55 protein-coding genes, 1 tRNA gene and 1 pseudogene are annotated in these 52,757 nt (G+C 31.4%); 40 read left to right on the forward strand and 17 right to left on the reverse strand.

Going from position 1 to position 52,757, the window contains the following annotated elements; all coding sequences use genetic code 11:
• Nucleotides 1-187: 187 nt before the first annotated feature.
• The gene (locus tag O9267_RS13960) at nucleotides 188-865 is read right to left on the reverse strand and encodes a DUF4294 domain-containing protein (RefSeq protein WP_298180626.1); all 678 of its coding nucleotides are present in this window, start codon (nucleotides 863-865) and stop codon (nucleotides 188-190) included.
• Between the two features lie 82 nt (nucleotides 866-947).
• On the opposite strand from O9267_RS13960, the gene O9267_RS13965 reads away from it, so the two are divergent.
• From O9267_RS13965 to O9267_RS13985, 5 genes are all read left to right on the forward strand, one after another.
• A complete protein-coding gene (locus O9267_RS13965; RefSeq protein ID WP_298180628.1) occupies nucleotides 948-2,036 on the forward strand; it encodes a M42 family metallopeptidase in 1,089 nt (362 codons plus the stop codon).
• Between the two features lie 133 nt (nucleotides 2,037-2,169).
• Nucleotides 2,170-2,715, forward strand: a complete 546-nt coding sequence (locus O9267_RS13970; RefSeq protein ID WP_298180630.1) for an RNA polymerase sigma factor — start codon at nucleotides 2,170-2,172, stop codon at nucleotides 2,713-2,715.
• On the forward strand, nucleotides 2,712-3,242 hold the full coding sequence (locus O9267_RS13975; protein WP_298180633.1) for a hypothetical protein: 531 nt from the start codon (nucleotides 2,712-2,714) through the stop codon (nucleotides 3,240-3,242). Before O9267_RS13970 ends, O9267_RS13975 begins: the two co-directional genes overlap by 4 nt.
• On the forward strand, nucleotides 3,226-4,281 hold the full coding sequence (locus O9267_RS13980; protein ID WP_298180635.1) for a hypothetical protein: 1,056 nt from the start codon (nucleotides 3,226-3,228) through the stop codon (nucleotides 4,279-4,281). The genes O9267_RS13975 and O9267_RS13980 overlap by 17 nt, the downstream gene beginning before the upstream one ends.
• 4 nt (nucleotides 4,282-4,285) lie before the next feature.
• Entirely contained in the window at nucleotides 4,286-5,005 is a 720-nt protein-coding gene (locus O9267_RS13985) for a head GIN domain-containing protein (RefSeq protein WP_298180636.1), read from the forward strand.
• 184 nt (nucleotides 5,006-5,189) lie between these two features.
• Here O9267_RS13985 and O9267_RS13990 read toward each other — a convergent pair whose 3' ends face one another.
• The 7 genes from O9267_RS13990 to O9267_RS14020 form a co-directional block, all read right to left on the reverse strand.
• Entirely contained in the window at nucleotides 5,190-6,140 is a 951-nt protein-coding gene (locus tag O9267_RS13990) for a phosphoribosylaminoimidazolesuccinocarboxamide synthase (protein ID WP_298180637.1), read from the reverse strand.
• A 59-nt stretch (nucleotides 6,141-6,199) separates the two neighbouring features.
• Nucleotides 6,200-7,018: an SDR family NAD(P)-dependent oxidoreductase gene (locus O9267_RS13995; protein WP_298180729.1), complete on the reverse strand. Its 819-nt coding sequence runs from the start codon at nucleotides 7,016-7,018 to the stop codon at nucleotides 6,200-6,202.
• A 354-nt stretch (nucleotides 7,019-7,372) separates the two neighbouring features.
• A complete protein-coding gene (locus O9267_RS14000) occupies nucleotides 7,373-7,585 on the reverse strand; it encodes a hypothetical protein (protein WP_298180639.1) in 213 nt (70 codons plus the stop codon).
• Between the two features lie 224 nt (nucleotides 7,586-7,809).
• Nucleotides 7,810-8,007, reverse strand: coding sequence for a hypothetical protein (locus O9267_RS14005; protein WP_298180641.1), 198 nt, complete (start codon nucleotides 8,005-8,007; stop codon nucleotides 7,810-7,812).
• 114 nt (nucleotides 8,008-8,121) lie between these two features.
• Complete coding sequence (gene mnmD, locus O9267_RS14010; RefSeq protein WP_298180643.1) at nucleotides 8,122-8,784, reverse strand: tRNA (5-methylaminomethyl-2-thiouridine)(34)-methyltransferase MnmD; 663 nt, start codon at nucleotides 8,782-8,784, stop codon at nucleotides 8,122-8,124.
• A 2-nt stretch (nucleotides 8,785-8,786) separates the two neighbouring features.
• On the reverse strand, nucleotides 8,787-9,221 hold the full coding sequence (locus O9267_RS14015) for a hypothetical protein (protein WP_298180645.1): 435 nt from the start codon (nucleotides 9,219-9,221) through the stop codon (nucleotides 8,787-8,789).
• A 5-nt stretch (nucleotides 9,222-9,226) separates the two neighbouring features.
• Nucleotides 9,227-9,697, reverse strand: coding sequence for a DUF4920 domain-containing protein (locus O9267_RS14020; RefSeq protein WP_298180647.1), 471 nt, complete (start codon nucleotides 9,695-9,697; stop codon nucleotides 9,227-9,229).
• Nucleotides 9,698-9,937: 240 nt separating this feature from the next.
• Here O9267_RS14020 and O9267_RS14025 point away from each other — a divergent pair, with 240 nt between their 5' ends.
• Nucleotides 9,938-11,005: a branched-chain amino acid aminotransferase gene (locus O9267_RS14025; RefSeq protein ID WP_298180649.1), complete on the forward strand. Its 1,068-nt coding sequence runs from the start codon at nucleotides 9,938-9,940 to the stop codon at nucleotides 11,003-11,005.
• A 207-nt stretch (nucleotides 11,006-11,212) separates the two neighbouring features.
• On the opposite strand, the gene O9267_RS14030 is transcribed toward O9267_RS14025, so the two are convergent.
• A complete protein-coding gene (locus tag O9267_RS14030; RefSeq protein ID WP_298180651.1) occupies nucleotides 11,213-12,415 on the reverse strand; it encodes an ATP-binding protein in 1,203 nt (400 codons plus the stop codon).
• Nucleotides 12,416-12,529: 114 nt separating this feature from the next.
• Nucleotides 12,530-12,913, reverse strand: a complete 384-nt coding sequence (locus tag O9267_RS14035) for a nucleoside triphosphate pyrophosphohydrolase family protein (RefSeq protein WP_298180652.1) — start codon at nucleotides 12,911-12,913, stop codon at nucleotides 12,530-12,532.
• Between the two features lie 79 nt (nucleotides 12,914-12,992).
• Between O9267_RS14035 and O9267_RS14040 the strand changes: the two genes are divergently transcribed.
• From O9267_RS14040 to O9267_RS14060, 5 genes are all read left to right on the forward strand, one after another.
• Nucleotides 12,993-13,181 (forward strand): hypothetical protein, encoded by a 189-nt coding sequence (locus O9267_RS14040; RefSeq protein ID WP_298180654.1) that lies wholly within the window; start codon nucleotides 12,993-12,995, stop codon nucleotides 13,179-13,181.
• 72 nt (nucleotides 13,182-13,253) lie between these two features.
• Nucleotides 13,254-14,417, forward strand: coding sequence for a transcriptional regulator (locus tag O9267_RS14045; protein ID WP_298180656.1), 1,164 nt, complete (start codon nucleotides 13,254-13,256; stop codon nucleotides 14,415-14,417).
• A gap of 64 nt (nucleotides 14,418-14,481) precedes the next feature.
• Nucleotides 14,482-15,024 (forward strand): sigma-70 family RNA polymerase sigma factor, encoded by a 543-nt coding sequence (locus O9267_RS14050; RefSeq protein ID WP_298180658.1) that lies wholly within the window; start codon nucleotides 14,482-14,484, stop codon nucleotides 15,022-15,024.
• Between the two features lie 30 nt (nucleotides 15,025-15,054).
• On the forward strand, nucleotides 15,055-15,462 hold the full coding sequence (locus tag O9267_RS14055) for a hypothetical protein (protein WP_298180659.1): 408 nt from the start codon (nucleotides 15,055-15,057) through the stop codon (nucleotides 15,460-15,462).
• A 9-nt stretch (nucleotides 15,463-15,471) separates the two neighbouring features.
• On the forward strand, nucleotides 15,472-15,912 hold the full coding sequence (locus tag O9267_RS14060) for a sensor of ECF-type sigma factor (RefSeq protein ID WP_298180661.1): 441 nt from the start codon (nucleotides 15,472-15,474) through the stop codon (nucleotides 15,910-15,912).
• Here O9267_RS14060 and O9267_RS14065 read toward each other — a convergent pair.
• Nucleotides 15,909-16,961: an oxidoreductase gene (locus O9267_RS14065; RefSeq protein WP_298180663.1), complete on the reverse strand. Its 1,053-nt coding sequence runs from the start codon at nucleotides 16,959-16,961 to the stop codon at nucleotides 15,909-15,911. The genes O9267_RS14060 and O9267_RS14065 overlap by 4 nt on opposite strands.
• 127 nt (nucleotides 16,962-17,088) lie before the next feature.
• On the opposite strand from O9267_RS14065, the gene O9267_RS14070 reads away from it, so the two are divergent.
• The 4 genes from O9267_RS14070 (at nucleotide 17,089) to O9267_RS14085 (ending at nucleotide 21,305) form a co-directional block, all read left to right on the forward strand.
• Nucleotides 17,089-18,417: a hypothetical protein gene (locus O9267_RS14070; RefSeq protein WP_298180665.1), complete on the forward strand. Its 1,329-nt coding sequence runs from the start codon at nucleotides 17,089-17,091 to the stop codon at nucleotides 18,415-18,417.
• 130 nt (nucleotides 18,418-18,547) lie between these two features.
• Nucleotides 18,548-20,122, forward strand: a complete 1,575-nt coding sequence (locus O9267_RS14075) for a protein adenylyltransferase SelO (protein ID WP_298180731.1) — start codon at nucleotides 18,548-18,550, stop codon at nucleotides 20,120-20,122.
• A gap of 38 nt (nucleotides 20,123-20,160) precedes the next feature.
• Nucleotides 20,161-20,523 carry a DUF1801 domain-containing protein gene (locus O9267_RS14080; protein ID WP_298180667.1) on the forward strand — a complete coding sequence of 121 codons (363 nt, stop codon included), beginning with the start codon at nucleotides 20,161-20,163 and terminating at the stop codon, nucleotides 20,521-20,523.
• A gap of 119 nt (nucleotides 20,524-20,642) precedes the next feature.
• Complete coding sequence (locus O9267_RS14085) at nucleotides 20,643-21,305, forward strand: VanZ family protein (protein WP_298180669.1); 663 nt, start codon at nucleotides 20,643-20,645, stop codon at nucleotides 21,303-21,305.
• A 56-nt stretch (nucleotides 21,306-21,361) separates the two neighbouring features.
• Here O9267_RS14085 and O9267_RS14090 read toward each other — a convergent pair whose 3' ends face one another.
• On the reverse strand, nucleotides 21,362-23,995 hold the full coding sequence (locus O9267_RS14090) for a valine--tRNA ligase (RefSeq protein ID WP_298180671.1): 2,634 nt from the start codon (nucleotides 23,993-23,995) through the stop codon (nucleotides 21,362-21,364).
• Between the two features lie 284 nt (nucleotides 23,996-24,279).
• Between O9267_RS14090 and O9267_RS14095 the strand changes: the two genes are divergently transcribed.
• A complete protein-coding gene (locus O9267_RS14095; protein ID WP_298180673.1) occupies nucleotides 24,280-24,717 on the forward strand; it encodes a DUF1573 domain-containing protein in 438 nt (145 codons plus the stop codon).
• 243 nt (nucleotides 24,718-24,960) lie between these two features.
• Here O9267_RS14095 and O9267_RS14100 read toward each other — a convergent pair whose 3' ends face one another.
• Entirely contained in the window at nucleotides 24,961-26,289 is a 1,329-nt protein-coding gene (locus tag O9267_RS14100; RefSeq protein ID WP_298180675.1) for an aspartyl protease family protein, read from the reverse strand.
• A 103-nt stretch (nucleotides 26,290-26,392) separates the two neighbouring features.
• Here O9267_RS14100 and O9267_RS14105 point away from each other — a divergent pair, with 103 nt between their 5' ends.
• The 5 genes from O9267_RS14105 (at nucleotide 26,393) to O9267_RS14125 (ending at nucleotide 31,128) form a co-directional block, all read left to right on the forward strand.
• On the forward strand, nucleotides 26,393-27,589 hold the full coding sequence (locus tag O9267_RS14105) for a pyridoxal phosphate-dependent aminotransferase (protein WP_298180677.1): 1,197 nt from the start codon (nucleotides 26,393-26,395) through the stop codon (nucleotides 27,587-27,589).
• A 597-nt stretch (nucleotides 27,590-28,186) separates the two neighbouring features.
• Nucleotides 28,187-28,960, forward strand: coding sequence for a sulfite exporter TauE/SafE family protein (locus O9267_RS14110; RefSeq protein WP_298180679.1), 774 nt, complete (start codon nucleotides 28,187-28,189; stop codon nucleotides 28,958-28,960).
• A gap of 148 nt (nucleotides 28,961-29,108) precedes the next feature.
• Nucleotides 29,109-29,987 (forward strand): hypothetical protein, encoded by an 879-nt coding sequence (locus O9267_RS14115; protein WP_298180681.1) that lies wholly within the window; start codon nucleotides 29,109-29,111, stop codon nucleotides 29,985-29,987.
• Between the two features lie 74 nt (nucleotides 29,988-30,061).
• On the forward strand, nucleotides 30,062-30,547 hold the full coding sequence (locus tag O9267_RS14120; RefSeq protein ID WP_298180683.1) for a hypothetical protein: 486 nt from the start codon (nucleotides 30,062-30,064) through the stop codon (nucleotides 30,545-30,547).
• Between the two features lie 53 nt (nucleotides 30,548-30,600).
• Nucleotides 30,601-31,128 carry a DUF2199 domain-containing protein gene (locus O9267_RS14125; protein WP_298180685.1) on the forward strand — a complete coding sequence of 176 codons (528 nt, stop codon included), beginning with the start codon at nucleotides 30,601-30,603 and terminating at the stop codon, nucleotides 31,126-31,128.
• 23 nt (nucleotides 31,129-31,151) lie between these two features.
• Here the strand turns inward: O9267_RS14125 and arsB are convergent, their stop codons facing one another.
• From arsB to O9267_RS14145, 4 genes are all read right to left on the reverse strand, one after another.
• On the reverse strand, nucleotides 31,152-32,183 hold the full coding sequence (arsB, locus tag O9267_RS14130) for an ACR3 family arsenite efflux transporter (protein ID WP_298180687.1): 1,032 nt from the start codon (nucleotides 32,181-32,183) through the stop codon (nucleotides 31,152-31,154).
• 195 nt (nucleotides 32,184-32,378) lie between these two features.
• A complete protein-coding gene (locus tag O9267_RS14135) occupies nucleotides 32,379-32,987 on the reverse strand; it encodes a protein-tyrosine-phosphatase (RefSeq protein ID WP_298180689.1) in 609 nt (202 codons plus the stop codon).
• Between the two features lie 80 nt (nucleotides 32,988-33,067).
• Complete coding sequence (locus O9267_RS14140; protein ID WP_298180691.1) at nucleotides 33,068-33,547, reverse strand: DUF6428 family protein; 480 nt, start codon at nucleotides 33,545-33,547, stop codon at nucleotides 33,068-33,070.
• Nucleotides 33,548-33,652: 105 nt separating this feature from the next.
• Complete coding sequence (locus tag O9267_RS14145) at nucleotides 33,653-33,976, reverse strand: metalloregulator ArsR/SmtB family transcription factor (RefSeq protein ID WP_298180696.1); 324 nt, start codon at nucleotides 33,974-33,976, stop codon at nucleotides 33,653-33,655.
• Nucleotides 33,977-34,117: 141 nt separating this feature from the next.
• On the opposite strand from O9267_RS14145, the gene tpx reads away from it, so the two are divergent.
• The 19 genes and pseudogenes from tpx to O9267_RS14240 all read left to right on the forward strand — a co-directional run.
• A complete protein-coding gene (gene tpx / locus O9267_RS14150) occupies nucleotides 34,118-34,615 on the forward strand; it encodes a thiol peroxidase (RefSeq protein WP_298180698.1) in 498 nt (165 codons plus the stop codon).
• Between the two features lie 10 nt (nucleotides 34,616-34,625).
• Nucleotides 34,626-35,000 carry a diacylglycerol kinase family protein gene (locus tag O9267_RS14155; protein WP_298180700.1) on the forward strand — a complete coding sequence of 125 codons (375 nt, stop codon included), beginning with the start codon at nucleotides 34,626-34,628 and terminating at the stop codon, nucleotides 34,998-35,000.
• A gap of 14 nt (nucleotides 35,001-35,014) precedes the next feature.
• Entirely contained in the window at nucleotides 35,015-37,483 is a 2,469-nt protein-coding gene (locus tag O9267_RS14160) for a DNA translocase FtsK (protein ID WP_298180703.1), read from the forward strand.
• 1 nt (nucleotide 37,484) lies between these two features.
• Nucleotides 37,485-38,126: an outer membrane lipoprotein carrier protein LolA gene (locus O9267_RS14165; RefSeq protein WP_298180705.1), complete on the forward strand. Its 642-nt coding sequence runs from the start codon at nucleotides 37,485-37,487 to the stop codon at nucleotides 38,124-38,126.
• Nucleotides 38,127-38,135: 9 nt separating this feature from the next.
• Nucleotides 38,136-39,572, forward strand: a pseudogene (locus tag O9267_RS14170) (LptF/LptG family permease); the annotation flags it as partial.
• Between the two features lie 388 nt (nucleotides 39,573-39,960).
• Entirely contained in the window at nucleotides 39,961-41,094 is a 1,134-nt protein-coding gene (gene ribB / locus O9267_RS14175; RefSeq protein WP_298180706.1) for a 3,4-dihydroxy-2-butanone-4-phosphate synthase, read from the forward strand.
• Between the two features lie 148 nt (nucleotides 41,095-41,242).
• A tRNA-Ser gene (locus tag O9267_RS14180) sits at nucleotides 41,243-41,330 on the forward strand.
• 259 nt (nucleotides 41,331-41,589) lie between these two features.
• Nucleotides 41,590-42,831 (forward strand): site-specific integrase, encoded by a 1,242-nt coding sequence (locus O9267_RS14185; RefSeq protein WP_298180708.1) that lies wholly within the window; start codon nucleotides 41,590-41,592, stop codon nucleotides 42,829-42,831.
• A gap of 59 nt (nucleotides 42,832-42,890) precedes the next feature.
• Complete coding sequence (locus tag O9267_RS14190) at nucleotides 42,891-43,268, forward strand: hypothetical protein (protein WP_298180710.1); 378 nt, start codon at nucleotides 42,891-42,893, stop codon at nucleotides 43,266-43,268.
• A gap of 183 nt (nucleotides 43,269-43,451) precedes the next feature.
• The gene (locus O9267_RS14195; RefSeq protein ID WP_229324100.1) at nucleotides 43,452-44,324 is read left to right on the forward strand and encodes a DUF3347 domain-containing protein; all 873 of its coding nucleotides are present in this window, start codon (nucleotides 43,452-43,454) and stop codon (nucleotides 44,322-44,324) included.
• A gap of 5 nt (nucleotides 44,325-44,329) precedes the next feature.
• Nucleotides 44,330-44,800 (forward strand): TlpA disulfide reductase family protein, encoded by a 471-nt coding sequence (locus O9267_RS14200; protein ID WP_064715039.1) that lies wholly within the window; start codon nucleotides 44,330-44,332, stop codon nucleotides 44,798-44,800.
• Nucleotide 44,801: 1 nt separating this feature from the next.
• A complete protein-coding gene (locus O9267_RS14205; protein WP_298180713.1) occupies nucleotides 44,802-45,290 on the forward strand; it encodes a heavy metal-associated domain-containing protein in 489 nt (162 codons plus the stop codon).
• Nucleotides 45,290-46,102, forward strand: a complete 813-nt coding sequence (locus tag O9267_RS14210; protein WP_298180715.1) for a hypothetical protein — start codon at nucleotides 45,290-45,292, stop codon at nucleotides 46,100-46,102. The genes O9267_RS14205 and O9267_RS14210 overlap by 1 nt, the downstream gene beginning before the upstream one ends.
• Nucleotides 46,103-46,123: 21 nt before the next feature.
• The gene (locus O9267_RS14215; protein ID WP_298180716.1) at nucleotides 46,124-46,861 is read left to right on the forward strand and encodes a DUF3347 domain-containing protein; all 738 of its coding nucleotides are present in this window, start codon (nucleotides 46,124-46,126) and stop codon (nucleotides 46,859-46,861) included.
• A 1-nt stretch (nucleotide 46,862) separates the two neighbouring features.
• Nucleotides 46,863-47,321: a heme-binding domain-containing protein gene (locus tag O9267_RS14220; protein ID WP_298180719.1), complete on the forward strand. Its 459-nt coding sequence runs from the start codon at nucleotides 46,863-46,865 to the stop codon at nucleotides 47,319-47,321.
• Nucleotides 47,322-47,326: 5 nt separating this feature from the next.
• On the forward strand, nucleotides 47,327-47,887 hold the full coding sequence (locus tag O9267_RS14225) for an AraC family transcriptional regulator (RefSeq protein ID WP_298180721.1): 561 nt from the start codon (nucleotides 47,327-47,329) through the stop codon (nucleotides 47,885-47,887).
• Nucleotides 47,888-47,965: 78 nt separating this feature from the next.
• Nucleotides 47,966-50,503 carry a heavy metal translocating P-type ATPase gene (locus O9267_RS14230; RefSeq protein ID WP_298180723.1) on the forward strand — a complete coding sequence of 846 codons (2,538 nt, stop codon included), beginning with the start codon at nucleotides 47,966-47,968 and terminating at the stop codon, nucleotides 50,501-50,503.
• A gap of 9 nt (nucleotides 50,504-50,512) precedes the next feature.
• Nucleotides 50,513-51,385, forward strand: a complete 873-nt coding sequence (locus O9267_RS14235) for a DUF2911 domain-containing protein (protein ID WP_229324094.1) — start codon at nucleotides 50,513-50,515, stop codon at nucleotides 51,383-51,385.
• A 32-nt stretch (nucleotides 51,386-51,417) separates the two neighbouring features.
• Nucleotides 51,418-52,757, forward strand: a 1,340-nt coding sequence (locus O9267_RS14240; protein ID WP_298180726.1) for a multicopper oxidase domain-containing protein, incomplete at its 3' end; no start/stop codon positions are given.

Consider the following 52,757-nt stretch of genomic DNA (forward strand, 5'->3'; position numbering starts at 1 on the left):
GGTTTAGCATGAGTTTCTTTTGAAAATAGATCCCAATAGCCGTGATTGTAGTGGAAATCCTTGCCCAAATTTGGCTTATTTTTCTCGTTTTTGAAAGAGCGACCAACGCAAGCTCCTTGCAAAACGTAGAAAAATTGCCAAATTTGGGCAAGATTGCAACGAAAAGCGCGATGAGCTTCTAGAAAAACTACTTATTAATTTTTACAGCGAGTTGTTGCCAATGCTCGTATAATTCGTCGTAATCGACTGGATTGGCTGGTGGTTGGTTTACTAATCTACCTGAATTGAAGGCACGATACAAGATACTTTCGATAAGAAAATCTTCGTTGACTTGATACGGAGCGTATTTGGTTTTAAGATTTATATCGAATAATCTAGCAGTATTGTTAGACCAAAATGCTTTCCAGCCACTTTTATAGTCTTTAATAAGTGAATAAGTTGTAAAGCCTGTTTGACGGTGAATTAGCTTAACCAAAATTTGGCCTTGCTTGCGAGAAAGTTTTTTGAGTTGGGCTTCAAATTCGTTTTCCATGTAGTCTTCTACGATTTTGAAATACTTTCTTTTCTCTTTTTCTGTTTTCAGTTTATCCATATTCTTTTTGAGTATGGTTAGTCTTTCAGATGCGATTTTGGCATAAGGATATGTTTTGTAAACTCTATTCCTTAATAATAAATATTGCTTTTTTGCTTCGGGATCGAGTTTCTCCTTATATACAAGTATTTCTTCTAACTGAATTGGTTCGTTAGAAAGTGTATCTATATCTTTGAGATCGTAACCCATTTTGGTTGTATCTTTCTCGATAACTTGGGCGTTAACCGTAAAAGAAACAACTAAACAAAAAACAAAATACTTTAGCGAATTCATAAACTTGTAATTATTTTCCAAAATTATACAATATATATAACAAGTGTAATGCCAAATTTATATTTTAGCAAAAAAAAATATTATGGCAACAAAATCAATACTTACAAAATCATCCATTTCATTTTTAGAAAAATATTTGAACAATGCTTCACCAACAGGATATGAGAGTGAAGGGCAAAAACTTTGGATGGATTATCTAAAACCCTATGTTGATACTTTTATAACCGACACATACGGAAGTGCCGTTGGAATTATAAACCCAGATGCGCCTTTTAAAGTAGTAATTGAAGGACATTCGGATGAAATTTCATGGTATGTAAACTACATTACTGATAACGGACTAATATATGTTATAAGAAATGGTGGTTCTGACCATCAAATTGCGCCTTCTAAACGCGTTAATATTCACACTAAAAACGGAATTGTAAAAGGTGTTTTCGGTTGGCCAGCGATTCACACTCGTGGACGTGGAAAAGAAGAAGCAGCTACACAGTTCAATATTTTTATAGATTGCGGTTGTGAAACCAAAGAACAGGTTGAAAAACTGGGAATTCATGTAGGTTGCGTCATTACCTATCCTGATGAATTTATGATTTTGAATAAAGATAAATTTGTTTGCAGAGCCATTGATAACAGAATGGGCGGATTTATGATTGCTGAAGTTGCCCGTTTGCTGAAAGAAAACAAGCAGAAATTACCTTTTGGATTATATATTGTTAACTCTGTTCAGGAAGAAATTGGGCTTAGAGGTGCCGAAATGATTACGCAAACTATCAAACCAAATGTTGCCATAGTAACCGATGTTTGTCATGACACCACTACTCCAATGATTGATAAGAAAATTGAAGGCGAATTGCAAATGGGAAAAGGTCCAGTTATTGCTTATGCACCAGCTGTTCAGAATAAACTTAGAGAACTAATTGTGGACACGGCAGAGAAAAACAAAATTCCGTTTCAACGTCATGCTACTTCTCGTGTTACAGGTACCGACACTGATGCTTTTGCTTATAGTAACGGTGGCGTTGCTTCTGCATTAATTTCATTACCATTACGTTATATGCACACTACGGTAGAAATGGTTCATAGAGATGATGTAGAAAACGTAATCAAATTGATTTATGAAAGTTTGTTACAAATAGAAAACAATCATAGTTTTTCTTATTTTAAATAAGCTTAAAGAATTTATATTACATCAAAATCCAGATTAATCGTCTGGATTTTTTATTTTTATAAAGAATATTTTCAAAAACTGTAACATTCTAAAAACTCAACTGTCTTTTATATAGATTAACTAACCAAAACGTTTGAAAAACCAAGAAGTAGATATTGCCATTCTTCTCAATCTGTGCAAAGAGAACAATGAAAAAGCGCAACTAACAATTTATAATAAATATTATAAAGCAATGTTTAATGTAGCTTTCAGAATTGTTAATGATTATGCATTGGCAGAAGATATTATGCAAGAAAGTTTCTTGAAAGCGTTTACCAAATTAGATTCGTATAGCGGAAAAGTAACATTTGGTGCTTGGTTGAAAAAAATTGTAGTAAACAATAGTATTGATGAATATAAAAAAGTATCAAAACATCAAATAGAAAGACTTGATGAGAATACTGAAGTTATTGATGATAGTAATGACAATGGCATTTCATATAATGAACTAAAAGCTGAATCAGTTTTAAAAACCATTCAAAGCTTGAAACCCAATTACAAAATTATTTTAACCTTATTTTTTATTGAAGGTTATGATTTAGAAGAAATTACACAAATACTAAATATAAGTTACGAAAACTGCCGAACGATGATGAGCAGAGCAAAAGAAAGTTTGAGAACAAAATTAAATGCCTTATGAGTGCCAACGATAAAATAAACGATTTATTTAAAAATCAAGACAATTGGGATTTTGAAATACCCAATCAAGGTCATGATAAGCGATTTTTGGATAAACTAAAAAATAAACAGCCTAAGAAAAAAAGAAATTGGATTCCTTTATCTATTGCGGCTTCGCTCCTATTTGGCTTTGGGTTTTTATATCTGAATTACACATCAGAAAAGAAACAAGTAATATCTTTTTCGCCTCAAGTACAAGAAACACACGATTATTTTTCATCTGTAATCAATGCCGAACTTGAAACTCTTAAGAAAAAAGAAACACCGCAAAGTAAAGCACTTATAAATGATGCCATGAAACAAATGGAAGCATTAGAAAAAGATTATGAAAATTTAAAAGGCGAAATTATCAAAAATGGCGAAAACAAACAGATTATTTATGCCATGATTACCAATATGGAAACTCGAATTTCCTTTATAAAATCAGTATTAGACCAAGTTGATACTATTAATAATTTAAAAATTGAAGCAAATGAAAACCATAGTTAAAATAGTATTTATAATTATTTTATTTCCAATACTTTCTTTTGGATTTAATGACGATAATCATGCTTACAATAAAGAAAAAACTATTTCAAAAACCTACGCTGTCAACGATGATGCGCAAGTTAACATAACCAATTCGTACGGAAATGTAAACGTCTATTTATGGGATGAAAACAAAATTTCAATTCAAGTAAACATTAAAGTGTCGGGCAATAACGAGAAGAAAATCAATGAAAGACTAAATACAATTGACGTTGATTTTGCTGCCACTGCAAGCAAAGTTTCTGCTAAGACAATCTTTACAACCAAAGAATGGAAAAGTAGCAATATAAGTTACGAAATAAATTATACCGTGAAAATTCCAAGAAACGGAAGCATTGATTTAACTAATAAATACGGAAATATTACAGTAGAAAAATTAAACGGAAGTTCAGATATAACATGCCATTATGGAAGCATTATTCTTGGGCAATTTAACAACAAAACGAACAATATAAGCATTGCCTATTCCTCAAATTCATCTATAAATTCTATTGACAAGTTGAATTTAGAAAGCCAATATTCTGATGTTGATTTTCAAAAAGTGAACCATATAAATATTGATGGAAATTATAATACTTTCAATTTTCAAAACGTTGGCGGATTGAATTTGTCTTCTAATTATACCAAAGTCAAAGCAAGTTCTATTCAAAAAATAGCTATTGACGGAAACTACCTAACATTAAAACTGGGCGAAATTGGAAACGCCATCAACATAAGTTCAAATTATAGTGATATTCAATTTTCAGTTTCAAATAAAACGGATGCTATTGCGATAAATGGAAATTACACCAATTCAAAAATAACTTGCAGCTCTGATTTTGCATTCAATTTTGATATAAATCTTAGTTATGGCTCTTTCAAAGAAGACTTAGATTTGAAATACACTCAAAAATCAGAAAAAAACACATCAAAAGCCTATTCGGGTTATCATATTAGTCAAGGAAAAGCAACAATGAAAATTTCAACCAATTACGGAAGCGTTCAACTTTTAACTAAATAAAAACATGAAGAAACTAGTATTATTATCAGTATTTATGAGTATTTCACTAGCAAATGCTCAAAACTGGAAAGGTGAAAAAATCAAAGGAAACGGTGTTCAAACGACCATTACCAGAACGACCGAATCGTATGATGAAATCTCAGCAGGCGGATCTTTTAAAGTTGAATTAGTAGCAGGAAAAGAAGGTACTATCACAATTTCTGGTGATGAAAATATTATAAGTCACATTGTTACTGAAGTCAATGGTTCAAAGCTCAAAATTGGTTTTGAAAAGAATAAAAACTATTCTTATCATTCTGACATTGTAATTACTGTTCCTTTTGAAGAAATTAGTGCCGTTTCTTTTGCTGGTTCTGGAGAAATTGTAACTAAAGATACTATAACTGCAAACAATTTTGAAGCCAACTTAACAGGTTCTGGCGATGGAGATATCACAGTCAACACTAAAAAATTAACAACATCTCTTACTGGTTCAGGCGATTTGAAGATTTCGGGAACTACGGAAGAATTAGAAGCTAAAGTAGCAGGTTCAGGTGACTTAAGTTGCTCAAAACTTACGGCTCAAAACGCCGATGTTTCGGTAGCCGGTTCGGGCGACTTAAAAGTAAATTGCATCAACAAACTAAAAGCTACTGTAGCTGGCAGCGGAAATATTCATTACAAATCAAAACCAGCAACCATCGATTCAAAAGTATCAGGTTCTGGCGATATTACAAGTTATTAATTGCGTTAGTTTTTAAACCAAAACGTCCCAAAACTTAGTTGATTTGGGACGTTTTTTATATTTGGAGCGATTGGTTCGGGCATTTTAGGAATCGTAATTCCCGCTTTCCGAAGTAGTGCCAACTTGTTAAAGAAACAAGTCGGCAGCTACTTTCTCCAATCGGGGCTAGTTAGCCAACCATTTTCTATAAATTTTTCAAATAAGAAACAACATTCGCTTCTATTCGTTCATTAATATTGGTAATATCAGCTTTTACGAATTTTTCACCCAAAATATTCTCATAAAGTTCAATATATCGCTCCGAAACCGATTCAATATAATCATCAGTCATATCTGGAATTTGTTGACCATCTTTACCTTGAAAACCGTTTTCTATCAACCAACGACGTACAAATTCTTTAGATAATTGTTTTTGTTCTTCATTATTATTTTGTCTTTCCTGATAACCATCGGCATAAAAATAACGAGAAGAATCAGGTGTGTGAATCTCGTCAATCAATACAATTTTACCATCTTTGGTTTTACCAAATTCATATTTGGTATCTACCAAAATCAATCCTCTAGAAGCTGCAATTTCAGTTCCACGTTGGTATAAAGCTCTAGTGTATTTTTCTAAAATTAAATAATCTTCTTCGCTTACAATTCCTTTTTCCAAAATAGCTTCACGCGAAATATCTTCATCATGCGAACCATTATCAGCTTTGGTAGTTGGTGTAATTATTGGTGTTGGAAATTTATCATTTTCTTTTAATCCTTCGGTCATTTCAACACCGCAAAGCATTCTTTTTCCTATAGCATATTCGCGAGCAGCATGTCCCGAAACATATCCACGAATTACCATTTCAACTTTAAATGGCTCGCATAAATGACCAACTGCCACATTTGGATCTGGTGTTGCAATTAACCAATTGGGAACAATATCTTCGGTAAGTTGCATGAACTTAGTCGCAATTTGATTCAGAATTTGACCTTTGTACGGAATTCCTTTTGGCATCACTACGTCAAAAGCCGATAATCTGTCGGTTGCAACCATTACCAAAAGTTGGTCGTTTATATTGTAAACTTCACGAACCTTGCCTCGATAAACAGATTTTTGATTGGGAAAATTAAAATTAGTAGTAGTTATTGTATTCATTAGATAGTGTGTTGTTGTTTTGCAAAAATAGTTTCTTTTACACTCAAATACAATTATTTTTACTTCTTTAAAACCTTTTTCCTTATCACAAAATTAAATGCTCTATAACCTAAAAATCTTCGCAAATATTTCATCAAATTAGCATCAAATCCAATAGTATATTTTCTAAAACTTTTATTTGGATTTTCTGAAATAGTATATAGTTTCTTAACAATACTTGCTGTCAAATCTTGGTTTTTACAAGTTTTTTTGTTCAAAATATCCGTTATTTTTTTCATCATTGCATTATAGGAAGCAATAGAAGTAGGTTCACATTTGGTAACATTTTTCTGAAAATTGGTTGGTGCATTTCCAAATTGAACGGTACAAACGCTTATATTGAAATCCATCAATTCATACGCCATACACTCTGAAAAACTTTCAATTGCTTGCTTAGTTGAATGGTAAAAACTCCCTAAAGGCAAATTTACCAATCCTGCAATAGAAGAAATATTGATAAACTGACCTTTATTTTGTTCTCTAAAATGCGGTATAAAAGCGCGACAAACTTTAACAACACCAAGCCAGTTAACATCTACAATTGAATCGATTTTGGTGTCTTCAGAAAGTTCTACAAAACTTCTATATCCAACACCTGCATTATTAATAATGACATCAATTGATTTATAATCGTTTAAAATAGCAGTTTTTGCTTTCTCAATGCTTTCTGATGAAGTAACGTTAAGCTTGTAACATTTTACATTCGGAATGTCTTTATAAACAATAGCCTCGTCTATTGAAATCATTGTGGCTATAACATTCCATCCTTTTTGAGCAAAATAGTTAGCTGTTGCGGCACCTAATCCGCCAGCAGCACCAGTAATTAGTATAGTTTTAATCGTAAAGAGTTTAAAAGTTTATTGTTAACTAAATTTTAACAAATATATACTTTTGCTAGAAAAATACAAACAAACTAAAAAAGCTTTTACAAATAAATTAAATAGAATGTTTAAGAAACAGTCTGAATTACTTTCAATACTTTTTTAGTTCAGGTTTATCAATCGAATAAGACTTTAGCCAAAACACTAATTACAAAAACTTCAAAACGAAATAAATTTTCAAGTCCTTTATCTACTTCTTTTTTTAATAATATCGAATCATTAGCAGCTTTTTCCAAAACTGATTTTATATAAAATAGTTAATTATAGGCATATGATGAAAGGTTAGAAAGTCAGTTTAATATGAAAAAAATATTATTGAAAGAAAGATTCCTTTTCAATATCATTTAAACACCTTTCTAGCTCAGGCTTATTGGTCGTATAATAAAGAAGCCAATTCTTAAGCTGATCAACTTCATAAGGCAAAAGGTTTCTCACTCCTTTTTTCAATTCTTTTTTAAAGAGATTTGGGTCAAAGCTTACACTCTCAAGAGTTGATTTAGTGTAATCGTAAATCATTCTAGGCATAAAATTTTAGATTAAGGTTAAGTTTTTAGTCAATTTGGGGGAAAGACTTAAGTAAAATTAAACTCTTTTTTTGAAACAACCAAATAAAAAATTGATTTTTTACCGATTAAAAGCAGAATAAATCGATTATATGAGCTTTTAAATTAATATTGTAGTATTTGTATTTCAATTAATAATTTAAATAATTAGCATAAAAAAAGGAACCGTTTAAGTTCCTTTTAGTTTTATTTGTTGATAATCAATAAACATTGCCTTAATTCTGGCTTTTCCTGGGTAAAATTTAACAACCATTCTGTAAGTTGTTCTACTTCATAAGGCAAAAGCACTCTGACTGCTTTGTCTAATTCTTTGCAAAAAAGGATAGCATCAAAGCTTACTCTTTCAAGCACCGACTTAGTGTAGTCATAAATCAATCTTGACATAATTAGTTTTTAATTGGTTAGACTTTTAAATCTATGATTTAATAAGAACGTGAAAAGTATTTTTTTAGTATTTCAAAATTAAATTATTTTCAAATACCAAATTCAAATAATAAGTTAAAATTTTGTAGCCCGCAACATTTCTCGCTTTCCAGGTGCTCCTGGTAATTTTTCAACTTTGAATCTACATTCTAACATAGCTCTTTTTATAGAGCCTCTACAGGCATAGGTTACTAAAACTCCATTTATTTTTAATGCTTTGTGCATTTTCTGAAAAATTTCGAGTGACCAAAGTTCAGGTTGCACTCTAAAACCAAAAGCATCAAAATAAATTAAATCAAAAGCATTTTCATCTGAAATATCTTGAAAAAATTGTTTACGCTTAGTTAATGAAAAATTTGATGATATGGAATGTTTTTCTTCCCATGAAGATTGGTGCATTTTAGCAAAAACTTCTGTTTCTTCAGTTGCATTTAATTCGGAGACATAATTCATTTGTAAAGCTTCATTAGATAAAACTGGGTAAGCTTCTACTCCAACATAATCTATAGTTTGATTGTATTTTTTAGCTTCTAAATAAGTTATAAAAGCATTCAAACCTGTTCCAAAGCCAATTTCTAAAATAGAAATAGACTTTTCTTTAAACAATGAAAGCCCGCTTTTGATAAAAACATGATAAGCTTCTTGAATGGCGCCGTGTTTAGAATGATAACTTTCATCCCAATCGGGCAAGTGAATGGTCGTTGAACCATCGTTTGTAGTTAGGATTTCACGTTTCAAAATTACTTGATGTATAATTTTTTAATTCTCGGAATTGGTCCTCCACATTTTCCTTTATGACAAGTTATGCAAGCATCAACACCTTTATTGAAATTTTCTTTTACATTTTCAGATTCAGAATAAATCAATTGTTGGGCGTCGATATATTTCTTAGCATTTTCTTGAAAAAAAACGTCGTTATCGTTGCTAGTTGTAAACTTTGCCGAATATATTTTATTGAAAAAATCAGGAAAAGTTCCAACTGAATCACCTTTTATAATTCTTAATCTCAATTGTTGATTGTGCGCATACATTTGCTCCATGAGCATTGCCATTTCTGACATTTCATACATTTTGAATTCTTTATCTTCGGTAGAACATGCTTCAGCATCTTCTTGCTTTTTCTGGCAAGAAAACAAAACTAAAATTGAAAATAAAACTACTGCTAATTGTTTCATCAACACTATTTTTTGATTAAAACACCGTCGGCCATAAACGAATAATTGGTTTCTGGAGCAACAATACTATCAATAGACGCTTGCGATTTTCCAGCATCTTTGGCATATTCTTTTAAATCTTCAACAGAAGTTAACTCAACAAATGCTTTTCCATTTACAATAACTTCACTTTCGGCAGCGTTTAATGGAACAAAAAAGGCATAATCTTTAAACTTCACAAAAGCAGTTTGGTCATTTCCTAAATCTAAGTTCATCCAGCATCCTTTCTTTTGGCAAACATCAACAATTTTGGTTGCTACTTTAACTTCAAGAGTATCAGTTTCTTTCATTGCTTTATACTTTTCAAGCAGTGTTTCTTTAGTAATGGCACCTTCGGCCGTTATTTTATCTCCAAATTCAGCATAAGAAACAGGTTTTTCTTTTTTACAACTTGCTAAAGCCATCATGATAATAGCAACATAAACTATTTTTTTCATTAGAATTATTGTTTTTAATTTTCTACAAAATTAACTAGATAATTAGGATTTTTAACAACATTATATAATAAATTTTAGCAATTTAATAGAAGTTAAAAAAGTGAATAAATAAATTCTTTTGAATACAAAATCAATCCATTTTTTTATTAGTTTAGCAAAAACTAAATAATACCTGCTCTTTTATTGTAAATTATTGATTTTAAATAAAATACAATCTCTAGCAGAAACTAAAAATCAATAATGACTACACTAAACGCTAACGAAATCGATATAGTTAGAGTGAATTCTTCTAAAATCGACACTGTAGATTTCGAAAATCTTGCCTTCGGAAATATATTTACTGATCACATGTTACTATGTGATTATAAAGACGGAAAATGGCAAAAAGCAACTATAAAACCCTACGAACCATTCATGATAGATCCTTCAGCAAAGGTTTTTCATTATGGTCAAGCCATTTTTGAAGGAATGAAAGCCTACAAAGATGAAAATGATGATGTGTGGTTGTTTAGACCTGATGAAAATTTTAAGCGTTTTAATAAATCAGCAACTAGAATGGCGATGCCAGAAGTTCCAGAAGAAATTTTTATTAATGGTTTAAAAACAATTCTAGATATTGAGAGAAATTGGGTAAAAAAAGGTCTGGGAAACACACTTTACATTAGACCATTCATGATTGCGATCGGTTCTGGAGTAATTGCACAACCTTCAACTCAATATAGATTTATGATAATTCTTTCGCCAGCCAAATCTTATTATTCTGGCGAAGTGAAAGTTATTATTGCCGAACATTACAGTCGTGCTGCCAATGGTGGAATTGGAGCTGCTAAAGCTGCTGGAAATTATTCAGCACAATTCTATCCAACTAAATTGGCAAACGAAAAAGGTTTTCAACAAATTATTTGGACAGACGATGCTACGCATACCAAACTAGAAGAAGCTGGAACAATGAATGTTTTCTTCAGAATAAACGATACCTTATATACAGCACCTACAAGCGAAAGAATTTTGGATGGTGTAACAAGAAAAAGTTTGATTGAACTAGCCAAACGTGACGGATTGGATGTAGAAGTTCGTTCAGTTCTTGTAGAAGAATTGGTAAATGCTGCTAAAGATGGCAGTTTGAAAGAAATTTTCGGAGCAGGAACAGCAGCTGTTGTTAGTCCAATTGTAGCTTTCTCTTATCAAGGAACAGAATACCAATTGCCTAAACTAGAAAAATCATTTGCTTTGCAGTTAAAAGAAGATTTAACCAAAATTCAATATAAACTGGCTGACGATACTTTTGGCTGGACGGTTAAAATTTAAGTTTTCAGTCGCAGTTATCAGTAAAATTATAGTTTTGGTTATTCTGGCACTGACGTAATTTGTTTACTGTCAATTACGAACATAAACAAAACTTTGATTAACAAAACGTATTATAAAAAACCTAGGTCTAGCAATTTCTTGTAACTGCTGTTATTCCTAGTCCTTAATATTTTCTTTTTCTAACAATTTTAAGTTGTCAAATAATGATTACTTTTCTAGAGTAAAATAAAACCTTGCTCCAGCACCAAGTTCCGATTCAATATTAATAGTACCTCCTAAAGCCACAATTATTTTTTTTACTGTTGCCAAACCTATTCCATTGCCACGCTGTCCGAATTTGTCTTCGTGTGCAAGAACTTTAAAGATTTGAAATACTTTATCCTGATTTTCTTTAGAAATACCCGTACCATTGTCTTTTATAGAAATAATATATTTAGAATCATCTTCTTTTATTTCTATCTCTATTTCAGTTTTTGGCTTATCATTGTATTTAATTGAATTTGAGACCAGATTGATAAAAATTTGTTCTATTGCTGTTCTATTCGTAAAAATTGTATCTAAAGACGACTTTAAGGTAATTTCAAAATTATTTTCAAAATGAAAAAGACCTTTAATATCCTTTACTAATTCCGTTAAATTTACTTCAACTTTATCCTCTTTAAGTATTGTATTGGATTTGCTATATTCAAGTAATCCATCTATTAATTTTCTTAATTTTGCAGAAGAGAAGGCGATTAATTCAATTAATTCTCGACCGTCTTCCTCTAATTTTTCACCGTATGAATTTAAAAATAAATTAGTAATTGATGAAATATTATTCAATGGTGATTTTAAATCGTGCGCAGCGATAAAGGCAAAACTCTCCAATTCTTGGTTTATTTGTTCAACATCTTCCAAAGCTTGTTCTAATCGAGCTTTAGTTTTTCTTAACTCTAGCAAATTCATCACTTGATTTGCTAAGGCTTTTAAGGCGTGTATTTGAGTTTGACTTAATAATTTTGGTTTATTGTCAATTACACATAAAGTTCCAATGGGCAAATTATTTTCGCCAACCAAAGGAACTCCAGCATAAAAAATTATATTTGGTTCTCCTGTAACCAATGGATTATCAAAAAAACGTTCGTCTTTTCTTGCGTCCTGAATGATAAAAATATCGTTTGGGTCAATTATTGCGTGAGCACAAAAAGCGTAATCTTTTGTAGTTTCAGACACATTTAACCCGTGATGGGATTTAAACCATTGCCGTTTAGAATCAATTAGACTGACAAGCGAAATAGGCGTATTACATATTTCAGAAGCGATAGCGGTTATGTTATCATAATCAATCTCAGGTAAGGTATCTAAGATTGAATACGATTCTAAGAGTTTAAGTCTTTCACTTTCATGTTTGTGCTTTTCTGATATTTTCATTTAATATATTTTGTCTTAAAAATTGCATTAAGTTATTGAATTCGTCCTCTCTGAGTATGTATTAGGCATAACACACTGCTAACTGAGACTGTAAACTGAGACTGTAAACTGCGACTACTTCAAAATCTCATCAAAATTAGGTTTGAAATAATTTGGCCCTTTCATTACTTTTCCATCTTCTCTATAAATTGGCTGTCCGTCTTCGCCAAGTTTACTCATGTTGCTTCTTTGAATTTCGTTGAAAACAGCTTCAATTTTATCTTGTAAACCGTGTTCAATAATTGTTCCGCATAAAATATATAACATATCACCAAGTGCATCGGCGACTTCTACAATATCATTATTTTGAACTGCTTCCAAGTATTCTTCATTTTCTTCTTTCATTAGGTTATAACGAAGTAAATTTTTTTGCTCCCCCAAATCGGCTTTCATTGTTTCGCTATATCCAAGTTTATAGGCTGTGTGAAATTCTTTGACAGCGTTAAGTTTATTTTGCATACTATTGTTTTTTTTGAAGATGCAAAATACATTTTTTTGATAATAAATAAGTATTTTTACGCAAAATTTTAAAGAAAATATGTTTAGCACTGGACAATTAATTTTTGCAGGTTTATTTGTGATAGCATTCATAATTGCTTCCATTTTTGTTTATAGAAAAGACGCTTCCATGCATCAATTTTTCTATAAAGGAAGTTATAAAGTACTACTTGCATTCATCCTTTTTATTGGGATTCTTTTTGTAATTAAAGTTTTTATGAAAAGATAAAAAAACATCTATTATTCTTTACATTTTAACAATTTTATCATAAGTTTACATTCTTATATTTTAGCCTACTAAATGAGAATTTTAAAATATTTATTCCTACTCCTATTACTTGCTGCATTTGCAATGAGTGTGTTTTTTGCAACTCAAAAAGGTAACTATGATGTTACAAGAAGTAGAATAATTAATTCTCCAAGAGTCACTTTATACAACTACATAAACGATTATAAAAACTGGGAATACTTTTATAATCCCTCCGAAAATGGAGCAAAAACCGATTATATTTTTCCAAAAAACACAATTGGAAAAGGTGCTTCTTTTGCATGGAAAAACGAAGATGATTCTGGTAGTTTTACTACAACTGATACCAAAGAAAATAAAACTATTACTCAAAAAATAGTTTTTAACAATTCAGAATCAGAAGTTTACTGGACTTTTAAAGATACTCTTGGAAAAACAAAAGTTACCTGGAGAAGCAAAGGTGTTATGCCTTTTGTATTCAAAATTTACACTATGCTAAATGGTGGTCCAGATAAAATTTTGGGCAAAATGTATGAGAAAAGTCTAGCTACAATTGACAATTCTTTGCATCAAGAAATTAGTACTTACGATATTGTTGTAAACGGAAAAGTTACCAAAATGGGCAACAATTATGCTTATTATCCAATCAATAGTAAGATTTCAAATATTACCAAAAACTTCAGAGCGATTCTGCCAAAAATTGAGAAGTTTTTGCAAAAAAATAATATTGAGTCAAAAGGCAAACCTTATATTTTATTCAATAAATATGATGTTGCCAACGATTTTACAAATTTTTGGGTTTGTATTGACTTAAAAGAAGAATTTATAACTGGTCCAGAAAGTGAAGTTTTGACTGGAAAATCAGAAGCTTTTCAAGCGGTAAAAGCAACGTTAACTGGTGATTATTCTCATTTGGATGAAACCTATTCCAAAATTGAAGAATACCTATTGCAAAAAGGTCTTAAACAAGATTTTTCACAACCGTTTATCGAATTATATCTTAAATCTTTAGTTGAAGAAAAGAAATCATCTCAATGGAAAACAGTAATTTACATTCCAATTTTGATTCCAAAAAAAGTAGATTATTCAAATTACATTCCTAAAGCTAAAACAGAAAGAAGAGTCATAAGTCCAGTTTCTGATATTAAGCAAGTAGAACCAACTCAAAACGATGTTGAAAAATCTATTGTAATTCCAGATTTGAATCGCCCTCAATAAAATAGTTTTGCAAATTAAACCTATTGTCTTTTTTATAGTCTAAATGCTATAAAGTAATCTTACCTTGCAAGAAGAAAAAGAATTTATAGCCGAATTATTGAATCCCAAAACGCAAAATCAGGCGTTTCAAAAACTCTTGCACCATTACCAAAAACCTTTGTACAATCATATTAGAAACATTGTTCTAAATCATGATGATACTGATGATGTTTTGCAAAATACGTTTATCAAAATATTTCAAAATTTGAAAAACTTCAAAGGTGAAAGCAAATTATTTTCGTGGATTTACCGAATTGCAACTAACGAAGCTATTACTTTTATCAACAACAAAGCCAAACGAAATGGTACAACTAGCGAAGCTTTGCAAACAAAAATTGTAGAGAATTTGCAATCAGATGTTTATTTTGATGGAAATGAAATTCAATTAAAGTTGCAAAAAGCCATTAACTTATTGCCCGAAAAACAACAATTAATCTTCAAGATGAAATATTTTGAAGAACTAAAATATGAAAACATTTCTGAAATTTTGGGTACTTCTGTTGGTGGTTTGAAAGCATCTTACCATCACGCGGTGAAAAAAATTGAAGATTATATGAAATCTAATTAAACTTTTTACCAAAAATAAAGTCTAATGAATATGAAGAATTTTAACTTAGAAAACGAACCCAAAATAGAAACAGGATTTACTATTCCTGAAAACTATTTCAATGATTTTTCCGAAAGAGTAATGCAACAATTACCATCAGAAAAACCAAAGGTGATTTCGTTATATCAATCCAATAAAAATTGGTTTTTGACTGCTGCAGCAATTCTAATTGTTTCCTTTACAATTCCAACTTTTTATTTATTACAAAACAATTCAAACGAACTAAACACTTCAGAATTAGAATCCTACATACTAGATCATTCAACCGTTTCGCAAGATGATATTGTTGATTTATTAAATGAAAACGATTTAAAAGAAATGAATGTTGACTATAATTTAGAAGACATTTCATCAGAAGTAATTGACCTAGAAAACATCGACTTAGAACAAAACTTATAATAGAATATCATGAAAAAAATAAATTTAATTACCGTAATTGCTTTTTTGATTTCAGCTTTGACATTTGCACAAGGTGGAAAATTTAGAGATCAAATTAAAGCTTCAAAAGTAGCATTTATAACCAATGAGCTAAACTTGACAACCACTGAAGCAGAAAAATTTTGGCCTCTTTACAACACTTTTGATGACAAGCAAAGAGAAATTAAAAAAGAAAAAATAAAAGGTTATAGGAATCGTTTAGATGATTCAGAAGATAAATTGACCGAAAAAGAAGCCGCTACAGCTTTAACTCAAATGGAAAAAACGGAAGATGAATTGCACCAATTGAGAAAAAAATTTATTACTGATTTGAAAGGAGTTTTACCTGCAACAAAAATCTTGAAGCTTAAAAAAGCAGACGAAGATTTCAATAGAAAATTATTGAAACAGTATAAAAATAAGCGTGATTAGTTAGAAAAAACTAGCTTCACAATCTTATCTTTTCCTGCGGCAATAGCAGTTGAAGCATCTACAAATCGAATTGTATAAAAGGAATTATCTGAACTAATTTGTTTCCAGGTAATTCCTTTATCATTTGAATTAAAAATACCTGTAGCTCCTACCGAAACTAGTTTTTTTCCATTACTATTTGGCACATATTGAATGCAGGAAGCATAACCAAAACCAGCGTTTTCGGCAATTAATTTCCATGTTTTTCCGCCATCATTAGTTATTGCTTTATTTTGAAAATTTTGAGTTGGTTTTTCAAAATTTCCACCAGCCACAATTCCATTTTTTTTATCGCAAAAATCGGCTGTGAAAATTCCAGTCATACTTTCACCTTGCACAATTGGTGTTTCATAAACTTCCCAAGTTTTTCCTTTATCTGGCGAAAAGAATACACGAGATTTTTTTCCACCAGAAACTAGCCAAGTTTGATTTTCTTTTACAATTATATTAGTATTACTTGCTGCAAATGCCGCTTCGCCTTCAACAGTTTTTGGTAATTTATCACAAGAAATTTTATGCCAAGAATTTCCGCCATCATTTGTGACTATAATATGTAAACAATCATCAATTGGATCGCCTATTGCAATTCCTTCTTGGTTATTCCAAAATTGCATGCTGTCAAAAAACACTTTTTCGTTAGTATCAGAATAGACTAATTTAACCGAATTCAAATCTTTTGAAATTTTGTATAAATGAGCTGGATTTCCAACATTTACAACAAAAATTGCATCATCTGTTTGTGCAATACTTCTATATTCTAACGAAATGGAATCTTTATCAACTCTAATTTCTTTCTTTGATTTATCTTTTAAGTTGAAATAACCTACTCTACTTTTATTTCCAGCATAAAAGACATTATTTTCTGAAACTGAAATGGCTCTCACGCTAATTTTATCTAGCAACAAAGTATCCATCGAAATCGTTGTAGAATTAACTTTTTTATCGGTAAAAGTCGATTTACATGAAATAATAAAAGTTAAAAAAAATGTTAAAAAAATTGAATTCCTCATCGTTACTAGCCTATTTTACTGCTAATATACAATATTATCTTTCTTTCCACTTACTTTATTTCAATTCTTGGCACAGATATTGGATACTTCTTTAGGAAATCAATTATAAACTATAATTTATTATATTATGAAAGCGAAAATACTACTTACATCACTTATGAGTTTGCTGTTTGCAAGTTCATTTGCGCAAGACAAAACCACGGTCAATGCAATGAGTTCAGAAATTAGTGACAACCTCGATTTACGAGCAATTGCTTCTATATTTGGTGATTCAGAAAATCTTGAAGATTTTGAAAAAAGATTAAATGATCCAAAAATGCAACTTTCAAATTTAGATTTGAACAACGATGATCAAGTTGATTATTTGAGAGTTATCGAATCTGTTGAAGGAAGAACGCACTTAATTGTTGTACAATCGGTTTTAGGTAAAGATTTATTTCAAGATGTTGCTACAATTGAAGTTGAAAAAGATGATAACAATCGTGTTCAAGTGCAAGTAGTTGGTGATGTTTATATGTATGGAGACAATTATATTTATGAGCCGGTTTATGTTCATACACCTATAATTTATGATTATTTCTGGGTTTCTAGCTATCGTCCTTATTGTTCAAGTTGGTATTGGGGTTACTATCCAAGTTATTACTCATTTTGGAATCCGTACCCAATTTTTAGATACAGACATAATGTTGGACTTTGGATTAATTTCGGACATCAATACAATTATGTAAACTATAGAAGATGTCACGTAGCTTACAATAATTACTATCACAGAAGAGGAAATGGTTTTGAAAGACAATATCCTGATCGTTCATTCACAAGAAGAAATTCTGGTTATACTAACAGATATGAACTTGAAAAAACAAGATCAACTACAAGAAGAGATGTAGCTTACAACAATACTAGAAATACTGATAGAAATTCAACTGTTAGAAGCAATTCTTCTACAAGAAATGAAAATGTAAGAGCAGAAAATTCTCCAGTTCGTGAAACAACTAGAAACAACACAACTAGAAGTGAAAATGTAAAAATTGAAAATTCTCCAGTTCGTGAAACTACTAGAAATAATACAATTAGAAGTGAATCTGTTAAAATTGAAAATTCTCCAGTTCGCGAAACTACTAGAAATAATACAACTAGAAGCGAATCTGTAAAAATTGAAAATTCTCCAGTACGTGAAACAACTAGAAATAACACAACAAGAAGTGAAAATGTAAAAATTGAAAATTCTCCTGTTCGTGAGACAACTAGAAATAACACAACTAGAAGTGAAAATGTGAAAATTGAAAGTTCTCCTGTTCGTGAAACAACCAGAAACAACACAACAAGAAGCAATTCAAGCATGCAAACTTCAAGAGAATCATCATCAAGAAATTTAGGAATGCAAAGTTCGCGTTCTTCTGGAAATAGTGGACAATCAGATTCTTCAAGAGGAAATTCTGGTGGTGGAAGACGATAGTTTCGAATTAAAATTAATACAAAAAAGGTTAGCCATTACGCTAGCCTTTTTTTGTTAGTAATTATATAATATCTTTTGAAAATTACGAAAATCATTTTCCCTATTTTTGAGTTACATTTGATAGTCATACATAAGTCAAATGAAAATAGATTTTAAAAGCATATTTACAGCAAATTTACCTGCCGATTCTAACGAAACCAATCAAGTTAGACAAGTATTTAATGCTTGTTATTCATATGTTAATCCAACTCCTACTTCAAATCCAAAGCTTATTCATTACTCAAAAAAAGTTGCGGATTTAATTGGAATCACTGAAGAAGAAGCTAACTCAAATGAATTTTTAGAAGTTTTTTCTGGAAATAAAATTTTAGAAAATTCCAAACCTTTTGCTATGTGTTATGGCGGTCACCAATTTGGTCATTGGGCAGGACAATTAGGCGACGGAAGAGCAATTAATTTATTTGAAATTGAAAAAGAAAATTCAATCTATACATTGCAACTTAAAGGTGCTGGAAAGACACCTTATTCAAGAACAGCAGATGGTTTAGCGGTTTTGCGTTCATCTATTCGGGAACATTTATGTAGTGAAGCAATGTTTCATTTGGGCGTTCCCACTACTCGATCGCTTTCCTTATCATTATCTGGTGAACAGGTTTTAAGAGATGTTTTATATGATGGAAATCCAGCTTACGAAAAAGGAGCCATTGTTTGCAGAGTTGCACCATCGTTTATTCGTTTTGGGAACTTTGAAATTTTTTCTGCTAGAAATGATATTCAAAATTTAAAATTACTTGCCGATTATACCATCAAACATTACTATAAAGAAATTGAAGTTGAAGGAAAAGAAAAATACATTCATTTTTTTGAACTTGTCGCTAATAAAACGCTTGAAATGATTGTTCATTGGCAACGTGTCGGATTTGTTCACGGTGTTATGAATACCGATAATATGTCTATTCACGGAATCACAATTGATTATGGTCCATACGGTTGGCTAGAAGATTATGATACAAATTGGACACCTAATACAACAGACCGAGAATACAAGCGATATAGATTTGGTAATCAACCAGAAATTGCTTTGTGGAATTTATATCAACTCGCCAATTCTATTTATCCTTTAGTAAACGAAGCTGCTCCTTTTGAAAAAGTATTATCCAATTTTAAAGATAATTTTGAAGAACGCTATTTTACGATGATGTCAAATAAATTAGGATTTTTCAAGACAAATAGGAAAGATAAAAAACTAATTATTGAATTAGAGCAATTACTTCAAGTTACTGAAACTGATATGACTATTTTCTTTCGAGAATTAAGTTTTATCAAAAAAGATTACTCAACTGGTTGTGGAATTTCAATTGCAAACAACTCATTTTATAAACCAAACGAACTCACAAAACCTATTTTAAAAGAATGGGAAAAATGGTTTAAAAAATATTTGCTTCGACTTAATGAAGAAACGATTTCTGATGAAGAAAAGAAATCAAAAATGAATCGACTAAATCCTAAATATGTTCTTCGAAATTACATGGCACAATTAGCGATTGATGCTGCAGAAAATGAAGATTACTCAGTTTTAAATGAACTAGTTGAGCTATTAAAAAAACCTTATGATGAGCAACCTGAATTTGAAAAATGGTATGCAAAACGACCAGATTGGGCAAGAGAAAAAGTAGGTTGCTCAATGCTCTCTTGTAGTTCATAACTATTTTTTATAATTTAGTATTTTAAAAAATAGAAATAATGAATACTAATTATAAAACTATTGATGAATACATAGCGTTACAAGACGAGAAAGTAATTCCAGTTTTAGAAGAAATTAGAAAAACCATAAAAAAATGTGCACCAGAAGCTGAAGAAACAATTGGTTATGGAATTCCAACATTCAAATTTCATGGTAATTTGGTGCATTTTGCCGCTTACAAAAATCATATTGGTTTTTATCCTGGAGCTTCAGGAATTGAATTTTTTAAAGACGAAATTGCAAAATATAATAACTCCAAAGGAACTGTTCAATTTCCATTAGACAAACCGATTCCATATGATTTAATCACTAAAATAACAGAATATAGAGTAAAGCAGAACTTAGAGAAACTAAAAAAATGAGTAACATCTTAGATTTTACATTTTAGTTATTTAATATTTAATTTAATCAAAAAACAGAAATTTCAATATAAATTAGTTTTTATGTTACATTTACTTCCCATAATAAGGTTCAAAGAACTATGAAAATTTTAAAAAAACTACTGTTTCATCCTATTCTAATTTATACTGTCATTTTTTTTCTAGAGTGCATTCCAATAAAAGCACCTGTATTAGTAAATGAATTTCCAAAAGAAGGCGATAACTTTAAATCTCCTGATAGCTTTGCCGTTTATCACTATACAAATAATGGAAAGTATAGCTATACATCACCTGAATGTTATTTTAGATTTGGAAATCCTCCTTTTTCGGCAACTTATGAACAGGGCGGTATTAAAACGATTAGTACCAAAATTGCAAACAAAATTCCTTTAATGGGTTCGATGTGTGGAGAAAAAGTAGTTGCTAAAATTGAAAAAAGAGATATTAGTTTTGATAAAAAATACTTAAATACAAATTACTTGTTAGATAATTTTTCAGTTTTTTCACATATTTTCTTCTATATGTTATTGGCATTTTCTATCCTATTACTTTATAAAAATGACACGAAAAACTACTTATATGCTTTTGTAGCTTGCTTTGTTGGCGGTGGACTTTTAGAATTAGTACAACATTATTTTATTGAAGGTAGAACAGCCACATTTGAAGATTTAGCCATGAATACTTTAGGTTCAATTATTGCAATTGTAACTTTTTGGATTCTAATTAGAAATAGCTCTTTTTTTAGAGATAAAGTTTTAAAATAAAAAAAAATGCTATTTCAAAATTAATGAAATAGCATTTTAAAATATTTATTAAAAACTTACTTCAAACTAGCTAAACTCTGTTCTATTGTAGCAATTTTAGCTAGTGTATCCGCTTCTTTCTTGCGTTCCATTTCTAGAACTTTTTCTGGTGCGCCACCAACAAATTTTTCATTTGAAAGTTTAGCTTGAACTGATTTTAAAAATCCTTGAGCATATTTCAATTCTTCAGTCAATTTAGCAATCTCTTCTTCAACATTGATTGAACCAGTAATTGGAATAAAATATTCGTTAGACTTTATTCTAAATGACAAAGCAGAATCTACTTTCTCTGAAACATATTCAAGATTGGTAATGTTTCCAAGTTTGGCAACAATAACATCAAAATAAGTTGAAACTTTATCATTATTGATGATTTTCAAATCAATGGCATCTTTGAAAGGCAAATTTTTATCTTTTCTGATGCTTCTGATTCCTGAAATAACTTCGATAGTGTTATCAAAATCGGTAATCAATTTTTCATCATACGATTTTAATTCTGGCCAAGTCGAGATTATTAAGGCTTCTTCTTTTGTTCTTTCAGCAATTAAATGCCAAATTTCTTCTGTTAAGAATGGCATAAATGGTTGTAATAATTTCAAATTATTTTCCAACATTTCAATGGCTTTGTCAAAAGTTACTTTGTCTATTGGTTGTTGGTAAGCTGGTTTTATCATTTCTAAAAACCATGAACAGAAATCGTCCCAAACCAATTTGTAAATAGCCATTAAGGCTTCTGACAAACGGTATTTTTCAAACAAATCTTCAATTTCGGCTAACGTTTTTTGTAGTTTAGCTTCATACCAATCAATAGCAACTTTAGATGATTCTGGTTGAGCGATTGTGGTTGAGACTTCCCAGCCTTTTATCAATTTAAAGGCATTCCATATTTTGTTAGAAAATGCTTTTCCTTGGTTACATAGTTCTTCGTCAAATAGAATATCGTTTCCTGCTGAAGCACTTAACAATAATCCAACACGAACACCATCAGCTCCAAATTTTTCAATCAATTCTAATGGTTCTGGTGAGTTTCCTAATGATTTACTCATTTTTCTACCCAATTTATCTCTAACAATTCCTGTCAAATAAACATTAGAAAACGGTTTGTCATCAGCATATTCATAACCCGCAATAATCATACGAGCAACCCAGAAAAACAAAATATCTGGACCTGTAACCAAATCGTTTGTTGGATAATAATACTTAAAATCTTCACTTTCTGGATTCATAATTCCTCCAAAAACAGTCATTGGCCATAACCATGAAGAAAACCAAGTGTCAAGCGCATCAACGTCTTGGGTTAAATCGTTTATAGTTAATTGTTGATTGTTGGTAGCTTTTTGAGCTAAAATTAACGCTTCTTCGATAGTTTCAGCTACCACAAAATCTTCTTTACCATCTCCATAATAGTACGCAGGAATTTGTTGTCCCCACCAAAGTTGACGTGAAATATTCCAATCGCGTACATTTTCTAACCAATGACGATACGTATTTTCAAACTTCTTAGGATATAATTTGATTTCGTTTGTTTCCAAAACGGCTTTTATGGCTGGTTTTACCAAATCTTCCATTTTTAGAAACCATTGATCAGACAAACGTGGTTCGATAACCGCTTTTGTTCTTTCAGAAGTTCCTACTTTGTTTAAATGGGTTTCGGTTTTAGCTAAAGCTCCTGAAGCTTCCAATTCTTTTGCAATTTCGGCACGAACTACAAAACGATCTTTTCCTTGATAATGCAATCCGAAACTATTTAACGTTGCGTCTTCATTGAAAATATCTACAATTTCAAGATTGTGTTTGTCACCCAACATTTTGTCATTAACATCATGCGCTGGTGTAACTTTTAAGCAACCTGTACCAAATTCAATATCAACATATTCGTCTTCAATAATTGGCACTACTCTACCGCAAATTGGTACGATGGCTTTTTTACCTTTTAGGTGCAAAAAACGTTCATCGTATGGATTGATACAAATAGCTGTATCACCAAAAATGGTTTCTGGACGTGTTGTTGCAACTGTTAGAAACTCTTCACTTCCTTCGATTTTATATTTTAGGTAAAATAATTTTCCTTGTTGTTCTTCATAAATCACTTCTTCGTCAGAAAGTGTTGTTTTGGCTTCTGGATCCCAATTTACCATTCGGTAGCCACGGTAAATTAATCCTTTGTTATATAAATCAACAAACGAACGAATTACAGATGCCGACATATCTGGATCCATTGTGAATTTGGTACGATTCCAATCGCAAGAACAGCCCAATTGTTTTAGTTGTTCTAGAATGGTTCCGCCGTATTTATTTGTCCAATCCCAAGCGTGTTTTAGGAATTCTTCGCGCGTTAAATCATTTTTGTTGATTCCTTCACTTTTTAGTTTGGCAACAACTTTTGCTTCGGTTGCGATAGACGCATGGTCAGTTCCAGGCACCCAACAAGCATTGAACCCTTTAAGACGAGCACGACGAATTAACACGTCTTGAATTGTGTTGTTCAACATATGTCCCATGTGCAAAACGCCAGTCACGTTTGGTGGCGGAATTACAATAGTATAAGGTGTTCTATGATCTGGTTCAGAATGGAAATAACCGTTGGTCATCCAATAGCTGTACCATTTTTCTTCTACTGTTTTGGCGTCGAATTGTGCTGGAATTGTCATATTATAAGATATTCGTTGTTATAAAAATTGATGCAAAAGTACAAATGATTCACTAATTAGCCCCGATGGGAGAAGCTACCATGTAGCTCGGACAGCGGGAAAATGGTCAGTAAATAAAGCCCAAGCCATTCGCTCCTGACAGAAAAAATGGGTTTGGTACGCTTTTTGTATTTGTTGCAAAAGTAAAATAATTAAGACTGTTTAAAAAATTTAAGATTTAATTATTTGTATTTTAATTAAAACAACCTATTTTTACGAAACCAAAAACTAAAAAGATTACCAAAATGAAAAAAATTATACTTGGATTAGCACTTGCATTTAACGTAGCCATTTTTGCTCAAACTGGTGCCAAAATTGTTTTCAAAGACGCTGACAACACGATTGACTACGGAAAAGTATCAAAAGATACCGATTCTGGAATTCGTTCGTTTGAGTTTACCAATACTGGTGATGCGCCGTTGACGATTATCAATGTTCAATCGACTTGTGGTTGTACAGTTCCATCTAAACCAACTGAGCCAATTGCGCCAGGAAAAACGGGAAAAATTGATGTGAAATACAATATGAATCCTGGTCCAATACGTAAAACAATTACAGTTGAAACCAATGCTGTAAACGTAGAAAGTGGTCGAGTTGCCTTGAAAATCAAAGGTGAAGTGATTGCCAAACCAGAAGTAAATATTCTGGAAAAGAAATCGACGCTGATGACTACAGATAAATAAAAGGTTTCAATTATTGAATATTTTTGTAGCCACTGATTACACAGATTTTCACAGATTTTCACAGATTTTTAATTTGGATGCGAAAATAATCCTTTTAATTTTTATAATCTGTGGCAAAATAATCAGAAAACAATATACATTTTAAAAAATTAGAAAATGCTTCAAGAAATTGAAGCATTTTTTTTGTAAAAAGCCCTTCGACTGCGCTCAGGGTGACAAGAAGAAAACTAATAACTTAATTTTTTATAACAATTCTTTTATTTGAAATCTGAAATTTAGGTTTTGTCCATTTCTTTCTACTTCAAAATTTAGCCATTTTCCTTCTTCGGATTTTAGAAGATTGTTGATTTCGCTTAAACTCATACTGTTTACAGAATGATAGTTTATTGTTTTTAAAATGTCACCTTTTTGCAAGCCAACTTCTATAGCTGGAGAGTTTTTCCGAATGTTTGTGATTTCGTAAATCGGTTTTAGTTCAAATTTGTATTTGAAGTTAGCACTTCCTGCTTTGTTTCCAGATGCATCAAAAGTATTGTCTTGATAGGTTGTTTGAAACTTAATTGTTTCAGAAACCCATTGCATTCCTGAACTTGCGATTTCAATTCCGCAGCGATTGTATTGAAAAGGTTCACCAAACTTTCCGCTTTTCTTTAGGTATAATTTGCTTTCTTGATAATCAAAAATAGCGGTAAAACGCTTCATAATTTCACCACCAATCGAACCTACTCTATCTTGCACCATGTTGACACTTTTTACCGAAATAGTATCGGGCATAGCAACAATTGGTTTTTTGAATTCAAAATTTCCTATTTTCAATGTTTCGATTTTGGCACGATTGCCGTGAATTTCACCACTAAATCCTTTTCCTAAATAGTCTTCAAAATTTCGTTTAGGCACTTTTATCAAAGGATTTACATCTTGAAATAACCAAAGCGCATCACTATTGCCAAGGTCGAGCAAAACTTTGGCTTCCAACTTATTATCATTTATTGTTACTATCGAATTGCAATAGGGTTTTTGCTTTTGAATTTGCATTGGAATAACTTGAAATTTTGAAGCTAACTTATTCGAAATGTTAGTTTTGTCTTTGTAAACAAATATTTTTTTTCGGTCGTAATTTACTTCAACAATTTGGTTTTTGAAAAAATGATAGCCAATTATGCCGTTTACTGGAATTCCGACATGAGATGAAAAGTTAAAATCTTGATCGAGAACTATATATAATTCGTGATTGAAGTCTTTTAGCTCGTTGATTTTTAAAATATTTCCTGATGATTTCAATCCTTCAATAGCTTCATTTGCACCTAAACCTTTCAGTTTTATTTTTTCAACATTGTTAAGACTTACTTCGGTTTTATCTTCTAAACTTAGTAAAATGGTTTCTTCAACGCCCGAATCTAAAAGAAAGTTTAATTCGACACCATTTACATTTATGGGAATAAAAATTAGATTATTGATTAACTTAAAAGGAATTACAACTTTGTTTTTATCTGTATCAAAACGAAAGCCATCTTGGGCAAATCCGTTTTGGCAAGCAAAAAATAAGAAAATGATAATTATCCTTAGGTTCATCAAGATTTTTTTATAAAATTAAATAAAAACAAGCAATAAAAAAATGAAAATGATTGCTAAACTCTAAAAAATGTCGAAATTTGCAACTCTAAAAAAAACTACGATGCCAAAAATTTCAAACAAAGGAAAATTAATGCCAGAATCGCCAATTAGAAAATTGGTTCCCTACGCAGAAATAGCAAAGAAAAAAGGTAATAAAGTATACCATTTGAATATTGGTCAACCCGATATCAAAACGCCCGAAGTGGCTATGAACTCGATAAAAAATTTAGATATAAAAGTTTTAGAATACAGCCATTCTGCTGGTTTTGAAAGCTATAGAAAAAAACTTTCGCAATACTACATCAACCACGGTTTACCTATAAATACCGAAGATATTATCATCACAACTGGTGGTTCTGAAGCCTTGTTATTTGCCATGGGAAGCTGTCTTGATCAAGGTGACGAAATCATTATTCCTGAACCATTTTATGCTAATTACAACGGATTTTCAACCGCTTCTGGCGTGAATGTTGTGCCGGTAATTTCATCAATAGAAACTGGTTTTGATTTGCCACCAATTGCTGAATTTGAAAAATTAATTACACCAAAAACCAAAGCGATTCTTATTTGTAATCCAGGAAATCCAACGGGTTATTTGTACACGCAAGAAGAAATGTTGCAATTGGCAGCATTAGTAAAAAAACACGATTTATTCTTGATTGCTGACGAAGTGTATCGCGAATTTATATACGACGAAACCGACAAGCATTATTCGGTTATGAATATTCCTGGCATTGAAGAAAATGCTATTATGATTGATTCAGTTTCTAAACGTTACAGCATGTGTGGCGCACGAATTGGTTGTATTGTTTCTAAAAATAAAGAAGTGATGGCTACGGCAATGAAATTTGCGCAAGCACGATTAAGTCCGCCAACTTTTGCTCAAATTGCAAGTGAAGCTGCTCTTGATACGCCAGCAAGTTATTTTGTAGAAGTCATTGAAGAATACAAAGAACGTCGTGATATTTTGATTTCGGAATTGAACAAAATTGAAGGTGTAAAAGTAGCTACTCCAAAAGGTGCTTTTTACTGTATCGCGCAATTGCCAGTTGACAATGCCGATACATTTGCACAATGGTTGCTAGAATCGTACGATAACAACAAAGAAACCGTTATGGTAGCACCAGCAGCAGGATTTTATTCGACTAAAGGTGTTGGTTTGAACGAAGTTAGAATTGCGTATGTTTTGAAAAAAGAAGATTTAGTTCGTTCGGTTCAGATATTGAAAGACGCTATTTTGGTTTATAATTCTAAATAACGTGTGTTCGATATAAAACCAAAAAATATTCACCTTTTTACACGAATTGCACGAATTGACACGAATTGAAGATGGAATAATTACACCAATAGAATCTGATAAATCAGATTTTAATTCGTGAAATTTAAAAATTAAAATATATTTCGTGTAAATTAGTGCAATTCGTGTCTAAATTTTAAATAGCTTATATAGAACTCACGTTAAATAATATTTTAAACACTGATTACACAGATTTACACAGATTTTTTTTATTATTGATGCGCTAAAAATCCTTTTAATCTTTTAAATCTGTGGCTAAATTGCATTTTAAATTGAAGCCTTTTTTTTTTATGCCACTGATTACACAGATTTTCACAGATTTTTTTTGTTGATTTACTTAAAAATCGTTTTAATCATTTAAATCTGTGGCTAAATTGCATTTTAAATTGAAATCTATTTTTTTAAGCCACTGATTATACAGATTTTCACAGATTTTTTTTGTTGATTTACTTAAAAATCCTTTTAATCTTTTGAATCTGTGGCTAAAATGATAAAACAATAAATACATTAAAACGTTCTCAATTGAGGGCGTTTTTTTTATATTTGAACTAAAAACAAATGGAAATCCTTCTTATTTCAATTGTAGCGTTTATTGTTGCCATTCTAACTTTTTTTTCTGGGTTTGGATTAGGCACTATTTTGACACCTGTTATGATGATTTTCTTTCCTGTAGAAGTAGCGATTGCCCTGACTGGCGTGGTTCATTTTTCTAACAATATTTTCAAATTGGTTTTGGTTGGAAAAAATGTCAACAAAGAAGTGTTGCTTCGTTTTGGAATTCCTGCGGTGGTTTTTGCTTTTATTGGTGCATTGCTTTTGGTAAAAATTCCCAATTTTGAACCGCTTTACTCCTACCAACTTTGGGGCAAAACATTTGAAGTATTTCCCTTAAAACTGTTTGTTGCAGTGCTCATGATGTTTTTTGCGGTGATTGATTTGATACCGTATTTCAGCAACTTACAATTTGACAAATCCAAACTACCAATTGGTGGCGCGTTAAGTGGCTTTTTTGGTGGATTGACAGGTGCGCAAGGCGCGTTGCGAAGTGCGTTTTTAATTCGTGCTGGCTTGACCAAAGAAGCTTTTATTGGCACAACCGTTGTGATTTCGTCGTTTGTTGATTTTACAAGACTTAGCGTTTATGCTACTCGAATTATGAAATTAGATTTACAAGAAAACCTACCGTTACTACTTTGCGCCACACTTTCGGCTATGACGGGCGCTTTTATTGGCAACAAATTACTAAAAAAAGTAACCTTGCAATTTTTGCAATACTCAGTTGCTATTTTGTTGTTGGTTTTGTCTTTGGCTTTGGGGTTGGGCTGGATTTGAGATTTTGTAAGTTTTTGATTTTGTTTGTAAAATAATTTTTATATTTGGGAAGCAATTTTTTGAATAAAACGAGCAAACTGTCTATTGATAAATACAATTTATAGATAGCAAAATAATCCAGCGATTACTATTAAAATTAACCTTTATAATGAATAAATTAACTAATGATGAAATATCTAAATTAGATAAAATCATAATTTTTCTGAATGACAATAAAGTCTTTCAATACGAAAAAAGCTACATAGCAGAAAAATTTAATTTATCAATTGAAGAGTATGATTTTCTATATAGTAAAATTGTTGATTTCTCCCAGAATGAGTTCACAATTGGGAATATTTTAGATAAGAATTCAAGATATCCATCAATTGAATGCAATTTCTCAACATCTTTATTTATAAAAAATGGCGGATTCAAGCAATATTTTAAATCTGAGAAAAAAAATAATACTAATAAAAAGTCAGAAATTGGGCAAAATATTATAGCAAGTAATGTTACTATTAATAATGGGAATATAAAAACACTAAATCAAGAAAGAAGTTTAAGAAAAAAAAGTAAATGGGATATTATCGGAATTATTTCGATAACAATAGCTTTGCTTGTATTTCTTTTTGGAGACAATGTCTGTGACAGAATAAAAAGCAAAATGAATAACTCTAAATCAGACAATGCAATAGTTTTTAAAAAGTATGAGAAAAAATTTGATTTACCATACTTGGAAAGTTTTCCAATTTTAGATAAAGGGTTATTTATTCAACATCATTATGGAGAATTAATTTTTGGAGGATCAAATATTATAATTGTCAAAATAAATGCGAGAAGAGAAAATGGTGAGAAAATTGAGATTAAAAAAGATGACAATAATAATCTTAACCTAGATATTTTCACTAAACCCTATATTGAATTTTATTACAAAAAAGAATTTTACTCTATGGAAATAGAAACTTTAAATTATGGAGAAAGTTTTGTTTGCAAATTAAAGAAAATAAAATCACCTACGTTAAAATTAATTGAATTCGATAAAATTTAATAATGCTCGCGCTAGCCTAAGATAGAGTTTTGCTTAAAAATTTGGATAAGTTTCCTACTATTTTAAATAACAAAATGAACCTAAAAACAAGAAAAACATTAGCACTAATTAATATTCTTTTAGTGACACTAATTTTTATGGATTATTTTTTACCTGGAAGGATAATGCATACACAAGAATTAGATTCTTTTTATAATACAACAGTCAAAATTTATGATGGGAATCGTCCAAGTTTTGTAGATCGTAAAATCCTTTTGCTAACAAATGGTGAAACTTTTCGACTTGGAAAAATTCCAAAACGGGATTACCCAAAAGGGCAAAAAATTCAGATCGTTAAATCCTCATTTACTAACAATATAAAAGAGATAATAATTTTAGGAAACATAAACATAGTAGAAGAAGTTGGTATATTATCATACATATTTCTTCAAATTTGTTTAATAATCTCGATGGCTACATGTTTGTTGAATTTGGTTTATAATTCACGAATTCTCTATATACTTTTAGTAATGGCAACAATGTTTACTTTCATTTTTTCGATTGGCTATTTATTTAAATAAGTCGTTTTAGATAAATATTGTAAATTATTATAAAATTAATAAGTTAGATTTTTATGTTTTGGAATAAATTCAAAAAGAAAAAGGAAAATCAATTCAAATGTTCTACTTGTGGCAAAGTTCATGAAGAGCTAGCTTCTATTGGCTTTAAAACACCTTTTCATTATGATATTTTAAGTGACAAAGAGAAAAGCGAAATTGCTGAAATTTCAGATGATTTTTGTGTAATTAATCATCCAGACCAAACTGATAGATTCATTCGAACCGTGTTGAACTTAAAAACTGAAAATCCATCAGAAGAATTAATTTATGGTGTTTGGGTTTCTGTAAGTGAAAAAAGCTTTAATGAATACAAATCAAACTATAATACTCAAACTGAAGAGAAAATATATTTTGGAATTATATGCAATGAAATTTCTGATTATGAAGAAAGTACAATAGGTTTACATGTTAATGTTATAACTAGACTTGACGACTTACGACCAGAAATAACTCCACATAAATCCAATCATAAATTAGTAACTGATTGGGAAAACGGAATTACATTACATGAAGCTTATAGTCGAATTGAAAAGATTTTATAGTTTTCAAAAATTCTTAGCTTTTTTTAACCAAAACACTTCTTCCGCAACCAGAACGCCACATTTACCAAGATAATCAAAGCAGGAACTTCTACTAAAGGTCCAATTACGCCAGCAAATGCTTGCCCGCTATTGATACCAAAAACACCTATGGAAACGGCTATGGCTAACTCAAAATTATTGCCCGAAGCAGTGAACGATAACGCCACAGCATCACGATAATTGGCACCAATTTTCTTAGCTACAAAAAACATCAATAAAAACATAATCGCAAAGAAAATCACTAACGGAATTGCAATTCTAACGACATCCGTTGGTAAATCGACAATCATTTCGCCTTTTAGACTGAACATAATTACGATGGTAAAAAGCAAAGCCACCAAAGTAATAGGCGAAACAAACGGTATAAATTGCTGATTGAAGAACTTGTCACCCAAATATTTTTTTATCGCAAATCGACTAATAACTGCTAACGCAAACGGAATTCCGAGGTAAATTCCAACGGTTTTTGCAATTTCGGCAATCGTGATATTGAGTTCCAAACCTTTAATTCCGAATAAAGGCAACATGATTTCCAAATAAAAATAAGCATACAAACTGAAGAAAAACACTTGCAACAAACTATTAATTCCGATTAAACCAGCGGTTAATTCGCGGTTACCTTCGGCTAGTTCGTTCCATACAATAACCATCGCAATGCACGGCGCAATTCCGATAATGATTAAACCTGTCATATATTCAGGATAGTCTTTTAGGAAAAAAGTCGCCAATAAAAACATCAAAAACGGACCAATTATCCAGGTTATAAAAAACGAAGCCTTCAATAATTTGGGCTGTTCAAACATTTTGGGAACTTGCGAAAAATCGATTTTGGTCAACGGCGGATACATCATCAAAATCAACCCAATCGCCAACGGAACATTCGTAGTTCCAGATGAAAACGAATTAATAAAACCAGCAGAATTTGGAATAAAATAACCAATCGCAACGCCAAGTAGCATCGCTAAAAATATCCAAATTGTTAGAAATCGGTCTAAAAAGTTGAGGCGTTTTTTCATATTAAACCATTAAGTTATTAAGTTTTTTATTGATATTGAATAGATGTTGTTCTTGATTTTCATTCCATTAGTTTAGTAAATATATTGTTTTTATAGCCACAGATTTCAAAGATTTTCACAGATTAATCCTTTTAATCTTCTTAATCCGTGGCAAAAAACTAAGATTCATATATAAATTTTAGACCGAAGCCTTTTTTATTTGATTTGCGAGAAAACAAAATACATTTCACTGGCGATTTGTAAACTGCGTTCTGTGTATTTTTCGTTCATTACATCTGTTCCGTCAAAGGCTTTTGGATCGTCGTATTTTATTGGAAATCTGGCTTCTGCACCAAAAACCATCGGACAACCTTCGTCCGCATTGTTGCAAGTCATAATCGCTCCAAATATACTTTTAGGATTAAAATCATCAAAATACGTTTTAGAAAAACAGATAATTGGATGTTGATTTTCATCAAATTTCACCGCATAAACTGGATTTTGTGCTTCACTCAATTTTTGAATTTCAAAACCTTGATTAGTCAACGTTTCAGCAACTTTTGGAAACATAGCTGTTGCTTCCGTTCCACCAGAATAGCAAAATATATTTTGAATTCCGAAATGAAAAGCCATTGTTTGTGCCCAAATTTGAGACAAATGACTTCTTCGGGAATTGTGTGTACAAATAAAGTTCAGACGAATTTCTTCGTTGGAATTTACTTTGTTTTGAATATACTCAATCAAAGGTTGCAAAACTTCCTTTCGTTCATTTGGAATAGAAATTTTTGAAATTAACTGTATTGTTTTTGATAGATTTTCAAGCATATATATTTTTTTTACCACAAAGACACAAAGAAGGCACGAAGCTCACAAAGTCTTTATTATTTATATCTTTTCATTAAATCTTAACAACAACCAGAATCTGGAGTACAACAAGAAGTTACTTCTTTTTGCTTCCACTCGCCTATTTTAGTTTTCAATTTTTCAACAGGAATTCCGCAATTGTCCTTTGCTAAACAATCTGTTAATTTTGATTTTAATTGGAAATTAGTTCCGTCAAAATCTAAACTGAATTTTCCAATAGTTTCTTTCATTTGGTATTCTACCTCAATTTCTAAATCTGGAATTTGAAGTTTTTCTTCAGATAATTCAATAATGTGAACTAATTTTTCTGGATGCAATCTATGATCATAATCATTTGCTTCCCAAAGTTGAAAATTTACCACTTCTTCAGTTCGAACTACGCCACCACAATCGATGAAATGTTTAGTGATTTTCCCAACTTCTGTAACATGAAAATGATTTGGAACCAATTCTCCATTAGGCAATTGAAAGGCAATTTGTGAAAGATTTTTTAACTGTTTTTTTATTTCTGATAGTTTCATAATGTATTTTCTTTAAAATTATTTTCATAAGTTCTCGATACAATTTTTAAAAATAAAAATTAGCATTTTTACTTTTAAAAACCACTCGAAGTGACGTTTGCTTAATTAACAACATTTGTTTTTTAGTTTATGGCGAATTATACCAAAATGATTTTCGATTTTATCGATGGTATCAGGATTTATGCAGTAACAAATAGCGGTTCCTTCGATATTTCCTTTTATGATATTGGCGTTTTTTAATTCTTTAAGATGCTGTGATACTGTTGGTTGCGCTAGTGGTAATTCATTTACAATATCACCGCAAATACAGCTATCAACCGATAATAAATAGTCAACAATTGCAATTCTTGCTGGATGCGAAAGTGCTTTGAACAAGTTGGCCATTTCGTTTTGTTCCACCGAAAAAGATTCTGATTTGGATGCTCCCATTTTTGTGTAAATTATTATATTGCAATATTACGATAAACAAATATAATAAAGCAACTATATTATGTTAAATTTTATAATCAAATGATTTTTCCCTATTCCGAAATAATTTCATACTTTTGAAACCTTAAAAAAAATATAATTATGGCATCAATAACATTAGGCGGAAACCCAATAAACACAAATGGTTCATTACCGCAAGTAGGTTCAAAAGCAGTTGATTTTCAATTGGTGAAAAATGATTTATCAGTAGCAACTTTAGCAGATTTTGCAGGAAGCAAATTAGTTTTAAACATTTTTCCAAGTATTGATACTGGAACTTGTGCTACATCAGTAAGAACATTTAATGCAAAAGCGAGCGCATTAGAAAACACAAAAGTATTATGTATTTCGAGAGATTTACCATTTGCTCAAAAACGTTTTTGTGGAGCAGAAGGATTAGAAAGTGTAGTGAATCTATCTGATTTTAAAGATGGTAGCTTCGGGAAAAATTATGGCTTGGAAATTGTAGATGGTCCGTTAGCAGGATTACATTCAAGAGTTGTGATTATTGTGGATGAAAATGGTGTTGTAAAATATGCTGAACAAGTTGCAGAAATTGCAGACGAACCAAATTACGATAACGCCTTAGCAGCTTTATAATAACATTTATATGGAATTTGAAAGAGATAAAACTTTTTTAACTGGAAGATTTAAAAGTATGGGATTCGCCCTAAAAGGTGCAATCAAATTAATAACAACAGAACATAGCGTAATGGTGCAAAGTTCTATTGCGGTGCTTTTGATTTTTGCAGGATTCTATTTTGAAATTTCTAGAGAAGAATGGTTATTTCAAACACTTGCCATTGGCTTAGTCCTTTCTATTGAAGGTTTGAACACAGCTGTCGAAAAAATTGCCGATTTTATTCACCCAGAATTTCATGATCGCATTGGTTTTATTAAAGACATTGCAGCTGGTGCTGTATTTTTTGCAGCTTTGACATCCATTGCAATTGGTTGTATCATTTATATTCCGAAGTTTTTATAAAAAACAAAATTATAATGGCAAAAACATCAAAAAAAGAAACAGATAAAAAAACAGAATCTACCGAAAAAACGCCTTTTTGGAAGCTTTCAAGACAGCAAAAAATGCTTTTTGGAAGTTTGCTAGTCCTTTTTTCAATAGCACTTTTGGTTTCTTTTATTTCTTTTTTTATTTATGGTCAACAAGACCAAAGCACTTTAACTGAACTAGCTAATCGCGAAGAAACTTCTGGTAATTGGTTAGGAAAATTTGGTGCTGTTTTAGCCGATTTCTTCATTTACAAAGGATTTGGTGCTGCTTCTTTCCTATTTGTCAAATTAATTTTCTTGACAGGTGCGTTTTTAGCTTTAGAAATTTCATTCAAAAAACTAAAAAATATTTGGTTTTGGGATTTGTTTGTAATTATAATCCTTTCCGTTTTATTTGGCTTTTTTGCCACTTCAATGCCTGAACTTGGCGGAACAATTGGATTTGAAATGAATCAATTTCTTCAAGATTACATTGGTAAAATTGGAACACTTTTGGTTTTAGTATTCGGGCTTTTGATTTATTTGATTTTCAAAATAAAAATGTCGCCTGATACAATCAAATCGTTTTTTGAAAAAAAGAAAAAAGAAATTAATGACGAATTTGCTTCAACTACCAAACCATCGGGTGATACTTCTTATAATTTAGAAGAATTTGCTGTAAATGAAGAAGAAGAAAACGAAGTAAAAGTTCCCAACAATTTTGAAGAAGACGAAGAGGAAATTCCAGAACCTGTTTTAAAATCTACTTCGCAATTTGAAATCAATAAAGAAGATTTGAAACCAACTATTTCGCATTCTTCTGAAATAAAATTAGAAACAAATCCTATTGAGGTTGAAAAACCGGTTGAAACGATTGCTTCAACCGAAGAATTTGTTATTGAAAAAGCTGAAGAAGAAGATATTATCGAAGAAAACTTGGCTTCTCGCCTAGTGGCCGATTTTGGTTTGTTTGATCCAACTTTGGAATTATCAAATTATAAATTTCCAACTTTAGATTTATTAAAAGAATATACTTCGGGTGGAATTACCATTAACCAACAAGAATTAGAAGACAACAAGAATAACATTGTTGAAACGCTTCGTAATTATAAAATTGAAATTGCTCAAATCAAAGCAACGGTTGGTCCATCGGTAACTTTATATGAAATTGTACCAGAAGCTGGAATCAGAATTTCAAAAATTAAAAGTCTTGAGGATGATATTGCGCTTTCGTTAGCCGCATTGGGAATTCGTATCATCGCACCAATGCCAGGAAAAGGAACAATTGGAATAGAGGTTCCGAATAAAAATCCGACTATGGTTTCGATGCGAAGTGTAATTGGTTCGCCAAAATTTCAGGAAGCCGAAATGGAATTGCCAATCGCACTTGGAAAAACAATTTCAAATGAAACCTATGTAGTCGATTTAGCCAAAATGCCTCACTTATTGATGGCTGGTGCAACTGGACAAGGAAAATCGGTTGGTTTGAATGCTGTTTTGACTTCGCTTTTATACAAAAAACATCCTGCAGAAGTAAAATTCGTTTTGGTCGATCCAAAGAAAGTAGAATTGACACTTTTCAACAAAATAGAAAGACATTATTTAGCTAAATTACCTGATTCTGAAGACGCAATTATTACTGATAACAGTAAGGTAATCAATACATTGAATTCTCTTTGCGTAGAAATGGACAATCGTTATTCTTTACTAAAAGATGCGATGGTTAGAAACATCAAAGAATACAATGATAAATTCAAAAACAGAAAACTAAATCCAGAAGCTGGACACCGTTTTTTACCTTATATAGTTTTAGTAGTCGATGAGTTTGCCGATTTGATTATGACAGCTGGTAAAGAAGTGGAAACGCCTATTGCTCGTTTAGCTCAACTTGCACGTGCTATTGGAATTCACTTAATTATTGCAACCCAACGACCATCTGTAAATGTAATTACAGGTATGATTAAGGCAAATTTCCCTGCCAGAATTGCTTTTAGAGTTACGTCAAAAATCGATTCACGTACCATATTAGATGCTGGTGGAGCGGATCAATTGATTGGTCGTGGAGATTTACTTGTTTCCAATGGAAATGATGTAATTCGTGTACAATGCGCCTTTGTTGACACACCAGAAGTTGAGAAAATAGTTGAATTTATTGGTGCGCAAAAAGGATATTCAGATGCTTATATGTTACCAGAATTTGTTGGTGAAGAAAGTAGTTCATCGTTAGAGATTGATATTTCAGAAAGAGATTCGTTATTTAGAGAAGCCGCCGAAATAATTGTAACAGCTCAACAAGGTTCGGCATCATTATTGCAAAGAAAATTGAAACTGGGCTACAACCGTGCCGGAAGATTGATAGATCAATTGGAAGCCGCAGGAATTGTAGGACCATTTGAAGGAAGTAAAGCTAGAAGTGTAAACATTACTGACTTATCTTCTTTAGATCAATTTTTAAACAATGAACAAAACAATTTTTAAAATGAAAAAGATTTTTCAAATTTCTTTATTCTTACTTTTAAGTCTAACAACACAAGCGCAAGACAAAAAAGCAAAAGCATTATTAGACGAAGTAACTGCCAAAGTTAAAAGTTATGATAATATCGTAATCGACTTTAAATATACCCTAAACAATTCTAAGGAAAATATTAACCAAGAAAGTAAAGGAAATGTTACTATTAAAGGTAATTTGTATGTTTTGAATATTATGGGTGTTACCAAAATGTTTGATGGTAAAAAAAATTATACAATCAATCCTGAAGATGAAGAAATTACGATAACAAAATTTGATGAAAAAGATGATAATTCAATTTCACCAAACAAAATGTTGACGTTTTTTAATTCGGGTTACAAATACGCTTGGGATATTTTACAAAATGTAAAAGGAAGAAAAATTCAGTATATCAAACTTATTCCAAACAATTCCAAAGATTCAAGAAAAGAAATTTTGCTTGGTATAGATAATCAAACAAAACACATTTACAACCTTATTGAAACAGGTAAAAATGGTACAAAAACTACCTTGACTGTTAATTCTTTCAAAACCGACCAGCCATTGTCAAAAAATCAGTTTACATTTGTTCAAGCAAAATATCCAAAATATTACATCAACAAACTAGACTAATCTTTTGTTTTGAAAATTCTTGATCGCTACTTACTAAAAACTTTCCTAACAACATTAACTACGGTTTTTGTTATCTTATTCTTCATTTTTATATTACAAACCGTTTGGTTGTTTATATCAGAATTAGCGGGTAGAGATTTAAGTTTTTTAATGGTAGTTCAGTTTTTGCTGTATTCAATGCCAAGAATTATACCCTTGGTATTGCCTCTTTCGGTACTATTGGCATCTATTATGACATTTGGTGATTTAGCAGAAAACTATGAATTTGCTGCTATGAAATCGTCAGGAATTTCATTTCAAAGAACATTAAGAACACTAACTATTTTTATTTTTATACTAAGCATTGGTGCATTCATTTTTGCCAATAATGTGATTCCTTATGCCGAATATAAATTTATAAATTTCAGAAAAGACATTGCGCAACGCACACCAGCAATGGCTATTGCTGAAGGTCAATTCAGTAATGTTGGCAATTATAACATCAAGGTTGAGAAGAAATCAGGGAAAAATGAAAACATTCTTACTGGTGTAACTATTCACAAAAAAGCAAAAGATGGCAGCGGAAATAAAACAGTCATCAAAGCTAAAAATGGATTACTGATTAGTAATGAAGATTCAAATAATTTACAATTAGTTTTAAATGATGGTTATTTTTACGAGGATGTAATTCCCACAAAATATGAAGAACGTATCAGATTACCATTTGCCAAAAGTTCTTTTAAAAAGTATGTTGTCAACATGGATTTGTCTAAACTGACGAGTTCAAGTTTTGATCAAGGCGAAATTACAAATGCCAACAACATGCTAAATATCAACGAATTGAAATATACTATTGATTCGCTTGATACCAATCTAAAAAAAGATAAAATTTCGTTTGGTGATAATAGTTATACTAGAACTGGGATTACTACTCCATCCTATTATTTTGTAAATTCAAAGGATAGTTTGGAAAAAAATACTAAGGTAAAAAATCCAATTTTAAAAAGTTATGATACTACTCAAAGAAAGACTATTGTTCAAGTTGCTTCGAGTAGTATTGATAATATCATAATGAGTATTGAAGGTTCTAAAACCGAACAAGAAGAAAAACAAAAAGAGATAAACTCGCATTGGATAGCACTTTACGATAAATTCGTCATTGCGTATGCATGCATCTTGATGTTCTTTATAGGCGCGCCACTTGGTTCTATAATCAGAAAAGGTGGTTTGGGTTTGCCCATTGTTTTTGCCGTTACAATTTTTATCGTTTTTCACTTTATTAATTCTTTCGGAAAAAGATTTGCATCACAAAATGGAATGCCGCCGCTATTAGGAACTTGGATGTCTTCTATGATTTTAACTCCATTAGCTGTCTTGCTTACTTATAGAGCAATTAATGATATTGGAGGAATAGTTTCTATTAATTTTGCTCCTATTCAAGATTTTTTCACGAACTTATTTACCTCTAAAGCAGAAAAAGAAAGACAACTTTCAAATTCATTAGGCGAAAACACAAAAGAAGAAATTCCAACATTAGCGTCAGAAACTGAAAAATATATTAGTAATAGTAAAATTGCTATTATAAGTTATGTGGCTTTTGTAGTTATGGTTCTAATTTTGTTGATTTTACCAAAAACCATTCTATTCATGGGTATTGGAAGCATCTTAATTCTAGCAATATTATTACATTTTATATATGAATCTCAAAATAATATTGAAAAACTAGGAATTATATCCAATAAAAAAGTTGCTCCACAAAACGCACTACTAATAGTACTTTTATTTCCAATTTATATTCTATTTTATTTCAGAAACAAAACTTTTTTGAATAATTTAAAATAATACAACCAACATCATGACTGACAACAAAATTAAACTCAACTCTATAGAAGAAGCCATTGAAGATATTCGTCAAGGCAAAGTTATTATTGTAGTTGATGATGAAGATAGAGAAAATGAAGGCGATTTTCTAGCCGCTGCCGAAAAAATCACTCCCGAAATGATTAATTTCATGGCAACACATGGTCGTGGTTTAATTTGTGCGCCACTTACAGAAAGCCGTTGCAAAGAATTGGAACTTCATGCCATGGTAAATAACAATACTGACATAATGGAAACTGCTTTTACGGTTTCTGTCGATTTGAGAGGAAATGGAGTTACTACTGGAATTTCAGCAAGTGATAGAGCAAAAACCGTTCAAGCATTGGTAAATCCAGATACTAAACCGCACGATTTAGGTCGTCCTGGGCATATATTTCCTTTAATAGCCAAACAAGGTGGCGTTTTAAGAAGAACTGGTCATACAGAAGCTGCAATTGATTTTGCAAGACTAGCAGGTTTTAAACCAGCTGGAGTTATTGTAGAGATCATGAATGAAGACGGTACAATGGCAAGATTACCTCAGTTAGTAGAAGTTGCAAAAAGATTTGATTTAAAATTAGTTTCTATTGAAGCATTAGTTGCTTACAGAATGCAACATGATAGCTTAATTATCAAAAAAGAAGATTTTGATATAGAAACACGTTTTGGGCAATTTAGACTACGTGCTTACCTTCAAACAACCAACAAACAAGTTCACATAGCCCTAACTAAAGGAAATTGGAATAATGGAGAAGCAATTTTGACTAGAATAAATTCGACACAAATTAATAATGATATTCTTGGAACCTTAACTAATAATGCTGACAAAAAATTAGATACTATGTTTCAACTAATAAATGAAGCAGGTAAAGGTGCCGTTTTATTCATTAATCAAGAAATTCAATCATTAGATTTATTAAATCGTCTTACAGAATTAAAATCACTGCAAGAAAAAGGAATCAATAAAGCACCACAAATTAGGATGGACACAAAAGATTTTGGAATTGGCGCACAAATTCTTCATGATATTGATATTTCAAAAATCAAGCTTATTTCTAATTCTGAACAAACCAAAAGAGTTGGAATGATAGGTTATGGACTTGAAATTACAGAATATGTTGGCTATTAAGATTAATATTTTGAATCTTAAATTCAACAAAATGAAATGATTATAAAAACATTGAAAAAATATTATTTTTTTTGATGTAAATCTATTTGGAAAACCAAAAAAGGTTACTATATTTGCAACCGCAATCAGAAAATGATTGTGATTTATTGGAGAAATGGCAGAGCGGTCGAATGCGGCAGTCTTGAAAACTGTTGACTGTAACAGGTCCGGGGGTTCGAATCCCTCTTTCTCCGCCAGTAGAAATACAAACGGTACTAAAACCCACTAAATTCAACAATTTAGTGGGTTTTTTCTTTTAGGGCTGTATCAAATTATTCATTAAATCTCAAAGTTTAGGTGTCTTTTAAGGTGTCACTAAAAAAATAAATTTTAAGTGACACCTCGCAACTAAAGCACCGCTACTACAAGTTGTTCAACAACATATTCAAAAAATGTACATCTTGTGTGTAGTTATTAAATCGAATAAATTTAATACTAACTTTAAGGTCACCAACAATGAACACATCAGTATCAATTCTCTTCTACATCAAGAGAGCAAAAGCCAACAATTTAGGGGTTTGTCCTATCTACACTAGAGTTACTGTCAATACCAAACGTTTTGAGTTTAGCACCAACAAATATATCAATCCTGATAAATGGTCCTCAGAAGGCAGCAAAGTAAAAGGTTCCACAGAAGAAGCTAGAACAATCAATAGTCATCTTGATTACTTAAAAAGTCAAGTTTTAGAAGCTGAGAAGAAACTTTTCAAAAAAGACATCAGTTTAAATTCAGAAAATCTAAAGAATGAATTGTTTGGTCTATCAGAAACCAAGCGTATGCTTGTTCCCATCTTCCAAGACCACAACAACAAAATAAAGGAATTAGTTGGAAAAGAATACGCTCCAGGAACATTAGAACGCTACACTACTTCACTCAAGCATACTATTGAGTTTATGCAATGGAAATACAACGTTTCAGATATTGATATTACAAAGATTGACCACGCCTTTGTTACGGATTACGAGTTTTGGTTACGAAGCGTTAGAAATTGTGCTAACAATACAGCTGTTAAATACCTAAAAAACTTCAATAAAATTATCAAGCTTTGCTTGGCCAATGACTGGTTAGAAAAAAATCCTTTTGCCAACTACAAATCAAAAGTTAAAGAAGTTGAACGAGTTTATTTGACCGAAGCTGAAATTCAAAGCATAATTGAAAAAGATTTCAAAACAGAAAGACTTTCGCTAGTTCGCGATATCTTCCTTTTTAGCTGCTTTACAGGTTTGGCATACATAGATGTCAAAAACTTAACAAAGTCGCATATAAGCTTCGGTATTGATGGCGAAAAATGGATATTTACTCACAGACAAAAAACAGAAAGTGCTTCAAAAATTCCAATCCTTCCTGTAACTCAAATGATAATTGATAAATACGAAAATCATCCACAATGTTTAAATGAAGAAAAACTACTACCTATCCTATCGAACCAAAAAATGAACGCTTATTTAAAAGAAATAGCCGGAGTTTGTGAAATTGAAAAAGAATTAACTTTTCACATTGCAAGACACACCTTTGCCACAACTGTAACATTGACAAACGGAGTTCCTATTGAAAGCGTAAGCAAAATGTTAGGTCATAAAAATTTGAGAACTACTCAGCATTATGCAAAAGTGCTAGATAGAAAAGTAAGCGAAGACATGAAGATTTTGAAAAATAAATTCAAATCAGATTGTTTGACAAAGAGAAAATCTATTTAACAATATTTTTACTTAATATTAATTTATTTTAATTAGTTTTGTATTGTTTTATTAGTTTAATGAAAAAATACCACATCATACTCATAATGATTTTAGGCATGTTTATCTTGCCTAATAGTGCTATGGCTTGTGGTAAAGGTTCAGACAAGAGTTCTTGCAAAAAAGAAATTTCCTCTACTAAATCAGAAAAAAAGAGTTGTTGTGACAACGATAATTCGAAAGATAAAGATCACAAAGGTTGTAAAGGCAATTGCGGTCATTCTAAATGTGGATGTTCGTCAACCTGTCCAACCTCTTCAGTAAGCTTTTCATCTGAAATCCTTTTTAAAAATTACATGTTTAGCTATTCTTCAATCGAGAAAGTTAAATTTTCATACACAATACCATCAATCTCAGATGGTTTTTATTCTATTTGGCTCATTCCTAAAATAAGCTAAATCCATTTTTGACAGCCATAAGTGTGTCAAATTCATAGCATTTTGCTATTCAATCTAACAGTTAAGTATTGTTTTTTATACCATTATTGGTATTGTAATAACATGCTTTCGCAACTGTTATTTATCCAAATTTATTTTATCAATTAATCAAGGTAGTTTGCTTTGATTACAATTTTATTCAAAATGAAAAATTCATTAATGAAAATAATGATAGCAATTTCTGTATTGTTATCAACTACAGGTAATGCACAAATAAAAAATGCCAAAACAGAAAGTGTAAAAATTTATGGCAATTGTGGTATGTGCGAAACCAAAATCGAAAAAGCAGGAAACATCAAAAAAATAGCCAATGTCGATTGGAACCAAGAAACCCAAATGGCAACACTAACCTACGATGCTAAAAAAACCAATCAAGATGAAATACTCAAGAGAATTGCATTAGTTGGTTACGATAGTGATAAATTTCTTGCTCCAGATGATGTATATAACAATCTTCACGGATGTTGCCAATATGACCGTGTAGCAAAAGTTCCTGTAAAAGAAGAAACAACATCGATTGCTAGCAACGGAGACCATTCCAATCATAGTAATCATTCTGAAACAAGTACTACAGTAATTCAGGGTGAAAATCAATTAAAGGTTGTATTCGATAACTATTTTTTAGTAAAAGATGCATTAATCACTTCTAATGGGAATAGCACGGCATCAGCTTCAAAAGAATTGGTAACGGCCATCAATAATGTCAAAATGGACAAGCTTGATATGGATGTTCACATGGTGTGGATGAAAGTTGTAAATACGATACAGAAAGATGCAGAAAATATCGCTAATACAAAAGATGTAAAAATCCAACGCGATCATTTTACATCATTATCTAAAGAAATTTATACATTAATCAAGATTTCTAAATATGAAAATCCGGTGTACTATCAATTCTGTCCAATGTTCAATGACGGCAAAGGTGCTAATTGGTTAAGTAAAGAAAATGCTGTAAAAAATCCTTATTATGGTTCAATGATGTTGAACTGTGGTAAAACAGTAGAAACAATTAAATAAACAAAATGAAAAAAATTGTAATGCTACTTTTTTTAATTGGTATTTTCTCAACTACTAAAGCTCAAATAAAAATAGGAGAAGCTATACCATCAATTACATTAAAAAGTAATACCAGTAATGAGGTTAATATCACATCCTTTAAAGGCAAATATGTACTTATCGATTTTTGGGCGTCTTGGTGTGCGCCGTGTAGATTAGGCAACAAGAAGTTAGTAAAACTTCACAATGAAGCTAATGCAAATAAAATTGAAATAATAGGAATATCAATCGATACAGACATAAGTAAGTGGCTTAAAGCTGTTGAAAAAGATAAAATCAAATTTACACAGTTAATAGATCCTGAAGGTTTTGATGCCAATACAGCAATAAAATTTGGTGTTGATGAATTACCATCAAAATACCTATTTAATCCCCAAGGTATTCTAATAGCAAAAAATCCCTCAGAAGAAGAAATAATTAAATTAATAAAAGAATAAAATGAAAACAATATATATTCTGATTACATCAATGGTTTTGATGTTTTCACTTAAAAGTAATGCCCAAATAGTAAAAGCCGAAATTAGAGCCACTGGTTTAACCTGTTCTATGTGTTCAAATGCTATAAATAAACAGCTAAAAACAGTGCCCGAAGTGGTTAACGTTGAAATCGATTTAAACTCCAATACCTTTACAGTAACGCTAAAAGAAGGAAACGAATTAAGCCCTAAAATATTTAAAGAAAAAGTAGAAAAAGCAGGTTTTTTTATCGGTTCATTAGTAGTTACCGCAAAATCAAATACCATAACTCAAAGTTCATACATAATGGTTAATGATAAAAAAAGTAATGCTTCTGAAATACAGTTTCAAGTGGTTGACAAAGGATATGTAACCGAGAAAGAATTTAAAAAATTATCAAAGTCCTATAAGAATATTGATACGTATGCTTCGAATAATGAAGATGATTTTCACATTAAAATGATAAACTAATGAGAAAGGTAATTTTATTTTTTGCAGCCATCAGTTGCCAAACTATTTTTAGTCAAGAATTATTTGTAGTAACAGATCCTGCAAGTAATGTTCCTGCTAATTCATTAGCCGTAAATGTGATGCAATCTGCTTTTAAAGAAAAATTTGAGCCAGGTTACAACTATCATTTAATGCCCGAGGTAACTTATGGTATAAATAAAAATTTAATGGTTCGTGGTTCCGCTTTTATCAGCACAAGAACTAATGCATTGTATGCAGAAGGTGGTGGTTTTATGGCTAAGTACAGGTTTTATTCTACAGATGATTTAAACAGTCACTTTCGCTTAGCAACTTATGGAAGATTTAGCTTCAATCGTGCTGATATTCATCAAGAGCAAATTGAAATAGTAGGACACAATACTGGTTTTGAAACAGGGATAATCGCAACAAAGTTGGTCAAAAAGGTAGCCATAAGTTCATCGCTTAGTTTTGAAAAAGCATTGGATAACAAACCAAAATATCCTTTTCCGGATACTATTGGTGATAATGCAACGAACTATACTTTGTCTTTTGGAAAATTGATGTACCCTAAAAAATATACGAGTTTCAAGCAAACCAACATCAATTTAATGGTTGAATTTGTAGGTCAAACCATCAACGAAAATGGTAAATCCTATTTAGACGTTGTGCCGGCGGTACAATTCATTTTTAACAGTCAGGCACGATTAGATCTTGCCTACCGTCAAGAGTTAATAAGTTCAATGATACGTTCTGCTCCAAATGGGTTTTACTTCAATTTGTATTATACTTTTTTCAATTTAAAAAAACAATAAAAATCTTAATAATAACATGTCATGAAAGCACTTATTCTATCAGCTATTATAGCTATCACTGTAGTTTCTTGTAATCAAAAAAACAAAGAGACAGAAAACAATACCACAGAAACTTCAACAAATTCAAATGAATTATATGCGTGTTCCATGCACCCAGAGATAACAGGAAAAAAAGGAGAAGAATGTTCCAAATGTGGTATGGAATTAACCGAACCAGTTGCACAAGTTGAGCCAATCCATGAAGAAAATGAAAAAACTCAAGAACTCAAAGACACCACAAAACTACCAACTAATGACGTTAAAGAAAAAGTAATTGAAACAAAAACTCCTTTTTCAATTAATGCAATAGTTGCAAACTATTTAAAAATAAAAAATGCACTAACAAAAGACGATGCCAAAGCAGCTGCTATTGCAGGTAAATCATTATTCAACGATTTTAATACAATCAACTCAAATAGTTTAACTACTACTCAAAAAAAAGAGTATTTAGATATTGCAGACGATGCAAAAGAACATGCAAAACACATTAGTGATAATGCTGGGAAAATCGACCATCAAAGAGAACATTTTGTTACGCTAAGTAAGGATATTAATGATTTGATTAAAATGTTTGGAACAAAGCAAAAATTGTATCAAGATTTTTGTCCAATGGCAAATGATGGCAAAGGAGCTATTTGGATTAGTGAAACAAAAGAAATTAAAAATCCATTTTATGGCTCTCAAATGTTGACTTGTGGTAGTTTGAAAAAAACGTTATAAAATGACACGTAAATTAAAAAAGATTGCATTAGTATTCTTTTTAATGTTTGTAGCTATTCAATTCTACCAACCAAAACAAAATGTAAGTAGTTCATTCGATATTGGAAAAAACTTTGCTAATAATTATAAAGTACCTCCAAAAGTTCTTAATTCATTGCAAAAAGCTTGTTATGACTGCCATAGTAATACTACTAAGTATTTATGGTACGATTACATTCAACCAGCAAGATTATTTGTAGAAAACCACATTAAAAATGGAAAAGAAGAACTCAATTTTAATGAATTTGCGACTTATTCAAATAGAAAACAACAAAGTAAACTAAAAGCAATAAGTAGAGAAATAAAATCGGGTACTATGCCATTAAGTTCATACACACAATTACATCAGGATGCTATTCTTGATGAAACCCAAAAGCAAGAAATAATCAGTTGGATTGAACAGACAATCAATAAAGAATAGTAAGCATGAAACTTTATATTAAAAATATGGTTTGTAGTCGTTGCAAAATGGTGGTTAAGTCCGAGTTAGAAAAGCTTGGACTAAAACTTTTATCTATTAATTTGGGTGAAGTCGAAATTATGGAACCCTTTTCTGATGTTCAAAAAAATGAAATTAGTAAAATATTGAAAGTATTTGGCTTTGATTTAATCGATGATAGGAAAAGTAAAACGATTGACAAGATTAAAACATTGATTATTGATTTAGTCCAAAATAAAAACAATGATTTAAAAACAAACCTTTCAGAATATTTATATCAAGAGCTAAACCAAGACTATAATAATTTGAGCAATCTCTTTTCCGAAGTAGAAAACACAACAATTGAAAAATACTTCATCAATCAAAAAATTGAAAAAGTAAAAGAGTTGATTGTGTATGATGAATTATCGCTTAGTCAAATTGCCTATTCATTAAATTACAGTAGCGTTTCGCATTTAAGTAACCAATTCAAAAAAGTAACCGGTTTTTCACCAACATACTTCAAGAATTTAAAATCGATTAAAAGAAAACAAATAGAAGATTTATAAATCTTGCAAATCAAACCCAAAATTGTGCAACTCTAAAAAACAGTTAAGAAGGAAATTTGTATTAAAATAATATAGAAGATGATACATACTTACAACATTACCGGAATGACTTGCGATGGTTGTCGAACCAAAGTCGAAAAAACATTGAATGCTATTGATGGCGTTGAAGCTAAAGTTTCATTAAAGCCACCCATAGCAACTATAACTATGGAAAAGCACATTCCAACAACACAATTGCAAGAAGCATTAACTGCTGTTGGAAAATACACCATAGAAATGAGCAGCGCTAAAACCAAGGAGAACACTTTAACGAAAGATGTTGCTGAAAAATCATGTTGCTCCATGAATTCCCAGAATCATAAAAAAGAAACTGTTGTCCAAACCAATGCGCCAGGAAAGTATTATTGTCCAATGCATTGCGAAGGAGAAAAAGTTTACGACAAAGCAGGTGACTGTCCTGTGTGTGGCATGGATTTAGTCAAAGCACCAGAGTTAACGGTGAGTAAAACGTTGTATACGTGTCCTATGCATCCCGAAGTAATTCAAGAAGGTCCTGGTTCATGTCCAATATGCGGAATGGATTTAGTCCCAATGGAACCAAGCGAAAGCGAAGACCAAAAAACGTATACCGATTTGGTTAAAAAAATGAAAATTGCAGTCGTATTTACCGTTCCCATTTTTGCAATTGCAATGATAGAAATGGCACACAACAATCCTTTACTACAACTAATGGATGCTTCAAAATGGAATTTGGTACAATTAATATTATCGCTTCCTGTAGTGTTTTATGCCTGTTGGGTATTTTTTATTCGCGCTTGGAAATCCATCATTACTTGGAATTTAAATATGTTTACCCTAATCGGAATTGGTACAGGAGTGGCATTTCTTTTCAGTTTGGTCGGGATGTTTTTCCCAGATATTTTTCCTAGCGAATTCAAAACAGAACACGGAACAGTATTACTATACTTCGAAGCTACAACCGTTATTCTAACTCTTGTATTATTAGGACAATTACTTGAAGCAAGAGCACACAGTCAGACTAGTGGAGCTATCAAAGAATTATTAAAACTCGCACCAACCGAAGCCACTTTGGTTATTGATGGTAGCGATAAAGTAATTTCAATCCACGATATTAAAAAAGGTGATTTACTTCGGGTTAAGCCTGGTGACAAAATTCCAGTTGACGGAAAAATAACCGATGGAGAAAGTAGTATTGATGAAGCAATGATTACAGGAGAACCAATACCCGTTGATAAAAAGAAAGACGATAATGTAATTGCAGGAACAATCAATGGGAATAAATCTTTTATTATGGTTGCAGAAAAAGTGGGTTCAGAAACTTTGCTTTCACAAATCGTGCAAATGGTTAATGACGCTTCTCGTTCGAGAGCGCCAATTCAGAAATTAGCAGACAGTATTTCCAAATACTTCGTGCCCATTGTAGTCATCATTTCTGTTATAACCTTTTTCATTTGGGCAAAATTTGGTCCCGAACCGGCATTAGTATATGGTTTTATAAATGCCATCGCAGTATTAATCATCGCGTGTCCTTGTGCATTAGGATTGGCAACGCCTATGTCAGTAATGGTAGGTGTTGGTAAAGGCGCACAATCAGGGGTTTTGATAAAAAATGCAGAAGCTTTAGAAAACATGAATAAGGTTAATGTTTTAATTACAGATAAAACAGGAACAATAACCGAAGGAAAACCATCGGTCGAAAAAATTTATGCGACCAATAACAATGATAACGATTTATTGCAAAGCATAGCTTCATTAAACCAATATAGTGAGCATCCATTAGCACAAGCCGTAGTCAATTATGGCAAAACAAAATCCATTTCATTAATCGAAGTAAAAGATTTTGAAGCCATTGCCGGAAAAGGAGTTACAGGAACAGTAACCAATAAAAAAGTAGCATTAGGTAATAAAAAACTAATGGAACAAGTAAAAGCTAGTATTTCTGACGATATAGAAAACAAAATCATTACCGAACAAAAACTAGGAAAAACCGTTTCATATATTGCAGTAGAAGGTATTGCTGTTGGATTTGTATCCATTACTGATGCCATAAAAACGTCAAGTGCCGCTGCAATAAAAGAACTGATGCAACAAGGAGTTGAAGTAATTATGATGACAGGCGATAATATCAATACAGCCAAAGCAGTTGCAGAAGAATTGAACCTGTCTTCCTATAAAGCAGGATGTTTACCCGAAGACAAATTAAACGAAATCAAAAAATTACAAGCAGAAGGCAAAATTGTGGCCATGGCTGGTGATGGTATCAACGATGCACCGGCATTAGCACAAGCCAATATCGGAATAGCTATGGGAACAGGAACAGATGTCGCAATTGAAAGTGCCAAAATAACTTTAGTCAAAGGCGATTTACAAGGCATTGTAAAAGCCAAGAACTTAAGCCATGCTGTTATGAAAAACATCAAGCAAAATTTATTTTTTGCCTTTTTCTATAACGTATTGGGTGTTCCAATCGCAGCTGGTGTTCTATATCCATTTTTCGGTATATTATTATCCCCAATGATTGCGGCTTTAGCCATGTCATTTAGTTCTGTATCAGTAATTGTAAATGCGTTACGATTACGCACATTAAAACTTTAAAATTATAAAATGAAAAAAACAATCTTAACAGGCTTAATTATTTTGCAATCCTTATTATTATCTGCCCAAGACAAAGTCCAGATAAGAGTTACTTCAGCCAGTCCTGCGGCATCTTTTGAGCAAGAAGTCGGCAGCGGAAAAATAAAAATAACATACAGCAGACCATTAGTAAGAGGTCGTAAAATATTTGGGGAGTTAGTACCTTTTGATAAGCTTTGGCGAACTGGCGCAAGTGATTGTACCGTCATAACCACTTCCGAAGATATTTCTTTTGGTAACAATGTATTAAAAGCAGGAAGCTATTCAATATTCTCAATTCCTTCAATAAATGAGTGGACTATAATTGTTAACTCAGATACTACCTTGCATGGAGAAACGGGCTATGATGAAAAAAAAGATATAATGCGTTTCAAAGTCCCTTTAGAAAAAAGCCCCAATTTTTATGAAACTTTTACTATTGAATTAAATGATATCAATAGCAAAGGCGAAGCATTCCTAAAAATACTTTGGGAAAATACAATGGTTAAAATACCGGTAAAGAGCAAGGAGGACGATACAATAGTGGCATTGATAGATCAACATATAATTAAGGGTAAAACTCAGGATGCCAATTTATTATTTCAGGCAGCTAATTATTATTACAGTACTAATAGAGATTATAAACAAGCAATTATATGGCTTTTGGAAGCAGAAAAAATAAATCCTCAAAATTTCTATTATCCTAATCTAAGACAAAAATTAGCTTCTGAAAACAAAGATTACACTATTGCAATTGAAGCTGCAAAGCGAGCCATTTCAATTGCTGATAAGGAGAAAATGAAAAAAACTATTGATAGTTTGAACAATAAAATTTCAGATTGGGAAATCTTGTTAAAAAAATAATAGTGTAAAATTAAAATAATACAATTACTATAATGGATATACAAAACATTCTTTCAAAAAAACTGTTACCAATCGTAATCTTCGTTTTGGCAACACAAACGCTGTTTTCGCAAAACATAGTTCGTTACGATTTATATGTTCGTGATACCATCGTAAACTATTCTGGAAAAGAAAAAAGAGCAATTGCAGTAAATGGTCAAATTCCTATGCCAACATTAACATTTACAGAAGGTGATATTGCTGAAATTTATGTACATAACGAATTAAAAGAAAGCACTTCATTGCATTGGCACGGACTATTTTTACCTAATAAAGAAGATGGTGTCCCAAACCTTACACAAATGCCAATAGAACCGGGAACTACTCACAAATATTCGTTTCCAATAATTCAAAGCGGAACTCATTGGTACCACAGTCATTCAGGATTACAGGAACAAATTGGTATGTATGGTATGTTCATTATGAACAAAAAACAAAATGACAAAACATTCCGAAAAGGTATAGATGATTTACCAACTGTGCCTATTATTTTAAGTGAATGGACCGATTTAAAACCCGAGAACGTTCACAGAATGTTACACAATGCAACCGATTGGTTTGCAATTAAAAAAGGAACAACACAAAGTTATGCTGAAGCCATAAAACAAGGTCATTTCAAAACAAAAATAGCCAATGAATGGAAACGAATGAATGCTATGGATGTGAGCGATGTATATTATGATAAGTTTCTGATTAATGGTAAAAATGAAAGTCAGTTATCACAGTTTAAAAGTGGAGATAAAGTTCGTTTGCGTGTGGCAAATGGTGGAGCTTCATCATACTTTTGGTTAACTTATGCTGGAGGAAAAATAACAGTTGTAGCTAGTGATGGTAACGATGTAGAACCTGTTGAAGTAGATAGATTATTGATAGCAGTATCCGAGACTTATGACATTATAGTTACAATTCCTGCAAGTAATACTTCTTATGAATTTTTAGCAACTCCAGAAGACCGCACAAAATCTACTTCATTATACATTGGAAATGGCATCAAACAATTGATTGCTCCGTTGCCAAAATTAAAATATTTTGAGGGAATGAAAATGATGAACGGAATGATGAAAATGAATGGGGATTTAGATGATATGGGAATGAGTATGTCCTTAAATCAAATGGATATGAATGTAGTAATGTACCCAGAAATAACTGGTGCAGTAAGCGCAAAACATAAGGGTACTATGAGCGATATGGAAACGAGTACCGATCATTCCAATCACAATCAAAATCAGTACAATGCCAATGCGTTATCTACAATTACAACACTCAATTATGCCATGTTGAAAGCGACCGATAAAACAACTTTACCCAAAGATGCCCCAGTAAAAGAACTTCG

The sequence above is a fragment of the Flavobacterium sp. genome (assembly GCF_027531705.1).
Taxonomy (GTDB): Bacteria; Bacteroidota; Bacteroidia; order Flavobacteriales; family Flavobacteriaceae; genus Flavobacterium.

Coding starts and splice junctions, on each gene's coding strand:
- O9267_RS14005 (WP_298180641.1), bottom strand. CDS start 8,007: ATGTCAAGATTGATTTATGACTACACTAAGTCGGTGCTTGAAAGAGTA.
- O9267_RS14145 (WP_298180696.1), bottom strand. CDS start 33,976: ATGGGAGCATCCAAATCAGAATCTTTTTCGGTGGAACAAAACGAAATG.
- O9267_RS14090 (WP_298180671.1), bottom strand. CDS start 23,995: ATGACAATTCCAGCACAATTCGACGCCAAAACAGTAGAAGAAAAATGG.
- O9267_RS13985 (WP_298180636.1), top strand. CDS start 4,286: ATGAAGAAACTAGTATTATTATCAGTATTTATGAGTATTTCACTAGCA.
- O9267_RS14135 (WP_298180689.1), bottom strand. CDS start 32,987: ATGCTTGAAAATCTATCAAAAACAATACAGTTAATTTCAAAAATTTCT.
- O9267_RS14235 (WP_229324094.1), top strand. CDS start 50,513: ATGAAAAAAACAATCTTAACAGGCTTAATTATTTTGCAATCCTTATTA.
- O9267_RS14120 (WP_298180683.1), top strand. CDS start 30,062: ATGAACCTAAAAACAAGAAAAACATTAGCACTAATTAATATTCTTTTA.
- O9267_RS14080 (WP_298180667.1), top strand. CDS start 20,161: ATGAATACTAATTATAAAACTATTGATGAATACATAGCGTTACAAGAC.
- O9267_RS14045 (WP_298180656.1), top strand. CDS start 13,254: ATGAGAATTTTAAAATATTTATTCCTACTCCTATTACTTGCTGCATTT.
- O9267_RS14190 (WP_298180710.1), top strand. CDS start 42,891: ATGAAAAAATACCACATCATACTCATAATGATTTTAGGCATGTTTATC.
- O9267_RS14220 (WP_298180719.1), top strand. CDS start 46,863: ATGACACGTAAATTAAAAAAGATTGCATTAGTATTCTTTTTAATGTTT.
- O9267_RS14115 (WP_298180681.1), top strand. CDS start 29,109: ATGAATAAATTAACTAATGATGAAATATCTAAATTAGATAAAATCATA.
- O9267_RS14210 (WP_298180715.1), top strand. CDS start 45,290: ATGAGAAAGGTAATTTTATTTTTTGCAGCCATCAGTTGCCAAACTATT.
- O9267_RS14015 (WP_298180645.1), bottom strand. CDS start 9,221: ATGAAACAATTAGCAGTAGTTTTATTTTCAATTTTAGTTTTGTTTTCT.
- O9267_RS14155 (WP_298180700.1), top strand. CDS start 34,626: ATGGAATTTGAAAGAGATAAAACTTTTTTAACTGGAAGATTTAAAAGT.
- O9267_RS14215 (WP_298180716.1), top strand. CDS start 46,124: ATGAAAGCACTTATTCTATCAGCTATTATAGCTATCACTGTAGTTTCT.
- O9267_RS14100 (WP_298180675.1), bottom strand. CDS start 26,289: ATGAACCTAAGGATAATTATCATTTTCTTATTTTTTGCTTGCCAAAAC.
- arsB (WP_298180687.1), bottom strand. CDS start 32,183: ATGAAAAAACGCCTCAACTTTTTAGACCGATTTCTAACAATTTGGATA.
- O9267_RS14195 (WP_229324100.1), top strand. CDS start 43,452: ATGAAAAATTCATTAATGAAAATAATGATAGCAATTTCTGTATTGTTA.
- ribB (WP_298180706.1), top strand. CDS start 39,961: ATGACTGACAACAAAATTAAACTCAACTCTATAGAAGAAGCCATTGAA.
- O9267_RS14110 (WP_298180679.1), top strand. CDS start 28,187: ATGGAAATCCTTCTTATTTCAATTGTAGCGTTTATTGTTGCCATTCTA.
- tpx (WP_298180698.1), top strand. CDS start 34,118: ATGGCATCAATAACATTAGGCGGAAACCCAATAAACACAAATGGTTCA.
- O9267_RS14085 (WP_298180669.1), top strand. CDS start 20,643: ATGAAAATTTTAAAAAAACTACTGTTTCATCCTATTCTAATTTATACT.
- O9267_RS13960 (WP_298180626.1), bottom strand. CDS start 865: ATGAATTCGCTAAAGTATTTTGTTTTTTGTTTAGTTGTTTCTTTTACG.
- O9267_RS14055 (WP_298180659.1), top strand. CDS start 15,055: ATGAAGAATTTTAACTTAGAAAACGAACCCAAAATAGAAACAGGATTT.
- O9267_RS14065 (WP_298180663.1), bottom strand. CDS start 16,961: ATGAGGAATTCAATTTTTTTAACATTTTTTTTAACTTTTATTATTTCA.
- O9267_RS14095 (WP_298180673.1), top strand. CDS start 24,280: ATGAAAAAAATTATACTTGGATTAGCACTTGCATTTAACGTAGCCATT.
- O9267_RS13980 (WP_298180635.1), top strand. CDS start 3,226: ATGAAAACCATAGTTAAAATAGTATTTATAATTATTTTATTTCCAATA.
- O9267_RS14000 (WP_298180639.1), bottom strand. CDS start 7,585: ATGCCTAGAATGATTTACGATTACACTAAATCAACTCTTGAGAGTGTA.
- O9267_RS14030 (WP_298180651.1), bottom strand. CDS start 12,415: ATGAAAATATCAGAAAAGCACAAACATGAAAGTGAAAGACTTAAACTC.
- O9267_RS13990 (WP_298180637.1), bottom strand. CDS start 6,140: ATGAATACAATAACTACTACTAATTTTAATTTTCCCAATCAAAAATCT.
- O9267_RS14060 (WP_298180661.1), top strand. CDS start 15,472: ATGAAAAAAATAAATTTAATTACCGTAATTGCTTTTTTGATTTCAGCT.
- O9267_RS14035 (WP_298180652.1), bottom strand. CDS start 12,913: ATGCAAAATAAACTTAACGCTGTCAAAGAATTTCACACAGCCTATAAA.
- O9267_RS14020 (WP_298180647.1), bottom strand. CDS start 9,697: ATGAAAAAAATAGTTTATGTTGCTATTATCATGATGGCTTTAGCAAGT.
- O9267_RS14165 (WP_298180705.1), top strand. CDS start 37,485: ATGAAAAAGATTTTTCAAATTTCTTTATTCTTACTTTTAAGTCTAACA.
- O9267_RS14185 (WP_298180708.1), top strand. CDS start 41,590: ATGAACACATCAGTATCAATTCTCTTCTACATCAAGAGAGCAAAAGCC.
- O9267_RS13965 (WP_298180628.1), top strand. CDS start 948: ATGGCAACAAAATCAATACTTACAAAATCATCCATTTCATTTTTAGAA.
- O9267_RS14225 (WP_298180721.1), top strand. CDS start 47,327: ATGAAACTTTATATTAAAAATATGGTTTGTAGTCGTTGCAAAATGGTG.
- O9267_RS14200 (WP_064715039.1), top strand. CDS start 44,330: ATGAAAAAAATTGTAATGCTACTTTTTTTAATTGGTATTTTCTCAACT.
- O9267_RS14125 (WP_298180685.1), top strand. CDS start 30,601: ATGTTTTGGAATAAATTCAAAAAGAAAAAGGAAAATCAATTCAAATGT.
- O9267_RS14230 (WP_298180723.1), top strand. CDS start 47,966: ATGATACATACTTACAACATTACCGGAATGACTTGCGATGGTTGTCGA.
- O9267_RS14070 (WP_298180665.1), top strand. CDS start 17,089: ATGAAAGCGAAAATACTACTTACATCACTTATGAGTTTGCTGTTTGCA.
- O9267_RS14105 (WP_298180677.1), top strand. CDS start 26,393: ATGCCAAAAATTTCAAACAAAGGAAAATTAATGCCAGAATCGCCAATT.
- O9267_RS14140 (WP_298180691.1), bottom strand. CDS start 33,547: ATGAAACTATCAGAAATAAAAAAACAGTTAAAAAATCTTTCACAAATT.
- O9267_RS14205 (WP_298180713.1), top strand. CDS start 44,802: ATGAAAACAATATATATTCTGATTACATCAATGGTTTTGATGTTTTCA.
- O9267_RS13975 (WP_298180633.1), top strand. CDS start 2,712: ATGAGTGCCAACGATAAAATAAACGATTTATTTAAAAATCAAGACAAT.
- O9267_RS14160 (WP_298180703.1), top strand. CDS start 35,015: ATGGCAAAAACATCAAAAAAAGAAACAGATAAAAAAACAGAATCTACC.
- O9267_RS14025 (WP_298180649.1), top strand. CDS start 9,938: ATGACTACACTAAACGCTAACGAAATCGATATAGTTAGAGTGAATTCT.
- O9267_RS14040 (WP_298180654.1), top strand. CDS start 12,993: ATGTTTAGCACTGGACAATTAATTTTTGCAGGTTTATTTGTGATAGCA.